Below are 57,157 nucleotides of genomic sequence, written 5' to 3'. Positions count from 1 at the left end.
GAATACGTCGTCGACTTCCTGCCCAAGATTAAGATCGAAACGGTGGTGACCGACGAACACCTGGAGGCCGTGGTCGAGGCGATCCAGGCCGCCGCCGGGACCGGCAAGATCGGCGACGGCAAGATCTTTGTCACCGCGATCGAGCAGGTTGTCCGCATCCGTACCGGCGAGATCGGCGCCGATGCGCTCTAATCCCATCCTGGAACCCTTGATCATGAAGACAGGTTTGTTTTCCGGGTGGAAGTCCCGGTTCTATGCGGCGTGCATGCTGATCCTGGTTGGCGCGATGGCGGCGAGTGTGCCGGGCAGCGTATTGGCTCAGGCGCAGATCACGCCGGTGTCCACGGCGAACGTGCAGACCGAGCAACTGACGCCGCCGCCCGCGCCGGCCACCGCTGCCACACCCGCCGCCGCGCCGGTGGTGGACAAGGGCGACGTTGCCTGGATGTTGACCTCCACCTTGCTGGTGCTGCTGATGGTGGTGCCGGGCTTGGCCCTGTTCTACGGCGGGATGGTGCGCGCCAAGAACGTGTTGTCGGTGCTGATCCAGGTCGGTGTGGTGTTTTGCCTGATCGCGGTGCTGTGGGTGGTGTACGGCTACAGCTTGGCCTTCGCCGATGGCGGCGCGTTCATTGGAACGCTCAACAAGGCTCTGCTGACCGGAGTGGATACCACCACGTTGGCCGATACGTTCTCCAAGGGCTTCAAGCTGCCTGAGTATGTGTTCGTCGCGTTCCAGCTGACTTTCGCTGGCATCACCGGCGCGCTGATCGTCGGCGCTTTCGCCGAGCGGGTGAAGTTCGCCGCCGTGTTGTTGTTTGTCGTCATCTGGTTCACTGCCGGCTACCTGCCGCTGGCGCATATGGTGTGGTCGACCCCGGGCTTCCTGTTCGGCAAGGGAGCGCTGGACTTCGCTGGTGGCACCGTGGTCCACATCAATGCGGGCGTGGCCGGCTTGGTTGGCTCTTACTTCGTCGGCAAGCGTCTGGGGTTTGGTCATGCCGCGATGAAGCCGCACAACGTCACTCTGACTTTCGTCGGTGCGTCGTTGTTGTGGGTGGGCTGGTTCGGCTTCAATGCCGGTTCGGCGTTGGAAGCCAATGCCATCGCCGCGCTGGCGTTCCTCAATACGCTGCTGGCGACCGCTGCCGCGGTGTTGGCCTGGTCGTTGACCGAGAAGGTGGTCAAGGGCAAGTCCTCGGCGTTGGGCGTTGCCTCGGGCATGGTGGCCGGTCTGGTCGGCATCACCCCGGCTGCCGGTACGGTAGGACCGTTTGGCGCCATTGCCATCGGTGCCGCCGCTGGCGTCATCTGCGTGTGGGGCGTCACCGGGCTGAAAAAGCTGCTCAACGCCGATGACACGCTGGACGTGTTCGGTGTGCATGGTGTCGGCGGCATCGTCGGTGCGCTTTTGACTGGCGTGTTCACCGACAAGGCGCTGGGTGGCACCGGTTACGCCACAGGGGTGACCATGGGCCACCAACTGCTGGTGCAGGCTACCGGCGTCGGTTTGACCGTGCTGTGGATCGGCATCGTCTCCGTGGTGGGTTTTCTTGTCGCCAAGGCGGTGGTCGGCCTGCGGGTGTCGGAAGACGCCGAGCGCCAGGGTCTGGACATCACCTCGCACGGCGAATCGGCCTACGAGTCCTGAGCATCACCGGCTCGCGACCCCGTGGTCGCGGGACTCGGAACGGTATAGGTGCGGCCGGCGTTTTCGCCGGCCCGCACGACCCGAGGCCTTCACGACGGACGCTCCCTGGGGCGTAAGGATGCCCGTGTTCCCAGCGATCGAGGTATTTGCCGTGGATGCTCGCTTCGCCCGATGCTGTTTTTTCCGTGGTCCTGCCGCTGGCGCAGTCTGGTGCGCGGGCACGGCAACAGTGCAATTGGACCGCTGTGTGGCCGGTTATCCGGTGAGTGTCGGGTCAGTCGCTCATTTTTGCACTATATTGGTGCGATGACGATGAGCGCCGCGCCGCCCCCGCTTTCCGCCCTCATCACCCCGGTCGTCTGGGCTGATGCCGACGGCCTCCTGCGTGGCGCCAACCCCGCGTTCACGCGCTGGCTCGGGGTCAGCGTGCGTCGCTTGCTCGACCAGCCGTTGGCTTCGCTGGAACTACAGGGCGACGCGCTGGCGCGGTTCCTGCGCAACGACGAGCGCGATGTGTTGCGCCTGCATCGCATGGCCTTGGCTATTCCCGGCGAGGCGCCGCGCTTCGCCGAGGGATGGTTGTCGCGGCTGGACGATGGCGGCTGGCTACTGGAGGCGCATCCAGTCGATGAGTTTCCCACCCTGGACCCGGCGCAAGTCTTGCCCAGTGCGTTGAGCGCCGCGCTGAAAGGCCTGGCCCACGAGCTGCGCAATCCATTGGCCGGGCTCAAGGGCGCGGCGCAGTTGCTGGCGCGCCGCGCGCAACACCGTGAGGAGGACGAACACGAACTGATCGAATTGATCGGAGCGGAGATCGAGCGCCTCAACAGTTTGCTCGACCAGTTGTTGTCGCCGGCGCCAGCGCGGCCGCATGCCATGCTCAACATCCACGCGGTGCTCGAACGTGTATTGCGCCTTGCCGAGTCGGAGGGTGGTTGGTCGGTGCGCCTGCAACGCGATTACGACCCCAGTATTCCCGAGTTCCTTGGCGATGCCGACCGTCTCACCCAGGCGGTGTGGAATCTGGTGCGCAACGCGATCCAGGCCGGTGCCGCACAGGTCACTTTGCGCACCCGTGTCGAACACGGCCAGCGCATTCGCGACAGCGTGCATTCGCTCGGCCTGCGCCTTGACATCGTCGATGACGGTCGTGGCGTGCCCGAGGAATTGGCCGAACATCTGTTCCTGCCGCTGGTCAGCGGCCGTGCCGAAGGTAGCGGGTTGGGCTTGGCGCTGGCGCAGCAGGTGGCGCGTGAACATGCTGGTTTATTGAGTTTCCGCTCCCGCCCCGGGCACACCGTGTTCACCCTGTTACTGCCGCAAGCCGCTGCGGACACCGATTAGGAGCACTGCGATGACCGACTCCCTACACGGAACGCAACGCATCTGGGTGGTCGACGATGACCGCTCCGTCCGCTTCGTGTTGTCCACCGCGCTGCGTGATGCAGGCTATAGCGTGGACAGTTTCGACAGCGCCATCGCCGCCTTGCAGGCATTGGTGGAACGCTCGCCTCCGGATCTGCTATTCACCGATGTCCGCATGCCCGGTGACGATGGCCTGGTGTTGCTGGACAAACTCAAAGCCGCGCATCCGCAGTTGCCGGTGATCGTGATGTCCGCCTATACCGATGTGGCCAGCACCGCTGGTGCGTTCCGCGGCGGTGCCCACGAATTCTTATCCAAGCCGTTCGACCTGGACGATGCGGTGGCACTGGCCGCGCGCGCCTTACCCGAGTCCAGCGCCAGCGTCGTGGCCACGCCGCCGGCCTCCGCGCAGGGCAGTGCCGAACTAATCGGCGACACTCCGGCGATGCGCGCGTTGTTCCGTGCCATTGGTCGCCTGGCGCAAGCGCCGTTGTCGGTGTTGATCAACGGCGAGACTGGCACTGGTAAGGAGCTGGTCGCACACGCGCTGCACAACGAGTCGCCGCGTGCGCGCAAACCGTTCGTCGCGCTCAACACTGCGGCGATTCCGACCGAACTGCTGGAGAGCGAACTGTTCGGCCACGAGGCTGGCGCTTTCACCGGCGCGCAGCGGCGTCACATCGGCCGCTTCGAACAGGCTGATGGCGGTACCTTGTTTCTCGACGAAATCGGCGACATGCCACTGCCGTTGCAAACGCGCTTGCTGCGCGTGCTGGCCGAGAACGAATTCTTCCGCGTTGGTGGTCGCGAGTTGATCCGCGTGGACGTGCGGGTGATCGCTGCGACCCACCAGGATCTGGAAGCGTTGGTCGAACAGGGCCGTTTCCGCGCCGATCTGTTGCATCGTCTGGATGTGGTGCGGCTGCAACTGCCGCCGTTACGCGAGCGGCGCACCGACGTGCCACAACTGGCCGAGAATTTTTTGGCGATGGCCGCACGCAAGCTCGACACGCCACCCAAGCGGCTGTCGCCGGCTGCATTGGCCTCGTTACGCGACTATGCCTGGCCGGGCAACGTGCGCGAACTGGAGAACGTGTGCTGGCGTTTGGCCGCGCTGGCTCCGGCTGAGGTGATCGATGCGCACGATGTCGATAGCGCGTTGCTGCGCGGTGGCCGTCGCGAGCGCAGCGTCGAAAGCGGCGAGTGGGAGACACAATTGTCGGCCTGGGCGCAGCAGCGCTTGTCCGATGGTGCTGAGGGCCTGCATGCTGAAGCGCGCGAGCGCTTCGACAAGGCGCTGCTGGAAGTCGCCCTGCGCTTCACGCATGGCCGTCGCGCCGAAGCCGCCGCACGCCTGGGCGTGGGCCGCAATACCGTGACCCGTAAGCTTGGCCCGGGCCGGCACCGGCGCTGAAACGGGTTGCCTGGTTGCTCGCAACGGGTGCACAGATGCACATCGGTGGCAATGACGTTGAAGCGGACCTGCTTTGGCAAAAGAGCGCATCTATGCACGCGACGTTATGGCAGTGTCGTATCGGCGATCCGTCGCCGCGCAACGGGTAACGAGGCGACGCCACTTCGGCTGCCGGTTAGACTGGCACGCCGCGCTTGCTTTCATGTGGTTTGCACGGTGGCCTTTTTCTCTATTGCATACAGGAGTCGATGCCGATGCGTTGTGGATTACATGGTCTCGTCGGAAGCGGGTTGTTGATGTTGGCTGCGTGCAGTAGTACGCCGCACTCAGCGCCATCCCATCCGCCGCCCAAGGCCACGACGCTGCCCAGCGTCGGTACCGCGCAACAGGCGCAGGCGGTGTTGGCACCTGCCTCCGGCAGTCTGGTGAGTGGCAAGCTGTCGTTGGTCGCGGCGCCCGGTGGTGTGCGCATCACCGGTACGCTCGGTGGCTTGCAGCCAAACCATACCTTTGCTTTTCATCTGCATGAGCGTGGCGACTGCAGTGCGGCTGACGCAAGTAGTGCAGGTGGCGATTTCAATCCGCTCGACGCTGCGCAAGGACGGTCCAGCAAGAGTCCGCGCCATGCCGGCGAGATCGATCACCTCACCGCCAATGCCGAGGGTACCGTTCAGATCGATGTGCTGCTGCGCGGCAGTGTGCTCGGTGGTGGCGCGGCCAACGACATCGTGGGCCGTGCGCTGATCGTGCATACGGATCCTGACGACAACCGCGGCCAACCGGCTGGCAATTCCGATGGGCGCGTGTCCTGCGGGGTGATCACGGTACTGCGTTGATCGGCACAGCGTGGCGTGTTCCCACCCTGGCGAGCCTGGATCCTGCAACGAAGCGACGAGGGAGAGCGGCTGTAGGTCTTCTCCCCTCTGCTCTGCTTTCTCGTGCCGATGTGCAACAAGCACGGTTGCTAGTGACACGATGACGCATGCGTCGATGCGGTTTGCATGCACTGGAAATGCGGATGCGCAAACCCGTTCGTCTCTTGTTACCAGCAGGACCCATCGCACGTCAGCTACTGACGGCGAAGTGTTTGCTGGATGGCGTTTTTCCGCGACAATTGGTCGCCATTACATACTTGGATGCGCCGTCATCCGGTGCGGTGCAGCTTGTCGCTGTCTGGTCAGGATTCCAGTGCCTGTCTGGCGTCGTGGCCGCTCTCGCAGTGCACGTACAGCACAGGCATGCCGTGGGCTTCCAGCACGGCGGCCAGTTGCCGCTGACGTGCTAGATACTGCTCGTAGATTCGCTGCAGGCGGTCGCAGTCCTGATGGTCGTAGGCATAGTGTGCACACCAGCCGGCTGGGGCGAATAGGGCCATGCGCACCTCGCCACCGCGATAACACAGCAGCGGCTCGGGCGGGCTTTCCAGCCATTGTTCCTGTTCCGGCGCCAGCAGCGCAGTCTCGATCAGTGGCCACAGCGCGGCAAGCCCCTGATGCTCGTACTGCATCGACATCATGGCCGCCAGATCGTTGACCGTCAGGTAGCGAGCATGCTCGATCTGCGCGCCGAAGCCATGCTGCATTAGCAGCGCCGTGTCCGCTTGCGCCATGCCTTGCGCCAGCAGCACGTCTTCCAACGTCTCGGCTACTGGCTGTACGACGACCGTCGGTCCGCTGAGTAGGAACGGCACCACGCGCAGTGCAGCTCCGCGGAGCGTGGCATCGGCCTGGAACGGTAACGGCACGCTGCCGTCGGCATCGGCGCCGAATGCGAGCAGGCGTGGACCGTCGTCACGTCCTGGCGCGCGTGCGCGCAGTTCGTCCAGACGCCGGTGCACTGGCCAGCCCGGTCGTAACACCTCGGCTGGATCGAAGTGCGCGCCGGCCAAGCTCAGGTCCAGTTCGCGTACCGCCGGTACCAACTGTGCGAGATCGCGGCCGATCTTTTCCGCCAACTCGGCGGTGAGTGCATGCGGCAATGCTGCATGCGCCGGTTCGCGCCCGGAAGACAGTTCAAGGGCGATCACACCACAGACATTGTTGCTGGTGAGGATTTGGCTCATGGTTGGCGGTTGGCCTGTCGCGGACGCATAGCTACACTCGCTTCATTATGCCTGCGCTAACGTGGAGGCGATCTTACCGACTTCCTCGCGCGAGGTGATCTCATGCCAGTAGCCCGCCCTGTCGCTATTCTCGGCGGCGTCCGTATTCCGTTTTGTCGCCAGAACACGGTGTATGCGGATGTCGGGAACCTCGGCATGTCGGTGCGCACGCTGGGTGCGCTGGTGGAGCGCTACGGCCTCCACGGCCAGCAGTTGGGCGAAGTGGCGATGGGCGCGGTGATCAAGCATGCCAGCGATTGGAATCTTGGTCGCGAGGCGGCACTGTCGTCGGGGCTGTCGCCGCTGACTCCCGGCATCACCCTGCAGCGCGCGTGCGGGACCAGCCTGGACAGCATTATCACGGTGGCGAACAAAATCGCGCTCGGGCAGATCGAATCTGGGATCGGCGGCGGTTCGGACACCACATCCGAAGTGCCGATCGTCTATGGCAAAAAGTTGCGCGCGCGTCTGCTGGCCGCCAACCGTGCCAAGACGGCTGGTGACAAGTTGCGCGTGCTCACCCGCAATTTCAAGTTCGCTGAACTCAAGCCCGAGTTCCCCGGTGTGGTCGAGCCGCGTACCGGCAAAAGCATGGGCGAGCATTGCGAGGACATGGCCAAGCAGTGGAGCATCGCGCGTGATTCGCAAGATGCCTGGGCGGTGTCCTCGCACAAGAAACTGGCGGCAGCCTACGCGCGCGGCTTCTTCGCCGACTTGATCGTGCCATTCCGTGGCGTGGAGCGCGACAACATTCTGCGCGCGGATACGTCGCTGGAAAAATTGGCGACGTTGAAGCCGGCCTTCGATAAGGCCAGTGGCCGCGGCACCCTGACCGCCGCCAATTCCACCCCGCTGACCGATGGGGCCGCAGCGGTGTTGCTTGCCTCCGAGGAATGGGCGCGGGCGCATGGTCATGCGCCAATGGCCTATCTGCGCGACGTACACGTGTCGGCGGTGGATTTCGTGCATGGCGAGGGCCTGTTGATGGCACCGACGGTGGCTGTGCCGGAAATGCTCAAGCGTCACGGACTGGGCCTGCAGGATTTCGATATCTACGAAATCCACGAAGCTTTCGCCGCGCAGGTGTTGTGCACGCTGCGCGCCTGGGAGAGCGAGGACTACTGCCGCACGCGTCTGGGTTTGGATGCGCCGCTGGGGCAGATCGATCCGGCCAAGATCAATCCGCTGGGATCCTCGCTCGCCACCGGTCACCCGTTCGCCGCGACAGGGGCGCGCATTGTCTCGACCGTCGCCAAGCAATTGGTCGAGCGGGGCGGAGGTCGTGCGTTGATCTCGATCTGCACCGCTGGCGGGATGGGCGTGGTGGCGATCGTCGAGCGCTGAAGTGTCGGCTGTCCGCGCTGCAAGACCGTGCGGCGTGATGGTCAGAGGGTGTCTTACCTACGCGCCGCTTACGCTGCGTTGTAGTTTGTGTGCACGGTGACGGCGATGGTATAGCGCATGCCGTCGCAGTTCAGTCTTGCCGTTGCGTAAAGCCGTCGTCCTGTGGATCGTGCGGCGACGGGGGCACCTGCGTGGGTAATGGCAACGCCTGCTCGCCGCGCTGCACGCGCAGCGCATTGGCATAGCAGTGCTGCGCGGCGAGCGTGTCGCCGGCCTCGGCATATCCATCGCCCAATACCTCCCAGGCCTCGGCACTGGGGTCGAGCGTCAGCGCCCGGTGCAGGAACTCTTCGGCTTGCGGCCACTGCTGCTGGTGGCGGGCCAAGCGAGCCAGCGTCAGCAACAGCGCCGGGCTGTCAGGATGCTGCTGCAGCCAGCGTTGTGCGCTGGCGTGGCGCGTATCGTATCGCTGCATCGGCAGGCGTCCGTACAGCACCGCCAAGCCCTCGTCCCAGCGCGTGTCCAGCGCCTGTTCCAGACTGCGCAGTGCCGCATCGTCCCAGCCCAAGGCAGCGGCACGCAATGCATAGGTCCCAACCACATCCGGCTCGCTGCTCAGCGATTTGGCTAGGCTTTCCCAACGCTCGGCGAGTGCGTTGGCATCGCTGGCCTGTTCCAGCGATGCGCTGGCCAGACGGGTTTCCAGCGCGGCGATGGCGTCCAATGGCAGCGCTTGTTGCCGGCGGATCGCGCCAAGTTGGCCATAGGCCTCGTTGGCGCGACCGATCTGGATCAGTGCTTCGGTACGCAGTAACAGTCCGCGAGGCGGTAGCGGCTGCGCCGCCGCCACGTCGAGCGTGTTGATCGCATCCACCGGGCGCTCCCGGTCCAGATAGCGTTCGGCCTGCAGCAGTGCGTGGGCACAGGCATCACGTTCGGCCAGGTGCCGCAGATGGCGCTCGACCGCGTGTGTATCGCCACGCGCGTCGGCCACACGGACTGCGGCGATCAGGGCAATCACGCTCACGTCTGGATCTTGCGCTGCGGTATCCAGTTGTTTTTCCGCACGCGTCCACTGGCCGTTGTGCACGGCGGTCAGCCCCTCGATCAGGCGTGCTCGCGATTGTTTACGGCGATGTTGGCCCCAAGCGCGGAACGGAAAACTCAGCACGTTTCCGATCAGCCACAGCAGCAGGAACGCGATCACCAGCAGCAACGCGGCCTGCGGGAGTGATGCGATGTAGTCGGTGTCGCCGGCACGCACGATCACTTCGCCGAATTCGCGCAGTTGCTCCTGCGCCAGCCATTGCGCGCCGATCACGCCGAGTGCGATCACGATCAGGAGCACGATCAGGGAACGGAAAGATTTCATGAGTGGCTCCTTGCGTCGCGCAGGGTGCGTAGTTGCTGCAGGGTGGTTCCCAACTCGGGAATCGTCGGGCGCAGGTCGGCATTACCCAGCGTGCGCAGGGTGTCGCGACATGCACGTAGCTGCGGCGATTCCGGCCAGAGCCGTTGCAGCCACCTGCCGGCACGCGCCAGGGCGCTGCGGTAGCCGCGCGCGTCGCCACGCTCCAGCGCCGCACGGGCCAGGGTCAGGTCCAACTGCAGGGCGTCGCGGGCAGCCACGCGTTCCGAGCGAGCGGCCAGCACTCCGCCTTGTGCTGGACGAATCTTGATCAGCGGCGCCAGCAAACGCTGCCACAACGGTTGCTGTGCGCTCTCCGGCAGCCGCGTGGGCAGTGCATCGATACTGGCGGCGAAGGCGTCCAGTTGTGCCGATAAACGCGCCTGTGGTCCTTCGCCGAGCGCATCCAAGGCGGTACGTTCCTGTAGCAGGGTTTGCCGCAGGTTGAGGAATTGTGGGTCGTCGATGCCATCGAGCACGCCGCTGGCCAGTGCGTAGGCGCGCCGCGCACCTTGCGCATCGCCTGCAAGCAGTAGGCGTTGTTGCCCCTGGTTGAGGAGCAGTTCGACTTCGTCCAGGCGCAGCGCCTGCGCGCCGTGGCGATTGGAATCGGCCAGTTTTGCCACGTTGGCTTCGAGCAGCGCGCTGCGCTGGCTCAATCCGAGCATTTCGTCGCGCAACACGCGATTGGTACTCGCTGCGTCCTGGAGCCGCTGTACGGTGGCGCGTTGATCGCTGCGTAGAACTTCAAGGTTCTGTTGCAAGGCCTGCAATTGCTGCTGGACTTCCGACTGCAGCACTCGCTCGCGTGCGCTGCGTGCCTGCCACCAGTTCCAACCACGCCAGCCGGTGGCCCCAAGCGCCAGCACTGTGGCAGCGACCAACAGCAGCCCGATCCAGTGCAAGGAACGGCGTGGTGTGGATAGAGTGTCGTCGGTCATTGGCAGCATCCTTATCCTTCATGGCTTTCGCCCCGTTGCAAACTAAGGTGAAGGTCGGCACCTCGCTACCGGAGCATGGCGTGTGCGGCACCGTGGCCGCAAGCCAGTTGTTCGCCCGCGTTCAGCGAGGTCGTGGATGTGTCATCGTGGCCGCAGCGGCTGCAGCCAATTGCTGCGGCAGCGGTCCGGCCGCGCGAGTGATGTCGGTAAAGCCCAGCTCGGCGGCCAGCGCTGCCAAACGCGCGCTGGCAGCGACCAGGGGTTGCGTGCGCCAGGCTGTAAGCAGGTCGTCGGGCAGTTGCGCCACGATCAATTGCAGCGCCTCGCCACTGCTCAACGCCAGTACGCCGGACCCGACGGTGCGCAGTTGCGCGATCCGTTGTGGCTTGAGTTGTAGCGGTACGCGCTCATACACGTCCGCGCGCAGCAGTGGCGTGCCGCGCGCCTGCAGTTGCGTGGCGATCATGCCACGGCCGCCGGGTGCGGTGACCAATCCGACCGGTGCAGCAACAGCCGCCAGTTGCGGCAGGGCCAACAGTCCATCGCTATCCATCCGTGTCGGCACTGCCACGTCGGCGATACCGTGGCGGTGTAGTGCGCGTGCGGTGCCGGCACCGACCGCCAGCCAGCACTGGTCCGCCCTGGAGACCAACGGCTGCAGCGCCGCCGCTGCGCGTACCGCCGCCGGGCTGCTGAAGATCACCCGTGGTGCGGCCAGCGCTTGAGCCAGTGTGCTGCGGGTGGTGCTATCGGTGCGGCCTTGCAGACGCCAGGGCGACACTGCCAGCAGACGCGCGCCATGGCGTGCGGCGGCCCGCCGCAGTGGTTCATGTTCGCCGAGCGGGCGCAGTGAAATCAGCGTCCAAGCTACCGCCGCGGTGGTTGCATATGTGCTCATGCCAGGCATTATGCGAGCCTTACTGGCCGAACAATCGCACCATGACAACGGATTTCTCTTTCGATGCGTTCTTGCAGCAGTTGCAACGGCAGTTCGAGGCGATGCCGCCGGCGGCGGCGTTGCAGGTCACGCTGCAGGGCTATGCCGAGCGACGCTTGCATATGAGCGCGCCGCTGGCGGCGAACATCAACGACAAAGGTAATGCCTTCGGCGGTAGTTTGGGTTCGGTGATGACGTTGGCCGGCTGGGCACTGGTCAATTGCGAACTGCACCAGGCCCGATTGCATGGCGATGTGTACGTCGCCGATACGCAGGTGCGCTATCTGGCCCCGCTCTACGCTGACTTGCATACCCAGGCCGCTGCAGAGGAGGGTGCCGACTGGGACGTGTTTGTGGACACCTTCCGCCAGCGTGGTCGTGCCCGGATCGGCATCCAGGCCCAGGTGGGCGCGCTTGGCGCGGCGGCGTCGGCGACGCTGAGCGGGCGCTTCGTTGCCATTGCCAAAGGATAGAATGCACGCATCGCACGCGCTGCGCGCCGCCCCGGGGGATCTGTCATGCACTCGATGTTCCGCACGCTTGTGCTGGTGTTGTTGCTGGGTTGCTTCGGCACGGCCATAGCCGGTAGTCGCGCGCAACAGCGCAAACTGGACGATTTGCAGACTGCCTACGCCGCCGCGATTCGCTGGAGCGAGTTCGAGTCGGCCTGGCAGGCGGTGGACCCGGTCTACCGGCAAGCGCACCCGCTGACCGACATGCAACTGGAGCGCTACCGTCAGATTCAGATTTCCTCTTATCGGGTCGGAGCCGCCATGGCGAGCGATGGTGAGGTGCAGCGCGAAATCGAACTGGGGGTGATCAACCGCAACACCCAGGCCGAGCGTAGCGTCCGCTACCACGAACGCTGGCGTTGGGATGCCGAGGCCAAGACCTGGTGGTTGCAGGATGGCCTGCCGGATCTATGGAATGGCCAGTAGCGCGGCCATCTAGCTGTGCGACAATCTGCGCCCGTTTCCAGTCTCCGATTCCCGTGAACTCCCAAGAACTGTTGGCCTTCGCCGGTCGCAATCCGATGTTGGCCATGGCCCTGGTTGGCCTGACCATCGCCTTGGTCGTCACCGAAGTGGCGCGCCTGTTTCGCGGCTATAAGGGCTTGCGCCCGGCCGAACTGACCCGGCTGATCAATGCTGGCAATACAGTGGTGGTGGACCTGTCGGCTTCGGCTGATTTCGAAAAGGGCCATATCGCCGGGAGCCGCAGCGCTTTACCTAGTCAGTTCGGTCCGCAACACAAGCTGGTGAGCAATGCCAAGTCGCAGCCGGTGGTACTGGTGTGCCGTACCGGTACTACCGCCGACGGCGCAGCCAAACAATTGAAGAAGGCTGGCTTCGAGCAGGTTTACGTGCTCGATGGCGGCATCGCCGCTTGGCAGCAGGCCGAGTTGCCACTGGTCAAAGGCCGCTGAGGCGCGCCATCGCCGGCCCTCGAGTCGTATGGCTGGCATGTGATAATCCCGTTTTGTTCTATTACTGAATCCACCGGAGTCAAAATTAATGTCCGATGTCACCAACAACGGCGCGGCTGCGCCGACCGAAGCTGCGGCTGGCCCCGCTTTCACCATCGAGAAGATCTACGTCAAGGACGTTTCGTTCGAGTCGCGTAATGCGCCGTTGGTGTTCAACGATAACGCACAGCCGGAATTGCAGCTCAACCTCAATCAGCGCGTGCAGCGCCTGAACGAGCAGGCGTTCGAAGTGGTGCTCGGCGTGACGCTGACCTGCACCGCCGCTGGCAAGACCGCTTACGTGGCCGAAGTGCAGCAGGCTGGTGTGTTTGGTTTGATCGGCCTGGAGCCGCAGGCAGTGGACGTACTGCTTGGTACGCAATGCCCAAGCATCCTGTTCCCCTACGTGCGTTCGTTGGTCAGCGATTTGATTCAGGCCGGCGGTTTTCCTCCGTTCTTCCTGCAGCCGATTAACTTCGAGGCGCTGTACGCCGAGACCCTGCGCCAGCGTGCGCAGCAGGGCGAGGACCAGGCGCTGGCCGATTCGGAGCCGGCAGGCAACGCCTGAGCGCGTCCGCCATTACGCATGCGCGATAACGCCAAGAAGATCGCCGTTCTCGGTGCCGGTTCCTGGGGGACGGCCTTGGCCGCGCTTACCGCACGGCATGGTTTTGCGACCGTGTTATGGGGGCGTGACCTCAGTGTCGCTGAGGCCATCGCGCAGCGCCACGAGAATCCACGTTATCTGCCGGCCATTGCGTTGCCGGCAACGCTGCAGGCCACCACCGATCTGGCGGCGGCTGTCCACGGCGCCGACTGGATCCTGGTGGTAGTGCCGTCGCATGCGTTCACCCAGACCATGCGTCAGCTCGCCCCGTTGCGGCCGGCGCAGGCAGGCGTGGCTTGGGCGACCAAGGGCTTCGAGCCAGGTTCCGGGCGCTTCCTGCATGAGGTGGCGCAGGAGATCCTGGGTCAGCACGTGCCACTGGCGGTCGTCACCGGTCCTTCCTTTGCGAAGGAAGTGGCACTGAACCTGCCGACTGCGGTGACCGTGCATGGCGATGCCGCGTTCGCGCAACAGGTCGCCGGAGCGATGCATGGACCGACCTTCCGTGCCTACACCGGCGACGACATGATTGGCGCCGAGCTGGGTGGGGCGATGAAGAACGTGTTGGCGGTCGCCACCGGTGTGGCCGATGGCATGGAGTTGGGCTTGAACGCGCGCGCTGGGCTGATTACCCGCGGCCTCAACGAGATGCTGCGGCTGGCTGCGGCGATTGGCGCCAAACCGGAAACACTGATGGGCCTGGCCGGACTTGGCGATCTGGTGCTGACCTGTACCGGCGACCTATCGCGTAATCGCCGCCTGGGCCTGGCCCTGGGGCGCGGGCAACCGTTACAGGAAGCGGTGCGTGCGATTGGCCAGGTTGTCGAGTCGGTGCAGACGGCTGACGAGGTGATGCGCCAGGCCGAGCGTCATGGGATTGACCTGCCGATCTCCAATGCCGTGCGTGCCGTATTGCACGGCGAACTGACCCCGGCCGCTGGCTTGCAGCAGTTGCTGGCGCGTGAGCAGAAGCCGGAGTACCCGGCCACCCTGTTCAGCTGATTCGAGCCAGGCTCGACCGATTGCGCGCCTGGCTACGCCGGGCGTTTTCGTATGCGTTGCCGTAAACGGCGTCGTTGTCTGCGATCGATTGGTCGCGCAAAAAAAAAGCCCGGTCGTGAGACCGGGCTTTCAGAGCCGCGCGCGGCGGGAGAGAAGACGTCGCGCGTGGCGCTAGGACAAGCGCTTACCAGCTGAAGCGCGGGCCGACGAACCATTCTTTGGTGCCGTGGCGGTCCATCTTCATGTCGCCGCTCAGGCTCCAGTTCTGATTGAGCTTGGCTTCACCACCGATAACGCCGTAGAAACGGCCTTCCGGGTTGATGCCGTCTTTCTTGAGGTAATCCTCGTAGCCGCCCAGTGCATACACTTCCAGGTACGGATTGAAGGCGGTGCGGATACCGGCTTCGGCGCTCCAGCCGTTGAAATTGGTTTTTCTCGACAGGTCCACATCGCCGATACTGGTGTTTTTAGGTATGCCCAGACGGTTGTAAGCAATACGGGTCACCAGATCGGTGCTGTTCGCGATCTCGTAGTTGTAGCCAGCGCCGATACGCCAATGGTTGACGTGGAAATTGCCGAAATCGCTATTCTGGCGGTTGAAATCGCCGAACACGCTGAAGTTCGGGTGGAACGCGTAGGAGCCCTTCACGGCCCAGCCGTCGGCGTCGCCGCCGTTGTCGGTCTGGGCGTAACCGGCTTCAGCGTAGTTGTAGGAAATGCCTTCGGCGGCCGAAGCGGCGAACGGCAGGGTGGCCAACAGGCCCAGGGCAAGCAGAGAGGTCTTCATAATAATCGGGTACCTTCGTTATGGGTGTGTGGGCGCTGAGGCGTGATGCCGTTCGCTGCCGTTTGTAAATTATCCGTTATCTATCCGAACTTGCCCTGAATTTAAAGCGGAGATTTCTCGCTGTGTTCAGGAAGTTCTGGGGTGTAATTGCTTGACTTGGCAAGGTTAATTGGGCTGTAAATTTTTTGTAGCTATTCACACAGCGTCGGCGAATCCCAGCTGTCGCCATGCTTCGAACACCACGACCGCCACGGCGTTGGACAGGTTGAGGCTGCGGTTGTTTGGGCGCATCGGCAGGCGCAGCCGCTGTGTGGGCGGGATCGCTTCCAGTACCTCGGCGGGTAGGCCTCGGGTTTCCGGGCCGAACAAAAACGCGTCGCCATCTGTGAACGCGGGAGCATCGTAACGGACGCATCCGCGCGTACTCAGTGCGAACAGGCGTTGCGGGGCGACCGTTTGCAACGCGACGTTCAGCGAGGCATGCACCTGCAACTGAGCATATTCGTGATAGTCCAGACCAGCGCGCTTGAGTTGCTTGTCGCTAAGGTCGAAGCCCAGCGGCTCGATCAGGTGCAACTGTGCACCGGTATTGGCGCACAGGCGGATGACGTTGCCCGTATTCGGCGGGATCTCGGGTTGGAACAGCAGAACGTGCAGCTTCGGTGTGGCAGTCATGGGCGCAGTTTACGCGCCGGGATAGGTGTCGCGCGGGTCAATTATGGCGTCAGGTCACTCGCCAGTGCCTGAGCACACTGCCGCAACACACTGCCCGCGCCATTGCCGAGCGCGAAGATCCCCTCCAGTTTGGCATCTGGGTGTACATACACCGTCGCCAGGGTGAGCAGGTGTGGGCTGGCGGCTTGCTCCACATCGCGCAGGGCGATCAGGTCGGCCGACGGGCGTACTCGCACTGCGGCAAGGGTGACGATGTGGTCCGACAGTACAGCGCGGTGCTGGGCGAGCTGCTCGGCGGAAGGGTGCACCTGAACAATTCCCAGGGTGGTGATGCGGGGAGCAGCGAGTGCCGATGTGACGCACAGGGCTGCAATGGCCGCAGCCAGCAGGAAGGGGGCGGTTTTCATTGATGGCCTCATTGGTGCTTTTGATTTGTGGTGTTGTAGTAAAGTAAAACACCAAGTGAGAAAGGGCAAGCTCTCTTGGCTGTTGCGCGTTTCAATTAAGTTGAAATTCATTTTTCTGTGGCATTTACTCCATGAAGAGATCTTGCTGCAACGACAATCGATTGTTTTATAAGGAATTGACTCGTGCGATGGTGTGCGCGAGCCGGTCAGGGCTTCCCGCATGTATCTGTCATATTCCAGCGCTGCATTAAGCTCACGAGCAGATGGGTGTGTTCGCCAACGCCAAGATGTGGTTGATCGCGAAACAGAGAAGGCACGCCTGCGTCGCGCCATCGGGCTCTGAGCTTGCCAACGCTGATCGAGATGGCCGACACCCGTGGCCCACGCTGCGGCATCGAGCCAGTGAACGTCATCGTCGATTCAGCGATGTGCGCCACAATCCGAGTCCACCTGCCAGCGAACTGCCCATGCGCCTATTGATCCTGTCTTTCCTGCTTGTCAGTCTCGCCGCCTGCACCTGGGTGCCGATGGCGCCGGAAGGTAAGAGTGTCCGGGTGCTGCTGCCTGGGCAGGCCGTCGCTGGTTGCGAGAAGCGCGGCGAGGTGGCTGTGTCAGTGAAGAGCAGCGTCGGCTTCTACCAGCGCAATCCGCTGCGGGTGCGGGAAGAGTTGGAGACCCTGGCCCGCAACGAGGCGTCGGGTGTGGGCGCCAACACAGTGCAAGCCATGGGCGAGCCGAGCAATGGCGAGCAGCGTTTTGTCGCCTACCAGTGCAGCGGATCCTGAATCGCTCAGGCCATACGCTCTCGCTGGATCTGTTAAAGATGCGCTAAAACCGAGCAGCCGCTAGAATTGGTGCCCCTCGCCTTACCCTGGCGTACACCTCGATGCTCTTTAACAATGTCTCCATCGCGGGGCTGGCGCACATTGATGCGCCGCACACGTTGACTTCTAAGCAGATCAACGAGCGTCTGCAGCCGACATACCAACGGCTGGGGATCCGTGCCGATGCCCTGGGCGATATCGCCGGTATCCATGCGCGGCGCATGTGGGACCAGGGCATGCAGGCGTCCGACGTGGCCACGCTGGCCGCGCGCAAGGCGATGCAGGATGCGGGGATCGAGGCCAACCAGGTCGGTCTGCTGGTCAATACCTCGGTCAGTCGCGACTATCTGGAGCCGTCCACGGCCAGCATCGTTTCGGGCAACCTGGGCGTTGGCGAGCAGTGCATGACCTTCGACGTCGCCAATGCCTGCCTGGCCTTCATCAACGGCATGGATATCGCGGCGCGGATGATTGAGCGCCGCGAAATTGATTACGCCTTGGTCGTCGATGGCGAGACTGCCAACCTGCTCTACGAGAAGACCCTGGAACGGATGACCTCGCCGGAGGTGACCGCGAACGAATTCCGCGATGAGCTGGCCGCGCTGACGTTGGGCTGTGGTGCCGTGGCGATGGTGATGGCGCGTGCCGAACTGGTGCCGGACGCGCCGCGTTACCGTGGCTGTGTGACCCGTTCGGCCACCGAATGGAACAAGCTGTGCCGTGGCAATCTGGACCGCATGGTCACTGACACCCGGATGCTGTTGATCGAAGGCCTCAAGCTGGCGCATAAGACCTTTGCCGCCGCCAAGCAGGCGCTGGGCTGGGCGGTGGATGAACTGGATCAGTTCGTCATCCATCAGGTCAGCCTGCCGCATACGCAAGCCTTCATCAAGAATTTCGGCATCGATCCCAAGAAGGTCATGACCATCTTTGGCGAACACGGCAACATCGGCCCCGCCAGCGTGCCGATCGTGTTGAGCAAACTGAAAGAACTGGGCCGGCTGAAGAAGGGCGACCGCATCGCATTGATGGGCATCGGCTCTGGCCTGAATTGCTCGATGGCCGAGGTGGTGTGGTAGGCGGCGCGAGAAGCGTGCTTGCAGCGTCCATAGCAAAGCGAACATGTATAGATTTTTGGGAAAATTAGACAGGTTCGCTCTGGCGAGCAGATAAAATCCATTTCTCTTTGCATGTACTTGCCAGCATGCCGATCCATGCGTTGAACCGGCTCTGTGCAGCGCGTCTGGACATCAACGACAGCATGCTTCGTCTACGCCGGAAACGGCTTTAGTGGCGGGATCAATATTGGCGGCTTCTCCAGGCGCTGCGCGAGCAAGACGAATGCAGCAGCCAAGTGTTGTACATGCCCGATACTCTCGCCATCACTGCGGCATAGACAGGCGCGACGGGCGTGGCGATCAAACGTTGTTGCAGTCTCCAAGTAACGCCTGTGTCAGAGCGCGCTCAGTTCCATCGCCAGGACTTGATCCACGATCTGTTCAATCTCCAGGCCGCTCGATCGGCTGGCACAGGATGGGGTCTTGCAGAAGCTCAGAGTCGGGCGCAACAACTATGATGTGAACCGGCCACTATTCGAATTGCTTGGACGCGGTGCCGACACCCCGGAGCGTGGCTGACGCACTTTCGTCTCGGTGCGTGCGCTGCGCATGCAGATGTTGGAACGCGATGTCTGTCTCCCACTACCGTCTCCGCCCACGAGAAGTGTCCATTGGCATGAACTACCCCGGCTATCCCTTCACTCCGCAGCGCTTCCAGGTTCGTCCGGGTGTGCAGATGTCCTACCTCGACGAAGGTCCGCGCGACGGCGAGGTGGTGCTGATGCTGCATGGCAATCCGTCGTGGAGCTATCTGTGGCGCACGCTGGTGACCGGACTGTCGGACCGATACCGCTGCATCGTGCCCGACCACATCGGCATGGGGCTTTCTGACAAACCGGACGATGCCCCCGGTGCGCAACCAGGCTATGACTACACGCTGCAGTCGCGTGTGGACGATCTCGATGCACTGTTGCGGCATCTGCGCATCGACGGCCCGGTGACGTTGGCCGTGCACGATTGGGGCGGCATGATCGGCTTCGGCTGGGCGCTATCGCATCCCGCGCAGGTCCGGCGCCTGGTGATCACCAACACGGCGGCGTTTCCGCTGCCGGCAGCCAAGCCGATGCCGTGGCAGATCGCCATGGGCAGACACTGGCGTTTGGGCGAGTGGTTCATCCGTACCTTCAACGCATTCTCCGCTGGCGCATCGTGGTTGGGCGTGTCGCGACGCATGCCAGCCGACGTGCGTCGCGCTTACGTGGCGCCCTACGACACGTGGGCCAACCGCATTTCCACGATCCGCTTCATGCAGGATATTCCGCTATCGCCCGCGGACCCGGCGTGGTCGTTACTGGAGCGCGCGGCGCAGGCGTTACCTGGCTTCGCTGATCGTCCCGCATTCATCGGCTGGGGGTTGCGCGATATCTGCTTCGATCACCATTTCCTTGAGGGATTTCGCCGCGCGCTGCCGCAGGCCGAGGTCATGGCGTTCGAGGATGCCAACCACTATGTGTTGGAAGACAAACACGAGGTGTTGGTGCCGGCGATCCGCAGGTTTCTGGACGCGCATCCGTTGACGTGAGTGTGCGCCTGCGTGAAATGAAGGCGAGTTTGGCGTAAGCGTTGCTGGCAATGCGGTGCGATGGCATGGCGTTGTTGTCCATGCTGTCCATGCTGTCCATGCGGATTTCTGGATCACCCAGGGCGGTCACGGCCGCCTACGTCGCCAACGGCTGCATTGGTAGGCGTGCGAGGCTGTTGAAATGCAACCGATTGCCGCCCCGTCATAAGAGCACCAAGATAGAGTGTAGATGCGTTGTGCATGCGGTCCGCCGCATCGAGCGATTGATTGAAACCGACAGGAGACAAATCCAGTGAAAGCAATGGCAATGTCGATGTTAATGATGTCGATGAGCAGTACGGGTGTGCACGCGGAAGACCTGACGACTTCCCACGATGGCAAGACGCTGGTGGTCGGTTTCGGCCAGCCAACCATCAAGCAGGTGCTGCATTATCGGAAGATGTACGATAAAAAACCGTTCCCCGATGCCGAGCTCTATTACTACAGCAACGGCGTTTACAAGCTCATTTCCCAGGGCGAGAATCATTACGGCGTGTACGTGCTGCAAGGCAGTTTTGATGACCAGACCTATACCGTCAGGTTCATTTCCTTGCCTTCCGAAGATTGGGGCAACAAGACCGCCTTCCATCAATTGACGTTCGTGCGTGGCGAGCAGCAGAACGTGTTCATCCAGAACGCTATCGTCGATACCGGCGAAGCCATTGCCCAGCAGAACGGCACTTACACCCAGGAAAAGAACACCGTGGCCAATCCGGTGCCAACCGGGTGGAAGCACAAGTGAACCGTGTCCACGCCTGTGCGTGGGGCAGCGGCCGCAGCGCCGCACTGGACCCGGTCGGCACAGTGCAATAAAGCCTGTCCGGTGCAGACGGTCGCGACCTCCCTCGCGACCGCCTCAAGCATCCGGAAGGTTGCGCTCGATCACCCCGTCCCAGTCTGCTTCGTTCAAGAGTGAGAGCCCGTGTGCCAGCCGTGCCTTGTCGCATTGCGCACTGCGTTCGCCGAACTCCAGTGAGGCGGGAACCGCCGCACACACGGAGGGGCGCTGGGTGTGGATCGTGCAGCGGCTGTAGCGACCGATGTCGGCATCCAGCGCGACGCAGCGCGGTTGCGCTTGCGAGGTTCCGCGCATCGCCCGCTCGTGCGTGCGTAGCGGTTCGGTGAGGTCCAACGGCACTCTGCCGCCGAGTGCGGGATCGGCTTCGCTCCAGTGGAAACTGACGCGAAAGTAAGCGCAGCAAGCGCCGCAAGTGAGGCAGGGATGAGCCATGACACAGCCGGATTTTGCGCGGCAAGCGCGTTGGGGAGCGGGTCATTGTGACCGAACCGATGCCACCTGTGGTGCAGTGCGCGGGTGCGGCATCGGCGATAATCCGCCGATGACCACCAATTGGAACATCGCGGCGACGCTGCCGCTGTTGGCGCGCGAGCGTCCCGATCAGATCGCGATCCGCTGTCCTGGCCGCCGCGGTGTCGATGGTTTGGCCGCCTACGACGTGACCCTGAGCTATGCGCAATTGGACGCACGCAGCGATGCAATCGCCGCTGGTCTGGTCGGTTACGGCATCGGTCGCGGAACCCGCACCGTGGTGATGGTGCGGCCATCGCTGGAGTTCTTCCTGCTGATGTTTGCGTTGCTCAAGATCGGTGCGGTGCCGGTGCTGGTCGATCCGGGCATCGACAAGCGCGCGCTCGCGCAATGTCTGGACGAGGCGCAACCTCAGGCGTTCATTGGCATCGCGCTGGCGCAGTTGGCGCGGCGTCTGCTGGGATGGGCACGCTCGGCGACGCGCATTGTCACCGTGGGCCGACGCTGGGCTTGGGGCGGCACCACACTCGCGCAGATTGAACGTGCCGGCCAGGGCGCGGCCGGCCAGTTGGTGGCCACCGACGCCGACACGGTGGCGGCGATCCTGTTCACCAGTGGCTCCACCGGCGTGCCCAAGGGCGTGGTCTATCGGCACCGCCATTTCATCGCGCAGATCGAACTGATGCGCAATGCATTCGGCATGCTGCCCGGTGGGGTCGATTTGCCGACATTCCCGCCGTTCGCCTTGTTCGACCCGGCGTTGGGCTTGACCTCGGTGATTCCGGATATGGATCCGACCCGTCCAGCCAACGTCGATCCGCGCAGGCTGCACGATGCGATCACGCGCTTCGGCGTGACCCAATTATTCGGATCGCCGGCGCTGATGCGGGTCTTGGCCGATTATGGCAAGCCGCTGCCGAATGTGCGGCGTGCGACCTCGGCGGGCGCCCCGGTGCCGCCTGAGGTCGTCGCCAAAATGCGCCGCTTATTGCCGCAGGACGCACAACTGTGGACCCCCTACGGCGCCACCGAGTGCCTGCCGGTGGCGGTGATCGAAGGGCGCGAACTGCAGGATACCCGCGCAGCCACGGAAAGCGGCGCCGGCACCTGCGTCGGCAAGGTGGTGGCGCCCAACCACGTGCGCATCATCGCCATCGACGATGCGGCGATTGTCCAATGGAGCGACGTGCGCGAACTGCCGCAGGGGAGTGTCGGCGAGATCACCGTAGCCGGGCCGACCGCCACCGATACCTATTTCAACCGCGATGCGGCCACGTCTCTGGCCAAGATTCGCGAACGCCTGGCCGACGGCAGCGAGCGCATCGTGCACCGCATGGGCGATGTCGGCTATTTCGATGCGCAGGGACGGTTGTGGTTCTGCGGGCGGAAAACCCAACGCGTGGAAACCGCGCAGGGGCCACTGCACACCGAGCAGGTGGAGCCGATCTTCAATACAGTGCCGTGGCTGCGACGCAGTGCTCTGGTCGGGATCGGCAAGCCAGGCGCGCAGCGCCCTGTGCTGTGCTACGAGGTGGTGCAGGGCGTGGCGGCGCCGACGCGAGCGCAAGCGCAACTGCGTGCGCTGGCGTTGGCGCACCCGCATACCGCCGGCATCGTCGATTTCCTGCGCCATCCGGGTTTTCCGGTGGACATCCGCCACAATGCCAAGATCGGTCGCGAGAAACTGGCCGTGTGGGCCAAGGACCGCGTGCGCTGAGCCACCACGCTGACGTGCTCGATGCCACGGTGAAGATTTCCGAAGGTATGCAGGATCCCGCGCTCGCATGACGCCCTCGCTGGATGCGCTGCTGTGGATCGCCTTCGCTGGTGCCCCCGGCTATCGTGTGTCCCTTGGTTCGATGGATGCGACACGATGAAAATTGTGGTGACCGGCGGTGGTGGGTTCCTGGGGCAGGCGTTGTGTCGTGGCCTGGTCGCGCGTGGGCACCAAGTGGTCAGTTACAACCGCGGCCACTATCCGGAACTCCGGACGCTGGGCGTGGCCCAGGTGCGTGGCGACCTGGCCGATGCGCGGGCGCTGCAGCATGCGTTGGCCGGTGCCGACGTGGTCTTGCACAACGCGGCCAAAGCCGGCGTCTGGGGTCGCTACGACAGCTACTACCAGTCCAACGTGGTCGGCACCGAGAACGTGCTGGCCGCGTGCCGTGCGCATGGGGTGAGCCGGTTGATCTACACCTCCACGCCGAGCGTGACCCATCGCGCCACCCATCCGGTCGAAGGCCTGGGTGCGGACGCGGTGCCATACGGAGAAAATTTCCAGGCACCGTATGCGGCGACCAAGATGCTCGCCGAACGCAAGGCGCTCGCCGCCAACGACGCGCAGTTGGCGGTGGTGGCGCTGCGGCCGCGCCTGATCTGGGGGCCGGGTGATCAACACATCCTGCCCAAGCTGGTGGCGCGTGCGCAGGCGGGTCGCCTGCGCCTGGTCGGCAGCGGCGACAACCTGGTCGATTCCACCTACATCGACAACGCCGCGCAGGCGCATTTCGACGCGCTGGACCATCTGGCGGTGGGCGCGGCCTGCGCCGGCAAGGCCTACTTCATTTCCAACGGCGAACCGCTGCCGATGCGCGAGTTGTTGAACAGGCTGCTCGCGGCAGTCAGTGCGCCGGCCGTGACCAAAACGCTCTCGTTCAAGAGCGCCTACCGTATCGGCCGCGCCTGCGAGACACTGTGGCCGCTATTGCGCTTGCGCGGCGAGCCGCCGCTGACCCGCTTCCTGGCCGAGCAGTTGTGCACCCCGCACTGGTACAGCATGGAACCAGCACGGCGCGACTTCGGCTACGTGCCGCGCGTGTCGATCGCACAAGGCTTGCAACACCTGGCATCCTCATGGCATCAGGGTGCCCACGTGACCCGTTAGCGAAGTGAAAACAGCCCCGCGCCGCAGGCGCATGTCTCATCACTGCAGCCTTGTAGAATGCCGGACATGTCACTTTCCCCTCTCGATGCTCTCAAGCCCCTGGCCGGCCGTGCGCTGGAAGCCGCGCTCAATCGCGTGTTGGCGCTGGACCCAGAGACCTGCCAGGCCCTGCGTGATCTTGATGGTCAGCGGGTGGCGTTGACCATCGAGGCACCCGCGCTGGCTTTGCAGATCCGCGTGGACGGCACCCGGCTGCGGGTCGGCCCGGTGGACGCGACGCAGGAGCCGGACCTGGCGGTGCGCAGCACCCTCGGTGGATTGTTCGCACAACTGCCGTTCCTGGCCCAGGCGCGGCGCGGTGCCAGCCCGGTCGGGCGGGTGCGCGTGTCCGGCGACGCCGAACTGGCGCGACGCCTGCAGCAACTGGCCGCGCGTTTCGATCCGGATTGGCAGCAGCCGTTCGCCCAGGTGTTCGGCGAGGTGCTGGGGGTGCAACTGGCCAACGCCATGCGCTCGGCGTTGCAGCATGCCTGGCAGGGTGCGCAGGATCTGGCGCACAGCGCAGCTGAATATGTCACCGAGGAATCCCGCGACGTGATCGCGCGCGCCGAACTGGAGGCGTTTTACGACGACGTCGATGTCCTGCGCGATGACCTGGAGCGCTTGGCCGCGCGGATAGCGCGGCTGCAACCGGGGCGTGGCGCATGAAGGCGCTGTTTCGCGCCAGCCGCATCGGTCGGGTGATCCTGCGCTACCGCCTGGACGATCTGCTCGACGGCACCCCGATGGAACGCTGGCTGGATCTGGCCAAGCCGTTCGTGCCGCGCGCCAGTCCCGACATCGCCGCGCAATCGCGCGGTGCGCGCTTGCGCCTGGCGTTGCAGGATCTGGGGCCGATCTTCGTCAAGTTCGGACAGATCCTGTCCACCCGCCGCGACCTGATGCCACCGGATGTGGCCGCGGAACTGACCTTGTTGCAAGATCGGGTGCGCCCCTTCGATGGCGAGGCGGCGCGTTGCATCGTCGAGCAGGCGCTGGGCCGGCCGATCACGGTGGCCTTCGCCAGTTTCGATACCGAGCCGCTGGCCTCGGCCTCAATCGCGCAGGTGCATGCGGCGACGCTGCACGATGGCCGCGAGGTGGTCGTCAAAGTACTGCGCCCGGACATCGAAATGCAGATCGATGCCGACATCGCGCTGCTGAAATCCGCTGCGGCGTTGATCGAACGCACCCATCCGCGTGCCGACAAGATCCGTCCGCGCGAAGTGGTGGCCGAAATCGAGACCACCCTGGCCGCAGAGCTGGACCTGCAGCGCGAAGGCGCTAACGCCAGCGTGCTGCGCCGGTTCTGGTTGAACTCGGACGATCTGTACGTGCCGGAGGTGATCTGGACCCACACCGCCGAGCGTGCGCTGACCTTGGAGCGGGTGCGCGGCATTCCCTCCGACGACATCGCCTCGCTGGATGCCGCCGGCATCGACCGTCAGGTGCTCGCGGCCAAGGGCGTGCGGGTGTTCTATACCCAGGTGTTCCGCGACAATTTCTTCCATGCCGACGCCCACGCCGGCAACATCTGGGTCGATGGCGACCCGGCGCGCGCGGCCAACCCGCGTTTCATCGCGCTGGACTTCGGCATCATGGGCCAGCTCTCGCAGGAAGATCAGTACTACCTGGCCGAGAACTTCATGGCCATCTTCAATAAGGACTACCGGCGCATGGCCGAGTTGCACGTGGAGGCGGGCTGGATGCCGGCCAACGTGCGCATCGACGAGCTGGAGGCGGCGGCGCGTTCGGTATGCGAGCCGTATTTCACCCGGCCACTGTCGCAAATCTCGCTGGCCGAGGTGCTGATCAAACTCTTCCGCGTGGCCCAGCGCTACCAGCTCACCTTGCAGCCGCAACTGATTCTGTTGCAAAAAACCTTGCTCAACATCGAAGGCGTGGGCCGCCAGTTGGATCCGGAGCTGGACATCTGGGCGGTCGCACGGCCGGTGCTCGAACGCATCTTGATCAAGCGTTACAGCCCACAGCGCGTGCTGCAGGAGTTGCGCAAGCGCGTACCCGAGCTGATGACCCATGCGCCGGATATGCCGCGGCTGATCCATGGCTGGTTGCGGCAACAGGTCGAAGGCCGCCACGAGTTGTCGATGCACTCGCGTGACCTGGCCGAGCTCAATCTGTTTCTGCGGCGCGTCCAGCGCCGTGTGGTCGCGGCAATCGCCGGCGTTGGCCTGCTCACAGTGGGCACCTTGTTGTACGCGCTGGATGCGGGTGGACCGCATGTGGGCGGTGCGTCGTTGTGGGCGTGGATCAGCAGTACTGCTGGAGCGTGCGCGTTGCTGGCGGCGTGGTGGCGGGGCTAGCGCTTGCCGCGCTGTCTCTGCGTCACTGTATGCGCCGGACGACGCGTGTGGCATGGCTGTTCAACACCGAGCCTGGCGCGAGAGTGGATCACCCTCGCAGCAGGTGTGACGCCGACGGTGGATCATCGCGTGCATTGTGGCCCATCAATGCGATGCGGATAATGCAACGGTGAACGCTTCAGCTGATTCTCTGCAGATTCTCTACCAGGATCCATGGATCGCCGTGGTCGATAAGCCGGCTGGGCTGATGGCCCACGATAGCAAGCTGGCCCGTGGCGAAGACGACTTCCTTGCCGACCGCCTGCGTGCGCAGTTGGGGCGGCCGATCTTCCTGATCCACCGGCTCGACCGTGCCACCAGCGGCTGCTTGTTGTTGGCCTTCGACCGCGACACCGCGAGCCTGCTTGGCAAAGCACTGATGGGTGGAGAGGTTGAAAAGGACTATCTGGCGATCTGCCGGGGTTGGCCGGCGCAGATGCGCTTCGAGGTCGATCATCCACTCGACGGCGGTCCCGGTAAGCCATTGAAGAAACCGGCGCAAACTCGCTTTGAACGCTTGGCCTGTGGCGAATTGGCGGTGCCTTCGGGCGAGTTTCCGACCTCGCGCTACGCGCTATTGCGCTGCAGTCCGGTGACCGGGCGCTTCCGGCAGATTCGCCGTCATCTCAAGCACCTCTCGCACCATTTGATCGGCGACACCAGTCACGGTGACGGCCGCCATAACCGCATTTTCCGGATGCAGGGAATACACCGCATGCTGCTGCACGCCGAGCGATTGGCGTTTCCGCATCCGCATGGCCATCGCGTGGAAGTGCGCGCGCCGCTGGATGCGCAGTTCGTGCGTACATTCGCATTATTCGGTTGGTCGGTTGTGCCGTGGCTACCCGGCGCGATGGGCAGCGGGTTGCATCCCGCGCCCAGTGACGATCCTGTGGTGCCGTCAGCAGCAGTGGTGTGCGTCGATGCGCACACAGGCGACATCGCGCATGCGCAGCCGTAAGCATCCGATCGCCTCAAGGTCACTGCACTGACGTTGTGTCACCATCTGCGTGTTCGCGCGACGCAAGACGATTTTCTTGCAACCATCAAGGCTTTGCTGGCGGCTCTTTGACCGTCTCTTGCAGTTCTTTCTGCAGGTTGGCGAGCAGCGGGGTCATCTTCTGCTGCATCGCGACCATCAGGTTCTGCATCAGTTGCGGGGTCTTGTCGAGCATGCTCTGGCCAGCCGGACTCTCGTAGAACTCGGCCATCGCCAGTACGTCCTGCTTGGAGAACGACTGCTTGTATAGATTCACGTAGAGCGGGCGCATCTCCTGCCAGGACAGGGCCTGATGCACCGTGGCCTGGGTAAGCTCATGGATATGCTGCAATTTCTGCTGTTGCTCAGGACTCAAGTGGCGCTGCGCGGTCAGTTGCGCGAATTGCTGGCGCTGCATCGCCTCGATCTGCGGCAGCATGCTGTCGAGCATGTTTTGCGCACGCGATGCCGACAGCAGACGGTTGATGTCGGCATCGCTGGGTGGCTCGGCCAGGGCCGGTACGCTGGTCAAGGCCAGCAGCATGGCCAGCAGCACGCGTTGCGGCCAACGAGGGGAAAAGCGCGGAAGCAAATTCATGGAGCATCCTGCCTGACGATGACTGGCGACCAGAATACGCCAATCGCACTGCCGCCGCCGCGATGGCCTTGCTACCGGTTGGCGACCGGGCAGCCGGTGGCCGGAAGATCCAGCGTTTGGCCGATGCCCTACAATCCGCGCATGGGTAACGGTGCGATCCACATCTCCAATAGCCTGGCGATTCCGGAGGACGAAATCGTCGAGCGCTTCGTGCGCGCCAGCGGCGCGGGCGGGCAGAACGTGAACAAAGTCGCCACCGCCGTGGAATTGCGCTTCGATCTGGCCGGCTCGCCATCCTTGCCCGAACCGCTACGGGCTCGGCTACTGGCGCGGCGCGATCGCCGGATCACCGCCGAGGGGGTGCTGGTGATCGATGCGCAGCGCTTCCGCACCCAGGACCGCAATCGCGACGATGCGCGCCAGCGTCTGGCCGAGTTCATTGCCGCCGGGTTGTCGGTGCCGAAGCGGCGCATTGCCACCAAGCCCTCGCATGGTTCCACGCTGCGACGCCTGGATGCCAAGCGTGAGCGTAGCCAAATCAAACGTGGCCGCTCGCCCGGCCGTTGGGAGTGACCCTTGAGCGAACGCGATTTCACACTGCCCCCCGCACCCCCGAACATGCCGATGGTCAAGCCCAGCCGCTGCATGCGCTGGCTCGGCCGGACCGCGTTACGGTTCGCCGGCTGGCGGGTGGTCGGTACGTTTCCGGACCTGCCCAAACTGGTGATGATCGTGGCACCGCACTCGTCCAACTGGGATGGTGTGCTGGGCTTCGTGGTCAAGTTCGCGGTCGGTTTCGAGGTGCGCGTACTCGGCAAGACCCAGTTGTTCTGGTGGCCGCTGGGTGCGCTGCTGCGCAAGCTCGGCGGCATCCCGCTCGACCGCAAATCCCCGCGCGGGGTGATCGAACAGGCGGTGGCGCTGATTCGCGGCGCCGAACGCATGTGGTACGTCATCACCCCCGAGGGCACGCGTAAACGGGTGGAGAAGTGGAAGACCGGTTTCTGGAAGATCGCCCACGATGCGCAGGTGCCGATTTTCCCGGTGTATTTCGATTACCCCAGCCGCACCGTCGGCCTGGGCGAACCGGTCTACACCAGCGAAGACATGCAGGCGGACATAGAGGCCATCCGCGCCTGGTACCGGCCATGGCGCGGCAGGCATCGCGATACGCTGTGAGCTGACGAGGCCGCTGTCGGAGCGGCAACGCTTGTCGCCCACCACAGCGGCAATGCCGCTCGATCCGCATTCGATCCATATTGCACCGCCGCAGAATGTATGGATACGCCGCACCAGACCCCGGCGCATGGTGCTCATGCGAGCTCGCCATTGCCGGATAGACCAGACCCCACGGCTACGGCTCGGCCCTGTCCATCGTCCATGGCCTTGCCCACGCCACCGCACGATCCAATGGCACATGCCAGTGCAATGCAAACCCGGTAGGGTGCTTGGTTGCCTTGGCCCTAACGTCCTCTCAGGAGTTCCACCTCATGTCGCGTACTGTCCTTCTGGCCGCCGCCATCAGCTTGGCGCTGGCCGCCTGTTCCGGTAAGGAGTCCACCGCCGTGCCTGCTGCCCCCGCTCCTGCCCCCGCGCAGCCCGCCGCCAATCCGCTGCTGAGCCCCAGCTCGTTGCCGTTCCAGGCACCGCCGTTCGACAAGATCAAGGATGCCGACTACCTGCCCGCGTTCGATGAGGGCATGAAGCAGCAACTGGCCGAAATCCGCAAGATCGCCGACAACCCCGAGCCTGCCACCTTCGCCAACACCATCGAGGCGATGGAGCGCAGCGGCGAGACCTTGAAGCGCGTGTCGCGTATTTTCTTTGGCCTGGTCCAGGCCGATACCAACGAAGCGCGACAGAAGATCCAGGAGACCGTGGCACCCAAATTGGCTGCGCACCAGGATGAGATCAGCATGGATCCGAAGTTGTTCGCGCGAATCAAAAGCCTTTACGAACAACGCGACACGCTGAATCTGGATCCGGTGCAAAAGCACTTGGTCGAGCACGATTACGACCAATTCGTGCGCTCCGGCGCGCAACTGTCCGATGCCGACAAAGCAACGTTGCGCAAGCTCAATGTCGAGGAAACCTCGCTATCCACCCAGTTCCACAACAAGTTGATCGCGGCCAGCGCCGCCGGCGCGGTGGTGGTGGACGACAAGGCCAAGCTCGATGGTCTGTCCGATGGTGACATCGCCTCGGCCGCGCGCGACGCCAGCGCACGCAAACTCGATGGCAAATACCTGCTGCCCCTGCAGAACACCACCCAACAGCCGGTGCTGGCCTCGCTCAAGAACCGCGACCTGCGCTTGCAAGTCATGGCGGCCTCGCAGTCGCGCGCTGAGAAAGGTGACGCCAACGATACCCGCCAGACTGTGCAACGCCTGGCCCAGTTGCGCGCGCAGAAAGCCAAGCTGCTCGGTTTCGACACCTATGCCGCCTACAGCCTCAGCGACATGATGGCCAAGACCCCGGACGCGGCGCTGAAGCTGCTCACCGACACGGTACCTGCCGCCACCGCCAAGGCGCGTAGCGAAAGCGCGGAAATCCAGAAGGTGATCGATGCGCAGAAGGGCGGCTTCAAGCTCACCGCCGCCGACTGGGATTTCTACGCCGAGCAGGTACGCAAGGCCAAGTACGATATCGACGAAGCGCAGATCAAGCCGTACTTCGAACTGGACAACGTGCTCAAGAACGGCGTGTTCTACGCCGCCACCGAGCTGTACGGCATCACCTTCAAAGAACGCACCGACATCCCGACCTACCACGACGGCATGAAGGTCTACGAGGTGTTTGACCAGGACGGCAAGTCGATGGCGCTGTTCTACACCGACTACTTCAAGCGTGACAGCAAGTCTGGCGGTGCCTGGATGGATCAATTGGTCGTCCAGGATGGCCTGACCGGCGCCAAGCCGGTGGTCTACAACGTCTGCAACTTCACCAAGCCCGCGCCGGGCCAGCCGGCGTTGCTGAGCTTCGACGACGTCACCACCATGTTCCATGAGTTCGGCCATGCGCTGCACGGCATGCTCTCGGCGGTGAAGTACCCCTCGCTCGCCGGCACCAGCACGGCGCCGGACTTTGTCGAGTTCCCCTCGCAGTTCAACGAACACTGGGCCTCGGACCCGAAGGTATTCGCGCATTACGCCAAGCACTATCAGACTGGTGAAGCGATGCCGGCCGAACTGGTCGAGAAACTCAAGAAGGCGCGGACCTTCAACCAAGGTTACGCCACCACCGAGTACCTGTCGGCAGCGTTGCTTGACTTGGCTTGGCACACGCTACCGGCCGATGCGTCGCTGCAGGACGTGGACAAGTTCGAAGCCGAAGCGTTGAAGAAATACAAAGTGGATTTGGCGCAAGTACCACCGCGTTATCACACCACCTACTTCGAACACATCTGGGGTGGCGGCTACTCGGCGAATTACTACGCCTACTTCTGGGCGGAAGTGCTCGATGACGACGCATTCCAGTGGTTCAAGGAGAACGGTGGCCTGTCGCGCAAGAACGGCGATATATTCCGTGCCAAGATCCTTTCTCGCGGCAACAGTGTCGACTTGGCCACCTTGTATCGCGATTTCCGTGGCAAGGATCCCAGCGTCGAGCCGTTGCTGGAAAATCGCGGTTTGAAGAACTAACCCACACCTGGGAAGAAACCGGGTTCAAGAACGGGATGGCCGTGTGGCCATCCCGTTTTCGTTGTGGTGTATGCGCGCTGTCGGCTGTGCTTGTCGGGCAGTGGCATCGTTTTTGGGCTGCCTATACGGCAGTGACTCACTTAGTTTCTCCTGGTCATTGTCGCGGTTTTTCTGAGCTGCCTACACGGCAGTGAACAAGGCCGAGCTGCAGCAATCTGCGAAAGCACTTTTCTGAGCTGCCTACACGGCAGTGAACGCTTCCCTTGAGCGGCCGTGTTGATTCGGAACTTTCTGAGCTGCCTACACGGCAGTGAACTGTATCCCCGATATATAGGGGGGGATTGCGGATTTCTGAGCTGCCTACACGGCAGTGAACGCCGCATTGCGGTAGCCCTCCACGGGCTTGCCTTTCTGAGCTGCCTACACGGCAGTGAACCCCAGGCTTGCGTGCGGAGATTGCGCAGGACTTTTCTGAGCTGCCTACACGGCAGTGAACGCTCAAGCACGCCGTAGACGTGCGGGACGTCATTTCTGAGCTGCCTACACGGCAGTCAACGGCTTGGATAGATAGAACGCGCGCGCGATTGCTTTCTGAGCTGCCTACACGGCAGTGAACATTTGCAACATCGCGGCGGTAGCAAATCAGATTTTCTGAGCTGCCTACACGGCAGTGAACCGACGTCAGGCTCGCAGCGGCAAACGCATGCGTTTCTGAGCTGCCTACACGGCAGTGAACCCGGCTTGTCGTTTGACGCATCGCTTTCTCTTTTTCTGAGCTGCCTACACGGCAGTGAACGACGACCAGAAGCTGATTGCCGTTTGTCACTTTTTCTGAGCTGCCTACACGGCAGTGAACACAACCATGGCCCCCTACGGGTCGCAGAAAAATTTCTGAGCTGCCTACACGGCAGTGAACTACTACTTCACGCTCGGCTGGCTTCCACCGAATTTCTGAGCTGCCTACACGGCAGTGAACGGCAGGGTGGACATATCAGATCAAGATGTTGCTTTCTGAGCTGCCTACACGGCAGTGAACAGCGACGACAGGATTCCCGGATAGGACTTCAATTTCTGAGCTGCCTACACGGCAGTGAACTCGCATTCACCGCCTCGATTCTTGGCCTGGTCTTTCTGAGCTGCCTACACGGCAGTGAACAATTTCGCGGTATCCCGATGATCTTGCCAGCATTTCTGAGCTGCCTACACGGCAGTGAACATGCGTTCACATCTCGGGCATTGCTCTTGCTCTTTCTGAGCTGCCTACACGGCAGTGAACGACAGGGACGTAGACCTTTTGCGGTATCTGCGTTTCTGAGCTGCCTACACGGCAGTGAACCGGGTATTGTTGCTGCATCAATCGTCGTTTGCTTTCTGAGCTGCCTACACGGCAGTGAACGTTATAGCTGTCGGTATAACCCTCGTTAAAGATTTCTGAGCTGCCTACACGGCAGTGAACCCAAGCCACCCCGGCGCGGCAAAACGAGGGAATTTCTGAGCTGCCTACACGGCAGTGAACCGGTTCCGGCCGCCGGCGCGGTGCTCTTGCTTTTTCTGAGCTGCCTACACGGCAGTGAACCCTGGTGCTCTGCTTCGCAGCGCCGGAGTTACTTTCTGAGCTGCCTACACGGCAGTGAACATAGAACGCGCGCGCGATTGCGGCGGATAATTTTTCTGAGCTGCCTACACGGCAGTGAACAAAGGGCGGTCGTCGTATTGCAACTCTGTGCTTTTCTGAGCTGCCTACACGGCAGTGAACGTTGCCAAGGCGATCGACAGCGCGCTGGCCGTTTTCTGAGCTGCCTACACGGCAGTGAACGAATCCAATGCGAGCCATACAGCCCCCAGAATTTTCTGAGCTGCCTACACGGCAGTGAACGTTTTGCAGGACGACCGCGTCTTGAAGGCATCTTTCTGAGCTGCCTACACGGCAGTGAACCAGCGGATCCAGCCATCGTTGCAGTCTGGATGTTTCTGAGCTGCCTACACGGCAGTGAACGACCCCGTCGGCCCGCCTCGTGGCGTGCAGCCTTTCTGAGCTGCCTACACGGCAGTGAACGCAGACGGATCAATCAGCAGGGACGGCGGAGTTTTCTGAGCTGCCTACACGGCAGTGAACTGGGCGACGAGGGCAACGAAGCCGCTATGAACTTTCTGAGCTGCCTACACGGCAGTGAACCGGCAGCGGCTGCGGCAACGTCATCAACAGCATTTCTGAGCTGCCTACACGGCAGTGAACTTGACAAGTCCGCTCAGCCGGCTCCGGTCAAGTTTCTGAGCTGCCTACACGGCAGTGAACTGCGCCTTCGCATAATCCGTCGGCGTGTCGTATTTCTGAGCTGCCTACACGGCAGTGAACCGTCTTCTGCAATCCACCGTGGTCCAACATTCTTTCTGAGCTGCCTACACGGCAGTGAACCCGTGGGTGGTGGTGGTGGTGCGTCGCGCATGTTTCTGAGCTGCCTACACGGCAGTGAACAATAACACCCTGTCACTCGGCTGGTCTTACGCTTTCTGAGCTGCCTACACGGCAGTGAACATAAAGAGCGTTACGTCTACGTACGCCTGCGTATTTCTGAGCTGCCTACACGGCAGTGAACGCATTGAATTGGTGAATGCGCTCGCAGATGAATTTCTGAGCTGCCTACACGGCAGTGAACATCCGCCGCTGACTCAAGCGCCGCCCGAAGCATTTCTGAGCTGCCTACACGGCAGTGAACTGATTCGCCAAGGGCGAAGCGCTGGATGACGATTTCTGAGCTGCCTACACGGCAGTGAACCGGCGCAATCAATCAAATCGCGCGTGCCGTGTTTTCTGAGCTGCCTACACGGCAGTGAACTGTTTGCCGTTCCCAGCAGCACAAATCGTCGTTTTCTGAGCTGCCTACACGGCAGTGAACCATACAAACGCGGCTTGATATCCGCAATCTCCTTTCTGAGCTGCCTACACGGCAGTGAACGCACACAGCCGATGCGCCTAGATCAAGCTACGTTTCTGAGCTGCCTACACGGCAGTGAACGTGCTGCCGGCCAACTACGTGCGCGCCCCAAATTTCTGAGCTGCCTACACGGCAGTGAACGACGTAGACCAGCACCGCAAGTAAGCCCGCGCTTTCTGAGCTGCCTACACGGCAGTGAACGGTGGCGGAGCGGGCGGCGGCGCGGCACCTGTTTTCTGAGCTGCCTACACGGCAGTGAACCCCGCTTTAGCCGCTAGTACTTCCTCGTTTGTTTTCTGAGCTGCCTACACGGCAGTGAACGGACGACGCTGTGGAGGTCGCTGCTTGGTACTTTTCTGAGCTGCCTACACGGCAGTGAACGATCGGCACCTTAGGAAGGTTTAGGCCCCGAATTTCTGAGCTGCCTACACGGCAGTGAACTAGCCATCCTATTATCCAAGTCTTTGAACTGGAAGGTAAACGGGTAAAGAAAAGCAGCCGACCCCTTTTTCTTGGGCGGCTGCTAAGTGGTTGTTTTTCCTTGGTGGGTTTGGACGTAAGAAAAAAGGGTCAGAACCAGGGAACGGTCGCTCCCCGGCTGAGTCCATAGCTGCTGAAGTCGCCAGCGACAGGGTCATGCTGTACGGGGCCATGCTTGACGAATACCGGGAACGCGGCTTGGCCGGTGCTGCGGCTGCCCAGGACGACGAATGGAAGTCGCACCTGTTCGGCCGCCGAATCCGGAATGCGTTGCACGGCGAGATCCTCACTGATGCCATGTCGGCGCATGGCCCGCCGACGCAGGCGGGCGGGGCTGCTCTTGGCCTGTACGCGCGTTACGTGTCGGTGCACGGCATCCGGTGGCACGGCACCGATGTTTGTGATGGTCATATGGTCGCCCATACCATGCAGCCAATTGGTTGCCATCAGTTCCTGCAAGGTGTGCGCGTCACCATGCAGCCGCAGGTGCGTCCCCAGCGTCGGTACGCGGTTGTCATGGCCGGGGAAGCTCACGCCGACCCTGGTGGTGTTCAATGTCACCAGTGCTCGGTGCAGGCGCGCGTACAGCGCGCCAAGCAATTGATAGGGCGCAAGCTCCGGGTCGGGGCGAAGGTGCAGATCGAGATAATGCTGCATCGTTTCGCCTCAGTTCGACTCGCCGAATACGCCGCCGCGAATCAACGTGGCGATGACAAAATGCTGTTGGTCCACGCTCGGCACTTTGTCCTTGATGACCCAGGCGTCGAGCAGGTTGTAGAAGTCCTGCTTGTCCTTCGGTTGCCGGTACGCTTTGCCTTGCGTGGTCACCGAGCCATAGGGTTCGACGGCAATCGCGCCATTTTCCTCCACATCCGGGTACCACGTGTCGATGGTGCGCAGTGCATTGCCGATCTTCTGCGAGTGAATGGCTGCCACGGTTTTGTCGCCTTCGCCGACGGCGTAGAGCGTCTTGCTTTTGTCGCCGCGGCCGCGGTCCAGGATCAATTCCTGCGAGGGGAATACTTCCTGCCCCGCGCCGATGCGGACGAAGGCGGTGACTTGCAGCAGCACATGTGTCTTGCCGGTCAGGCCGTCGGCGATGGTCGCGGCCAAGGCGTTCAGGCTCTCGGCTGCGTCGTCGGGTGCGGACAGCGTGCGTAGCGCATGGTCAAGCGCCTGGAAGGTCCACTGAGTCGCTGGGTTACCGTCGCGCAGGTGGGCGACATGCACTTCCACCTGTTCTGCACCGATGCGGTTGCGCCAGAGGAAGCGGCCATTGGCGAGATTGGCCGCATAACGCCGTGCCAGTTCGCCGAAGCCATGCTGCTGGAGGTAGCCGCCGACAGTGGCGCGGAGTTTGTTGCGATAGTCGGTCGCGTTGCAGGCGGAAGGTTCGCCCGTGCCGCCAAGCACGCGCAGGGTGAACTGCACTTTCAGCGTGTCCGCCTCCAGCGGGAGCGCGGCGACATCCACGGTCTGCAGGTTGGGGTTCTGGATGGCCGCGTCGAGTTTGGCGGGGTCGGATTGTTCCTTGCTCTTGTCCTTGAGCCGATTGGAAATGGTGCCGCGCACCGATTTTTCGCGGATGCGCACCGGCGGCCAATCGTGTGCAGCCTTGCGTGTGGACCAACTGCCGGAGAAGAACAACGCGTCGGACGGATCGAGTTTGCGCTCGAAGGCGAGGACGGATGCGGTCTTGAGGGTATCGTGAGCCATGATGGAATTCCTTGTCGTGCGTGTGGTCAATCGAAGTTGTGGGTGGTAGCTGGGCGATAATCGTTACGGCAGCGGTACAGGTCGGCAGCGGGTTGGCTGTCGGCGTACCAGAGCAGGTGGTGCAGTGATTGCAGGCGGTGCGGGCTGATCCATTCGCCGACCGAGTACAGGCTCTCGACGAAGCGGAACGGGGTGTTGGCATCGCGCGCGTTGGCGACGCTGCCGGGCTCGTGCACGGCTCCGAGTGCGCCGTAGCCCACCGGGATGGGCACGATCCAGCCGCGGCCGGCGCGATCGTGTTGCCACTCGCCCTTGCCCGCCGCCGCATCCGGCACGTGACGCCAGTTGATGCGCGACAGCGAAAGCCAGGCGTGCAAAGCGGTGGCCTCGGGCGTGTGCGTTTGCAGTTCGGCCAACCGCGTGTCGAGCAGATCGTCGCGTGCCACCAGGGCGAAGCCGGGCAACAGCCGCAGCCGCAGTTTGCGGAACAGCGCCTGTTGGTCGGACGGCGTGCCAGTGCAGGCGATGACCTGCGCTTGATAGCGTGGACGCTGGGGGTGCGGCGGCGGTAGCACGCTGCCCCCGGCGACGCGCATGCCGGCCAGCAGGTCGGTCACCACGGCCAGATCCGCGGCGTGGGTGGACGGATCGGCCAGCCAGCGTTTGCTGTGCACCGCGAATACCAGGCTCAGTTCCAGGTGGATGCGGCCTTCCTCGACAATGGCGGCGGTTCCACCATCTTTGTTCACCGGATTGCGGGTCAGGCGGAAACTCTTGACGAAGCCGCCTTCGGTGACCTGTTCCTGATGGTCGTGGCAGACCACGCCGACCGCGTTGAAGGCCAGATCCAGCCCGGCGTCGATGGTCTTGCGTTCCAGCGCCCACATCAGGCCCAGGAACGCGGTCATCGAGGGGAAGCCGTGGGTGAGCGGGCTGGAAACGGCATTGGCGTTCTGCACGCGCAAGTGTGGCACCACCAGCAAGTGGTCGAAGGTCGGGCAATTGTTCATGCCGCACCTCCGGCCGGAGCACGCCGTCGCATCGGGACTGGCCAGGCGGCATCGACGATGGCTTGCTTGGCCCAATGCCGGTATTGGTCGTCGCCGAGGCCGACGATTCCGGCGGCGCGTAGTCGGTCATTGACCCAGGTGGCGAAGGATCCTGCGACCTCGTCCGGCCAGTCGCCGAAATCGTAGGCGGCTTTGAAGGCGCGATCTTGCTGCGTCCATTCGGGATGTTCGGCGTCTTCGCGGTCGGCCAGGGCGGTGCGCTCGGGGTCCAACCACAATTGTTCGCATGTGGGGAGTTGGCAGTCTGGATCGCGGGTCCAGCCAGGCTCGAAGCGGGCGTGGATGGTGCTGGCGAAGTAGCTCAAGTGCAGACCAAGTGCTTGCTCGATTGCTTCGCGTCGTTCTCGTGTGTCTTGGTTCTGCGGCGGATTACTCAGCAGGAAATCGCTCAGTGTCTTGAGGAGGTGTCGCACACCTTCGAACCGGTAGAAGCGATCCAGCGCCGAGTCCAGCTTGAGCAAACTGCGAGGACGCTCTTCTTGCGTCCAATGTGGTGGTAGCGAGGCCAGCAGGTAGTTGATGCCGCCGCGCTCGCTATTGAGTTGGCTGATGTTCTGCGGCTTGGTGCCGCCGAGTTTGCGTGCAACCAGATTGCGGTAGTCGCGGTAGGTACCGTCGAATGGATCTTTTTCGCGGTAAGCCTGGCGCGCTTGTTTGTTGGTTTCCCCGAAACGCGCGTCCTGAATATCCGCATGCACCGCGTGCGCCAAGCTGCTGGAAAACAGCGGTTGCAGCAGGTGGTAGTGGGTATCGTCTTTCGGCTCGTCGCCGACCAACCAGTACACTTGCTTGGCGGCCTGGTGCGAGCTGGGTTGGGCATCGTGACGGACCAGATTGCAGAATGCCCCGATCCAGTCCGAGGCGACCTTGGCATTTTCATGCAGTGCCGCACGCAGATCCGCGTCGTCTTCCTGCATCCAGTCGAGCAGGCGCCGACCGTCGACTTCGAGTTTGAGCAGTTTGAACACGTCCAGCGCTGCGGCGTTGCCGACCACGTCCTCGGCATAGTCCGCGCCGAGCGTGTGCGTGCCGACTTCCGCGTGTGTTTGCAAGCGGGCGGGAGCGATGTGCAGGCTGCTGCCGCGCGCGTCGGGGTGGGTGGCCTTGAGTACATGGGTCACGGCCTGGATCTGGCCGACTCGGCGGGCCGCGTCCGACAGCCAGGTGGCGTAGTCGTACTTGGCGTCTGTGTCGCTATCGCCCTCATTGCTCTTCAGCTTGGCCTCGCGCCGCGCGTCGATGAACGCGGCGATGGCCGAGCGGAAGCGTTCGGAGCGGGTGAGATGTTGCGGGTCTTCTGTCATGTGGAATCCTTTCGTTGGCTTTGGGGATGGCTGCAACTTGGTGACGACAACATGCTTTTATAACTTCTACTATGTTTGGAGGAATTGGTAAGAGACAAAAAATTAATTCGGGGATTTGAATCCTAGTAACGGGTGATATCCCCACTTCTTCCCGTCCTTGCCATTCGGCACGTTCACCGTCGCCAGCCGCTTGGCACAGTCCTGCAACGACAAGCCGAGCTGTTCGGCCTGCTCGGTGAGTAGCGTCATCAGGTCGAATTCGCCCCAGGGCGCGATGCCTGGGCTAGGTTCGAGTGCGAGCGGCGCGCATGCGCTGCGCTCTACGATGGTGTAGAGCGTGTCGCTACGATGGCGATCGCCGGCTTCGATGCGATGCAGCACCACGCGTTCCTCGTCGTCGTCCGTTAGAAACACCAGGGTGTCTGTCGGTGTGGTGTCGTGACGGAACGGCTGTTGCTGCGGCAGCACGCCGGTCAGCATGGCGTGCGGGTATTGCCAGGCACATGCCGCATCCAGGGAGAACGATGGAGCGCTGCGTCGTGACGGCGCAGCGGCCTCGCGCGATTTGGGCAGCATGGCCTCACTCAGCCGTGCATGTTCCAGATCGCACAGGCGCTCTTGAGGATGCCAGGGGGGCTCCGGCGGTTGGATCCGGGGAAGGGCGGTGAGGACACGGTACTCGTCCTCGCGCAGGAGTTTGCCGAGGCGATGGGTCTGTAGGCGGAAACGTCCAGCACGCGTGCCGTCGGTATCGTTCTGCTCGAATCCCGGTTGCACATAGGCCGGTGCGTCCTGGTCGAGTTTGTGGAAATGCAGCAGGTTGGTATCGAAGATCAGGAGGTTGGCGGCGGTGCCAGGCGTGCGTCGGTGGCGTTGCACGCGACCGCCCAACTGGATGAGCGAGCGCAGCGAAGAGGGTTCGGCGATGGCCCAATCTGCGTCCCAGTCCCGTCCGACTTCGCATACTGGCGAAGCCAGGACCACGAACACATGGTCCGGTTCCGGATGTGCATCGAGCGCGGCGCGCACGCTGGGCAAGCGATACACCGCATCGGCCTGGCGGCGGTCGAACGCCGCATCGAGCAGGTGTTCGATTGCCGAGCGCACCAACAGGGGAAAGCACGCGTGGTAGACGCACAGGTGGATGCGCAGGCCGGAGGGTGCGCCGAGTCGGTACAGTGCCTGCGCCACGTCGATCAGCGGTCCGATATTGGCCATGCGCACCAGGCCGAAGCTGACCCGCTTGCCGCTGACCGGGTCGGTTTGCGCGTGCGCGCCGTGCAGGCGCTGGATCGCCTCGCGCAGATGTTGCGCGAACGCGGCATGGATCTGCTCCGGTTGCCGCGCCTGGATCTGCAATGGAACCAGTTCGCCGCGTCGCAGTGGCGCGGTCGTGCGCAATTTGGTCGCACGCTTTGCGACAAATTGCGCATGCTGGGCGGCGAATGCCTCGGTATCGACGCAATGCGCGGTATGCGCATCGAACTCGTCGGTCCACAGACAAGGGATCTCGATCAGCGCATCGGCGCGCCCGCCATCGACACCGCGATTGCGCCGATAGTGCGCGCGCCCGGTGCGATAGGCGGCGAACATGCCTTCGACCAAGGCCGGTGGCAGCGTTGCGGAGGACAACAGCACACGGGTCCCGAGCAGGCCGGCCCAGTGCACCAGCCGCGTCAGCGCGGGCAGGTCGTCGATGTCGTAGTCGTCGAGTTCGTCGAGGATCAGGTCGGCGCTCATCAGCCGCAGCATCGGCGCGATCTGGCGGCCGGCACGCAGCGATTCGGTGGCCGGCACCATGTGGTCGACGGTGCAGACCAGCATCGGTGCCGATAGCAGTTTGCGCATTTGCGAATCGTGCAGTGCGCGCGACAACAACGGATGTTCGGTTTCCGCGCCGTCGTAGAGGACGTGGCTGTCTTCCTCGATCAGCGCTTGTATCGAGGCCGAGCCGCTGGCGGCGGCTTCCCGTTTGTGGTGATCGAAAAGGGGACGGCTGGCGGAGCCGCCGACGAGCATGGCGAGCGTGTCGTCGTTGAGGTGCAGATCGCGCCGATAGCTGTCGCCGGTTTGTCGGGTGAGGGTGCGCAGGCCGAGCGCATAGGTCAGGCGCAGGCCCAGTTGCGGGTCCGCCAGTGCGTAGAGGATGCGCGCGTTGCCCAGGGTCTTGCCGCAGCCGGTGGAGGCCATGTTGACGATGAAGGCGCCGTGCTCGCAGGCGGACTCGCGCAACGCCGTGGCCGCGTCGGCGGCCTTGTTCTGCCAGGCGAAGTGCGAGTCGGCGCTGCGCTTGCGCAGGCCGCGATGCTGCGCCAGTCGCGGCAGAAACCGCTCGAAGCCGGGCAGCGCATGTGCGACCAATCCCGCAGTGTGGGCGACGCCGAGGAGGTGTTCCTCCAGTGACTGATTGCGGACGATCTTGCCGGCACGGTTGCAGGTGGTGTTGGCGGCAAGCGTGGCGTGTTGCTGCACATGCCGCGTGCGCTCGGCGACGGGTTGGTCGTTGCGGTCCAGGCCCAGACGCGAATAGCTATGGTCGGCCAGCATCAGGCTGAGCCGCGCCAGGTGCATGACGTAGGGATTGTCGAGCCAGCCTTCGGGTCTGCGCAGGCGCAGCGTATCCAGGCGTTTGGCCAGCCGCGCCGCCTGTGCGCGCCAGGCTGGCGTTGCGACCGGCAATGGGCCGGCGAGCGTCCAGTACGCGGCGATCCTGGCAGGTTCCGCTTGCACGCGGATCTCGTTCCAATCGTGCTCGACCAGAGACAGCGGCAGTTCCATCCAGGTCGATATGGTGTGTTGCACGCGCCGGCCCAGCCAGTCTTGCCTGCCGTCTGTCTTGAACGGCGCCAGCGGCAGGCGGTGATGGGTCAGGATCAGCCAGGCGACGGCGGCGGCCAGCGGCGGCAGGGTGCGGAAGGGAGCTCCGGGCTCGGCATCCAGGCCGTCGCGGCGGTAGCGTCCTTCGGCTGTCCAGCACGGCGTATGATCGTGTTCGGGATCGGCCAGCCGTTGCAACCAGCCGGCATCGTCATCCTCGCCGACGAAGGCTTGGAACAGGCGCAAAGACACCCATTCGTGGCGGTAGAGGTTGCGTTCTTTCAACTCGCCGCGCAGGCGCGCCTGGAACGCAAGGCTGGCTTTGCCGAGGTCGTGCAGCAACGCGGCCAATTGCGCCAGCAGGCGAATGTCTTCGGCGCAATGCCAGTCGTTTTCGTCTTCGCGGCGCAAGACATCGCGCGCGGTGCTGTTGGTGGGTACGGCGCCCTGTGCGTTGAATCGGCTGGCGTCGCCGACCACCCACAGCAACTCGCTGTGGTCCAGGCCGCGAATCCAATGACAGGCCACGGCGGTGTTCTTGCGTGCGGTGCGGCGCAGCAGTTTGCGCAAGGTGTCCAGGCCGGCGCGGGTGATCGGCGTTTGCCAGGTGCGATCGCCGCGCCGTTCGGCGAATTGGTCCAATATGCGCCGGCTTTCTTTCAGTGCACGCTTGTCGCATTGGGAGACCAGCAGGATATTCATCGCGGTTGCTCGCGTTGCAGTGCCTGGGTCGCCAGTGCCACGTCCTTGAGCGTGTCGATCATGAAATCCAATGACTCGCTGCGCGCGAGCGCTTCGATGCAGTTCTGCCGGAAGGTTTGCTCGTCGTCGCCGCGCATGGCGGATAGGAAGGCTTGCGGCAGGATGCTGGCATCCTTGACCAGATCGGCGGCATCGAACACCAGTCCTCCACGCCGCGTCTTGCCATGCAGCACAGCAAGGCCGTGCGGCAGACCCAGCACCCAGGTCGCGCTTGCCGCCAGCCCGTAGGCCAGGTAGTTGCCGTGATCGAGGAAGCGGTTGGCCGCGTCGCTGCCCGTCCCGCGCTTGGCACGGGTGAAGTCGCCGTACCCCACGGTGTCCACCGCCAGTTTGAACAGTGCCTTGGTCAGCCGTGCCTCCTCGGTGAGCAGGGCGGTGTTGTCCTGTGCCAGTGCGATGGCGCTGGCTGTGCGTTCGAGCAATGTCTGCAACCGCGCCAGGTCCGGCGCGAATCCGCCATCGTGCAGTGCGCGCTGTTGCCATTGCGCGCCGATGCGGCGCGCACGTGCGAGCTGGAAGGCTTTGGCGGCGCTCAGGCGCAGGTCGTCATCGAACCAGAACCCGACCCATGCCTGCAGGTACTCGGTCGGGCGGTACTCGCTTTGCGGGGAGAACCAAGCGATCTCGACATCCATCTCGTTGGCGGAGAACAAGGGCGTGCCGCCACCGCCGCAGAAGCCCACCAGCACCCCGGCCTTGGCGAGTTCGCGCATGGCCGCTTGGGTGATCGATGTGCCGGTTCCGAGCAACAGTGTTGTTGTGTTGGCGATCGGGATGTTCCAGTACAGCGAGCGTTTGCCTGCGTCGGTGACATACTCGACTCTGCCGCCATTCACCAGTACCCGGCAGTGTTGCAGGTAGTACAGGTTGGCGCGTTTGGAATGCAGGATCGTTTTCAGATCCGAAGGCGATAGATCGTCCATGTCGTCCCCTGCGGGTCTGATGGTGGTTGCGATGTATCCGATGTGCAGCGATTCACTGCAATACTAGCCGCGATCCGATCCATGCGCGGTCGTCGGCCGTGGACAAAATGCGACCACGCGTTCCATGGCGACATAGGCAGGCCGGAGCTGCGCGATAGTATGCGGCGTCCTGTCCCTCATGCAGGAAGAGAGCCATGCTGGTGTAAATCTGTCTACGACATTCGAGATGGGCACAGGAAAAGGCATTTTTAGCCTGTCTTCCTGCGCTTTCTCCGCCTGGAGATCGTCTGTGACATCGTCGTGAGCGCGGTAGGCCGGTGCTATGCTGACCATATTAAGGCCAGCGACACAAAAATGAGGGGCAGGATGAATTGCGCCAGCACTGCAACAAATATACGCAGCATGATGCCGAAGGTGGCTGCGGTCGTCTCAACGGCGAAAGGGCCGGCGATATTGACGGTGGCCGAACTGCATTTGTTTTCCGAGTTCGGACGGTCGCGCGCGGTTCGTGCTGGTGAGGTGTTGTTCCGGCGCGGCGATGGTGGCCGTAGCATGTTCGTCATCAGCAGTGGCGTGATCGACCTGGATTTCGGTGAAGATCTGCTGGTCAAGCACCTGGGGCATGGCGAGTTCTTCGGTGAATTGGGCATGCTGATCGGTAGCCATATGCGCAGCGCCGATGCCATTGCCGTCAGCGATGGCGTTCTGGTGGAGTTGGATCACGAGGACTTCCAGCTTCTGGTGGAGCGCGACCCGGTCATCGTTGCCTATTTTCTCCGCCGCACCATCATGGACGTGGTGACGAACGAGCAAATGCTGATACGCCAATTACGCCGACGCAACGATGAATTGGAAGCCGCGCTGGATAACGTGTGCACCACCACGTATCAACTCAATCAGTCCGAAGAGCTGGTACGTATCGACGAACTGACGGGGCTGTACAACCGCCGTGGGCTGATCCTACGCATGCAGGAATGCTGCCGCGACAGCCGATCGCCCGGCCCGGGCCTGTTGCTGATCAATTGCGATGGCTTCAAGGAAATCAACACCGTCCACGGCCATGGCGTCGGCGACCGCGTGTTGTGGAATGTCGCCAATATCCTGCGCTCGGTGACTGGGCAGGACGACATCGCCTGCCGTCTCGGCGACGACGAGTTTTGCTTGCTGGTGGCCAATGCTACTGTCGAAGACCTGTGCCGCATCGGCGAGTTCGTGATCGCCACCGTGCAGAATCTGCTCGCTGTACCGCATGCGGTGCCGCATATTTGTCCGGTCAGCATCGGCATCAGTCAGGTGGATCCGTATTCGGACTGGAACGATTGGTATGCCAACGCCGATGCGGCGCTTTACGAAGCCAAGCGCCAGGGCGGTAACAGTCTGTACTGGCACGCATTGGTCTCGGCTGCCTGAACTGTCGGGCATGACCGCGCACTAGAGTAGCAGTGCAGTGCCGCGATGCCGTCTGCGCCTGGCCAGGGCGCAGACACGTTCGGGTATCGCTTCAGTGCAACGCGACGGCTTGTGCGTCATCGCGGTGGTGGATGCCCAGGCGGCCGACCATCGTCGCGCTGGCTGGGTTCAGCCCCTCCACCTGCACCTGCGCGCCGTGGCGTCGAAACTTCAGCACCACCTTGTCCAGTGCGCCGATTGCACTGATGTCCCATATATGCGCATGCGACAGGTCCAAGGTGACCCGCGCCGGGGCGTGGGCGAAGTCGAACGCATTGGCGAAGCCGGCGGCGGAGGCGAAGAACAACTGGCCGCGGATGCGGTAGGTGTGGCCGCCATCGGCGTCTTCGGTCTTTTCGATGTCGAGCATCCGCTCGACCTTGCGGGCGAAGAACAGCGCCGATAGCAAGACGCCGGTGAGCACGCCGCGTGCCAGGTCGTGGGTGGCCACGGTCACCGCGACGGTGCCCAGCATCACCACGCTGGAACTGGTCGGGTGCGTGCGCAGTTGCGCCAGCGAGCGCCAGCTGAAGGTGCCGATCGAGACCATGATCATCACCGCTACCAGGGCGGCCATCGGAATCCGCCGCACCCACGCACCGGCGAAGACCACCAGCAGCAACAACACGCTGCCGGCCACCAACGCGGACAGGCGTCCGCGCCCGCCGGATTTCACGTTGATCACCGATTGCCCGATCATCGCGCAGCCGGCCATGCCGCCGATCAGCCCGCTCATGAAGTTGGCCACGCCCTGGCCGATGCACTCGCGGTTCTTGTCGCTGGGGGTGTCGGTCATGTCGTCGACGATCTGCGCGGTCATCATCGATTCGAGCAGGCCGACCACGGCCATCGTCGCCGACACCGGGAACACGATCTTCAGTGTTTCCAGCGTCCATGGCACAGCCGGCAGCAAGAAGGTCGGCAGGCTGTCGGGCAATTGGCCCTTGTCGCCGACGGTGGGGACATGGATGCCGAAATACAGCGCAAGCCCGGTCAACAACACGATGGTCACCAGTGGCGGCGGTAATGCCAGGGTGCGGGTCCAGCGATGGCCCAGCAGCAGCACCGCCGTCCCGATTCCCGCCACCGGCAGCAGGGTCCAGGCCGCGAGACTGCCCGCGGTGAGCGCAGTGCCCAACAACAGCAGCCACAGGCCGATACCGGGGAAGCTGCGCTGCGACAGCCATGGCAGGCCGTAGATCAGCAGCAATCCCAGTGCGACCAGCGGATAGACCGGCACCGGCACGCCGATCAACTCGGGCAGTTGCGCCATGAAGATCAGGATCGCCAGCGCATTGACGAAGCCGGTGATCACCGAGCGCGAGACGAAGCGCATCAATGCGCCGAGCTTGAACAGCCCGGCGAGGATCTGCAACACGCCGGTCAGCAGCGTCGCGGCCAGCAGATAGGGCAGGCCATGCTGCTTGACCAGGCCGACCATCAACAGCGCCATCGCGCCGGTGGCGGCGGAAATCATGCCTGGTCGCCCGCCCGCGAAAGCGATGGTCACGCAGATGCAGAACGCGGCATACAGCCCGACCTTGGGGTCGACCCCGGCGATGATCGAGAACGCGATCGCCTCCGGAATCAGCGCCAAGGCCACGACCAAACCGGCGAGCACGTCGCCACGGAGATTGCCGCACCATTGCTGGCGCAGCGAAGGATACAGTTTCACGATACACACTCCTGCAGCCGCCCCTACGGCGGGACGACGCTGTTCACGAAGGAAAGCCAGCAACTCGTGGCCCGCCGCAAGGGGCAAGCCGGTGTGGAGTGCGAGGGTCAGGGTGGCGTCATGGTGGGGCGCGAAGAACCGAACATGCGCAGCGAAGATGCGCGGCTGCACAGTATAAAACACACACGCCGAGCGTGTGGCGCGAGCGCGATCACCTCCCCCGTGCACGATGAACGCGCGGCGCGAACGGCGTGTCTGGCAGCCGGGCCGGCGCTGCCATTTCATGCTGCGGTGCAACTTGCGCCAAAATAATGATGATCTATAACTATTATCGAAACGAAGACATCGTCGCTCCCCCGCTCCCCACGTCACCTCCCCCGCAGGCATGTCCATGAGCAGCTACCAAGACCGCTGGCAGACCGTACAGGTCCAGATCGACGCAGGCATCGCCTGGGTCACGTTGAATCGTCCCGAAAAGCGTAATGCGATGAGCCCGACGCTCAATCGCGAGATGATCGACGTGCTGGAGACACTGGAGCTGGACAGCGCCGCCGAAGTGCTGGTGCTGACCGGTGCCGGCGAGTCGTGGTCGGCGGGCATGGACCTGAAGGAATACTTCCGCGAGACCGATGGCAAGGAAGAAATCGTGCAGGAGCGCATGCGCCGCGATTGCTCGCAGTGGCAGTGGCGGCTGCTGCGCTTCTACAGCAAGCCGACTATCGCGGCGGTCAATGGCTGGTGCTTCGGTGGTGCGTTCTCGCCGCTGGTGGCCTGCGACCTGGCCATCGCGGCGGACGAAGCGGTGTTCGGATTGTCGGAAATCAATTGGGGTATCCCGCCGGGTAACCTGGTGAGCAAGGCAGTAGCCGATACCATGGGGCACCGCAACGCGATGCTGTACATCATGACCGGCCGCACCTTCACCGGGACCGAGGCCGCGCAGATGGGGCTGGTCAACGCCAGCGTGCCGCGCGCGCAACTGCGTGCGGAGGTGACCAAGCTGGCGCAGGAACTACAGCAGAAGAATCCGGTGGTGCTGCGTTTCGCCAAGCACGGTTTCAAACGCTGCCGCGAGCTGACCTGGGAGCAGAACGAGGATTACCTCTACGCCAAGGTCGACCAGTCCAACCACCGTGACCCGGAGAAAGGCCGCCAGCAGGGGCTGAAACAATTCCTCGACGATAAAACCATCAAGCCCGGTTTGCAGACTTACAAGCGCTGACCCTGGCCGCAGCGCGGTGGCGTGCCGTCGCCGCGTTGCCCGTCACCATGCCGTTTCCTTCGTTCCGGATGGTTTCGATGATCTCTGCACAGCACGATGTACCTGCCGCCCGCTATCGTCCGGTCGGGCTGAGCCATGCCGATACCGAGGTGCATCGCGATGCCAATGGCGTGCTGCGCATGCGTGCCCGCGAGCCGCTGGCGCCACTGCCGCGGCATCTGCTGCTGCGCTTGCAGCACTGGGCGCAGCACACGCCCGAAACGACCTTCGTGGCCCAGCGCGGCGAAGACGGACATTGGCATGGCTTGAGCTATGCGCAGATGCTGGAGCGCACCCGCCGTATCGCGGCGCATCTGCTGGACATGGGGCTGTCGGCGCAGCGTCCGTTGGCGATCCTGTCCGGCAACGATCTGGAACATCTGCAACTGGCGTTCGCGGCGATGTATGCCGGCATTCCGTATTGCCCGGTATCCCCAGGTTACGCGTTGCTCTCGCGCGATTTCGCCAAGCTGCGGCATGTCGCGCAGGTGTTGCAGCCGGGGCTGTTGTTCGCCAGCGACGGTGCGGCATTCGCGACCGCCATCGCGGCCGTGTTCCCCACGGATGTGCCGGTGGTGTGCGTGCGCGGCACGGTGAGCGACCGTGCGTGCCTGCGCTTTGAAGACATGCTGGCGCCACGCGCCTTGGATGCGGCCGATGCCGCATTCGCTACCACTGGCCCGGACAGCATCGCCAAATTTCTGTTCACATCCGGCTCTACGTTGTTGCCGAAGGCGGTGATCACCACGCAACGCATGTTGTGTGCGAATCAGCAGATGTTGCTGCAGACGTTCCCGGTGCTGGGCGAGACGCCGGTGTTGGTCGATTGGTTGCCGTGGAATCATACGTTCGGTGGCAGTCACAATATCGGTATTGCGTTGTACAACGGTGGCAGCTTCTACATCGACGATGGCAAGCCGACCCCTGCCTTGTTCGCGCAGACCCTGCGCAATCTGCGCGAGATCGCGCCCACGGTGTATCTGAGCGTGCCGCGCGGCTGGGAACAGTTGGCGCAGGCACTGGAACAGGATCCGGCGCTGCGCGAGACGTTCCTATCGCGCATGCGCATGTTCTTCTTTGCCGCCGCGGCGTTGTCGCAGGACATTTGGGACCGTCTGGAGCGCATTGCCGAGGCGCATTGCGGTGAACGCATCCGCATGCTGGCCGGTCTGGGCATGACCGAGTGCGCGCCGTCGTGCACCTTCACTCACGGCACCAGCAACACGCCCGGCGAAGTCGGTGTGCCGGCGCCGGGCTGCGAGGTCAAGTTGGTGCCGGTGGGCGACAAGTTGGAAGCGCGCTTCCGTGGCCCGCATGTGATGCCCGGCTACTGGAACGCGCCGCAGCAGACGGCCGAGGTATTCGACGAAGAAGGCTTCTATTGCTCCGGCGATGCGCTCAAACCGATTGATCCGCAGCATCCCGAACGCGGCCTTTTGTTCGACGGGCGCCTGGCAGAGGACTTCAAGCTATCCTCCGGCGTTTTCGTCAGTGTCGGTCCACTGCGCACGCGGGTGCTCATGGAAGCTGCCGTATACGTGCAGGATGTGGTGGTGACAGGGGCCGACCGTGGCGACATCGGCGTGTTGCTGTTCCCGCGATTGGACGCGCTACAGGCGCTGGCTGGATTGCCGCCAGCGGCGCAGGCGATGGAGATTCTGCAAGCCGCGCCGGTGCGTGCCTGGCTACAGAATCTGCTCGCGGTGCTCAACCGCAGCGCTACCGGTAACGCCAGCCGCATCGCGCGTGCGGCGTGGCTGGAACAGCCGCCGAATTTGGAAGCCGGTGAGATCACCGATAAGGGTTCGATCAACCAGCGCAACGTGTTGCGTAACCGCGCCGCGTTGGTAGAGCAGTTCTACGCCGGTGTTGCGCCAAGCGCGGTCGAGGCACCGCCGTGATGCGATAACGCGTTGGCCTGCGCGCCGGCGGTGCGACATTGCCGCCAGCGCGGTGGTGGCAGTACTCCACTGGTTTGGAGACTTGGGAGGGAATCATCGATGACGGTGTTTCATACGCGTGTTCACTGCACGCCGGACAGACGCGGTTTGAGCGTGTCCAGGCGCGTCGTCTCCAGCTCGACCGGCGCATTTGTGCGCGATGCACGTCGCCATGTCCGCGACGGCGTTTGCCCGGTCTTACCCTGATCCTGCGCTTTTGAACCGCCACGGAGCAGTTACATGCACGATTCGCTATCATCGCCGACGCCGTACCGCCCGCTGTACGCCTGGTACGTGACCGTGGTGCTGTTGTTGGCCTACACCCTGTCCTTCGTCGATCGGCAGATCCTGGGCCTGCTGGTCCAACCGATCAAACGCGATCTACTGCTGTCGGACACGCAATTCAGTCTGGTTCACGGCCTTGCCTTCGCGGTGTTCTACACCTTGATCGGCGTGTTGCTGGGGCGCGTCGCCGACCGCCACAACCGGCGCAACCTGATCGTGCTGGGCATTGTGGTGTGGATCGTGGCGACGGCTGCCGGTGCCTACGTCACCAGCTTCTTCACTCTATTCATGGCGCGGGTGTTCGTCGGTGTCGGCGAGGCCTCGCTGTCGCCAGCGGCGTACTCGATGCTGGCCGATTACTTCCCGCCACAGCGGCGGGCGCGGGCGATGAGCGTCTACACCTCCGGCGTCTACATCGGTTCGGCGACAGCGTTCATCGTCGGCGGCCTGGTGATCGCGGCGACCAGCAAGCAGAGCCTGGTCGTCTTACCGTTACTGGGCGGCTTCCGGCCGTGGCAGGCGGCGTTCCTCCTGGTGGCGCTGCCCGGCCTGGCGGCGATCGCCTTGATGGCCACGGTGCGCGAGCCACTGCGACGCGAGCAAGCCGCGGCGATGCCAAGCGCGCGTCCAGACCTGGCGCATCTGCGCGACAACGCGCGACTCTACAGTGCGCTGTTCCTGGCCAATGGGGTGATCGCGATGATCACCTTCGCCACCACCGCCTGGCTACCGGCGACCTTCATCCGTCGGTGGGGATGGACGCCCGGTGAAATCGGCCCGGCGTATGGCGCGATCATCCTCACCTTCGGCATCGCTGGCATGTTGTTCAGCGGCTTTCTCAGCGATCGCCTGATGGCGCGTGGACACCGCGACGTGGCGCTGCGGATTTCGCTGATCGGGGCGCTGTTGCTGATTGTCAGCAGCGCGCTGTTCGCGTTCGCGCCAGGACCGTGGATGGCGTTGGCGGCGATCGCGCTGACGACATTTTTGCTGGGCATGCCGGTGGCGTTAGCCCCGGCGATCCTGCAGGCGGTCACGCCGAACCGTTTGCGTGGCCAGGTCACCTCGATCTATCTGCTGTTGGTCAATCTGATCGGATTGGGACTGGGCCCTTATCTGGTGGCGTTAGGCACCGACGACGTGCTCGTCGACGAACGTCAGGTCGGCTTGTCGCTGGGCGTGGTGTGCATGGCGGCTGCGCTGCTTGGCGCGCTGTGCCTGTGGTACGCGGTTGCGCCTTACCGGGCGTTGCTGCGGCGTGTGGATCCGGTGTTGTGACGATGCGCGGCCGTGTCCTTACAATGCAGCGGCGATGGCGTTGTCGGCCAGTGCCAGTGGAAGCTGCGTGCGCATGCGCCGTGGCGTTGTCGCAAAATTCCCTTTGCAGGACGCGCCGTGCGCTCGAAACCGATTCCCGAGACCCCCAGCAGCGCGCTGTCCGCCGACGCGAACACGGTGGACAGCGTGGATCAGCGCCGTCTGACCAGCCTGCTCGGCTACCGCATCACGCGCAGCGAGTTGCAGGTGCGGCGTCTGTTTCAAGAGTGCGTGCGTGGCTTCGATCTGAAGCCGGTGGAGTATTCGCTGCTGGTGCTGGTGGATGCCAATCCCGCCATTCACCAGCGACAACTGGGCGAAGTGCTGAGCGTGTCGCCGCCGAACCTGGCCATCGTGGTCGCGCGTCTGGTCAAGCGGCGTTTGCTGCGCCAGGTGCGTGGACGTCAGGATCGACGCATGCAGCATCTGCACCTGACCGCGTCCGGCAGCGCGCTGCTGGCGCAAGCCGAGGTCGAAGTGGTGCGGATGGAGCAGCAACTCGTCAGTGCGCTTGGCATGAACCAGGCGCGTGCATTGTTGCGGGCACTCGACCGGCTGGAGGCGCTCTAGCCGCGACATGCGCGGTCGATCCCGGCTTGCGGCCGCACCGCTGCTTTCTCGATTTCCGCGTTGTAGTCAGCGTGATCGTGGCGTGCGCCGCCGTGCGATCACCGCGTCGCGTGGGCCTAGACGTTGGCCTGCCTCACCGTTCCCCCGCCCCATGCCGTGTTCCCTTTGCCTGGAGTGCCTGTCCATGAATCGTTCCCGCATGCGTTTCCCGTTGCCTTCGCGCATTCGCCAGCGGCTGTCGGTGCTGGCCCTGCTGTCCATCGTCCATGCCGCGCCAGCGGCGGCGCAATCGGTGCCGCAGAGCGCCACGCTACCGACAGGCCTGAATACCGGTGGTACCAGCTTCTTCGATGGCTTCACCAGCACCAAGCCGGGCTGGGCGGCGATTCAGTACCTGCGACGCTACGACTTCGATGCGATCAAGGACGCGCACGGCGATGACGTGCCGGTGTTCCGCGATCCGCACATCGGCTCGTCGGTCTGGGTCACCCAGGTGATCTACGTCAGTGGCTACAAGCTGTTCGGTGGTGCGTTGGGCTTCAACGCGCTGACGGCGCTGGTCGATCTGGATGCGTCTTTCGCGCGCAACAGTCCGGTAGCACTGCGCGCCAATGGGGTCGGTCTCGGCGATCTCACGATTGGTCCGTATTTGCAGATGGATCCGGTGATGCGCGATGGGCGCCCGGTGTTTTCGCAACGTTTCGAGCTGGATGCACTGGTGCCGATCGGCAAATTCGACCAGCACCGCGATATCAACCAGGGATCGGGTTATTGGTCGGTGTTGCCGAGTTGGGCGTTCAGCATCCTGCCCACGCCGCGCTGGGAGATCAGCGGACGTCTGAATTACATCTACAACTTCCGTGCGGACAAGGCATCGAACGTGCCGCAGTTCGGTGGTTTCGTCTTCCACAACGGCCAGGCGGGCGATGCGGCGTGGCTCAACTTCGCCAGTTCCGTGGAATTGGTGAAGGATCTGCACGTCGGTATCAATGGTTATTACCTGAAACAGCTACGCGACAACCGGACCAACGACATCCGTGTGGCTGATAGCAAGCAGACGCTGTTCTACCTTGGTCCGGGATTGTCGTGGAAGATCGATCATCACAATATTTTCAACGCCAATTTCTACATGCCGGTGCAGGTGAAGAATGCGCCCTCCGGCGATAACGTCAATTTTCAGTATGTCCATGTGTTCTGATACCACACCGCGCATAGGAGTCAGGTTGCCTGCGTTGGCATGCCAATCTGGCTCGCCACCGCTGTCGTTCCGGACATCGGTGCCGATGCCGTGGGTCAGGGCTATGGCTTGACTGCCTCGCCGGTGTGAGCCCGGCGTTTCTTCCAATCGATGAGAGCATATTCGATGAACAGTACCCACAGCGACGTGCTGGCATCGTCCACTAGCTGGAGTGGACGGATCTTCAATGGCGAGTGGATCGCCGCCGAGGGCGGCACGCTCGAAGTGATCGAACCCGGCAGTGGCAAGCCGCTGCACCACACTGGTCACGCCAATGTGGCGGATGTGGCGGCGGCGGTGGCGCAGGCGCGTGTCGCGCAACGCCAATGGGCCGATCTCCCACCGCGCGAGCGCGCAGCGGTTTTTCACCGTGCCGCGCATTTGCTGCAGCAGCAAGCTGCGGTTGCGGCGGCGCTGATCGCGCGAGAAACCGGCGGTATTTTGCCCAAGGGCGAACACGAAGTGCGCGAAGCGATCCTGCTCTTTCAGCAGGCGGCGGCGATGCCGCTACAGGCGCAAGGCCAGTTACTGCCGAGTGTATCGGGGCGAATGAGCCTTGCCCGGCGCTTGCCGTTGGGCGTGGTGGCTGTGATTTCTCCGTTCAACTTCCCGTTGATTCTGTCGCTGCGCTCGGTTGCGCCGGCGTTGGCTGTCGGCAACGCGGTGATCCTCAAGCCCGATTCGCGCACACCGTATGCCGGTGGCTTCCTCATTGCCGAGATATTGCAGTTGGCGGGTTTGCCGAAAGGGCTGTTGCACGTGTTGCCGGGTGGCGCCGATGTGGGTCAGGCATTGATCGAGGCGCCAGGAGTGCAGATGATTGCCTTCACCGGCTCCACCGCCGTCGGCCGCCGCATCGGCGAGCTGGCCGGCAAGCATCTGAAGAAGGTTGCATTGGAACTGGGTGGTAAGAACTCGCTGATCGTGCTGGAAGATGCCGATCTCGACAAAGCCGTCTCGGCGATTGCGTTCGGTGCTTATTTCCACCAGGGTCAGATATGCATGGCGACCGGGCGTGTACTGGTCCAGCGCCGCATCGCCGCCGAACTGACCCGGCGCCTGGTCGAGAAAGCCCGACATCTGCCGGTGGGCGATCCGGCGACCGCGCATGTCGCGCTCGGGCCGTTGATCGATGCGCGCCAGTTGCAGCACGTCAAGGACGTGGTCGATGCGTCGGTCGCTGCCGGTGCGGTGCTGGAAGCGGGCGGGACTCACGATGGTTTGTTCTACGCGCCAACCGTGTTGTCGAATGTGCGGCCGGGCATGCGTGCGTTCGAGGAAGAGGTCTTCGGCCCGGTCGCCAATGTGATTGCCTTCGATACCGAAGACGAAGCGGTCGCCTTAGCCAATCAGACCGACTATGGCCTGTCGGCCGGCATCCTCTCCGCTTCTGTCGGTCGGGCGATGGCACTGGGCGAACGCTTGAACACGGGCATGTTGCACATCAACGACCAGACCGTGGTCGATGAGGTCATCAATCCGTTTGGCGGCACTGGCGCTTCCGGCAATGGCACCAGCATGGGCGGTCCGGCCGATTGGAGCCAGTACACGCACTGGCAGTGGGTGACGATTCGGGACAGCACGCCACCGTATCCATTCTGACCTGGCGAGTCTGTGCTGCCGGCATCTGCGTCGGCAGCACCGGCATGTGAGGGTGTGTGGATGCATTGATGCAAGTCGGTGCGGCGCGCTTGCGCATTGCAGTGGGAACGCTGCGTCCTGGCTCAGGACAACCGCTATCGCCCCGAATCGGAACGCGGATGCTCGCAGACCATCCGCGTTTTCTTACAGGCGTTTCTTTTGTTGCGCGCGCTGGCGTAATTGAATCGGCGAGCAGCCAGCGTGGCGGCTGAAACAGCGGCTGAAATAGGCGGCGTCGGCATAACCGAGCATGGCGGCGATTTGTTGCACGGTCATGGTCGTGTATACCAGGCTGCGCCGTGCCTCCAGCATGATGCGCCGCTGCAACAACTGTAGTGCCGAAGTTCCTGCCAGACGTCGGCACAGTGCATTGAGATGGCTGCTGCTCAGCCCCAATCGGTCGGCGTAGCGGGACAGCGGCCAATGTTCGCGGTAATGCGCGTCGATCAGTGCGGCGTAAGCACGGACATGGCGCGCGCCGCGGTCGCTGTCGCGTGCATCCGTCGGCGCGTGTGCCAACGCACCGCGCGCGGCCCACAACAGTGCCTGCGTCGCCAGCGCCTGTAGCATCGGCTCGCGTCCGGGGCGGTGTTGCGGGTACTCAGTTGCGATCGCGGCGAAGCAGGCATCCAGCATCGCATGCTGCTCGCCGGCGATCAGGCATAACGGCTGTGCCAGCGTTTCGTCCAAGCTGGGCCATTGCGCCGCCAGGCGCTGCCACAGTGGCGCGGACAACGTCACGATATGACCGCGCACGTTGCGCTGGAAGCGGAAGCCATGCACGCACAGCGGTGGCAACAGTAGCAGGCAGGGGCCGCGCAGACGTTGCGGGGTGCCGTCCAGATGTACCTCGGCGCTGCCACGTTGCAGATAAAGCAATTGCAATAGGTCGTCGTGGCGGTGCGGACGGATATGCCAATCGTGTAGATGGCTACGCGCGGCGATGGATTCCCAGTGCAACAGGTCGGGAGTTTCGCGGTCGTCGGTTTCCCCGTACAGGCGAAACGCAGGCACAGCGGGCGATGGCGCGGTGACGGTGCGAGGCATCGTCGGAAAGTACAGGAATTGGTCGCGATGATCCATGTTCTTGTGGTGCCGGAGCGCAAACACTGGCAGACAGGCACAAACGCTGCGGAGCTCCCATGCGTACTCAAGTCGCGATCGTCGGCGCCGGTCCGGCCGGCTTGTTGCTTGGCCAGTTGTTGCACAGCCATGGCATCGACAACGTCATCCTCGAACGCCATACCCAGGAACATGTGCTCTCGCGGATCCGTGCCGGGGTGCTGGAGCAGGGAACCGCCGACCTGCTGTGCGCCGCAGGCGCCGGCGCGCGCATGCAGCGCGAAGGCATCATCCATCATGGTTTCGAGTTGGCACTGGAGCAGCGCCGCGAACGCATCGAACTGAGTGCGGCCACCGGCGGCCGTGCGGTGACCATCTACGGTCAGACCGAAGTCACCCGCGACCTGATGGAGGCACGGCAGGCGGTTGATGCGATCAGCATCTACGAGGCGCAGGATGTGCAACTGCACGACATCACCGGGCCACGGCCGTGGCTGAGTTTTGTGCAACATGGCGCTGCGCAGCGGCTGGATTGCGAATACGTGGTCGGCTGCGATGGTTTCCATGGCGTCAGTCGCCAGGCGATCCCCGCCGAGATTTTGAAGGTCTACGAACGTGTATATCCATTCGGGTGGCTCGGGGTGTTGGCGGACACGCCGCCGGTTGCCGAGGAGTTGATCTATGCGCGCCATCGCAGGGGCTTTGCGCTGTGCAGCATGCGTTCGCACACGCGCTCGCGCTATTACGTGCAAGTCCCGTCGCAGGAGCGTGTGGAGGATTGGTCGGATGATCGTTTCTGGGACGAATTGCGGCGACGCTTGCCCGACGATGTTGCCCAAGCCATGGTCACCGGTCCCTCCTTGGAGAAGAGCATCGCACCGTTACGCAGTTTTGTCGCCGAACCGCTGCAATATGGGCGCCTGTTTCTGGCCGGCGATGCGGCGCATATCGTGCCGCCGACCGGCGCCAAGGGGCTGAATCTAGCTGCCGGCGATGTGGGTCTGCTGGCGCATCTGTTCGTGCAGGCGCAGCAGGAAAATAGCCCGGCACCATTGCAACGCTATTCCGAATTGGCATTGCAGCGCATCTGGAAAGCCGAGCGCTTTTCCTGGTGGATGACCACGATGCTGCACCAGTTCCCTGACGAGGATGCCTTCACTCGACACCTGCACGATGCCGAGCTGGATTATCTGCTCGGCAGCGCCGCAGGCCGCGCCACCATTGCCGAAAACTACGCCGGCTTGCCGCTGGCGGTGCCTGCTTAGAGCGTGTTATGAACTTTGAAGTAGAGACGTTGCATTTCCAAGCATGAGCATTGAGAAGACGACGAA

The 57,157-nt window shown here is 63.2% G+C and carries 48 protein-coding genes and 1 CRISPR repeat array (1 of these 49 cut by a window edge); of the genes, 31 read left to right on the top strand and 17 right to left on the bottom strand.

The window, feature by feature from the left end:
• From XALGPE39_RS14345 to XALGPE39_RS14325, 5 genes are all read left to right on the top strand, one after another.
• Positions 1-192: the 3' portion of a P-II family nitrogen regulator gene (locus XALGPE39_RS14345; protein ID WP_012917562.1), read on the top strand. 147 nt of this gene lie to the left of the window's left edge; only the last 192 of its 339 coding nucleotides appear in the window; the start codon falls outside the window, past its left edge; its stop codon occupies positions 190-192.
• Positions 193-214: 22 nt separating this feature from the next.
• Positions 215-1,651, top strand: coding sequence for an ammonium transporter (gene amt / locus XALGPE39_RS14340; RefSeq protein WP_045729253.1), 1,437 nt, complete (start codon positions 215-217; stop codon positions 1,649-1,651).
• 306 nt (positions 1,652-1,957) lie between these two features.
• Positions 1,958-2,995 (top strand): ATP-binding protein, encoded by a 1,038-nt coding sequence (locus tag XALGPE39_RS14335; RefSeq protein WP_200893888.1) that lies wholly within the window; start codon positions 1,958-1,960, stop codon positions 2,993-2,995.
• A gap of 10 nt (positions 2,996-3,005) precedes the next feature.
• Positions 3,006-4,430 (top strand): nitrogen regulation protein NR(I), encoded by a 1,425-nt coding sequence (gene ntrC, locus XALGPE39_RS14330; RefSeq protein ID WP_045728759.1) that lies wholly within the window; start codon positions 3,006-3,008, stop codon positions 4,428-4,430.
• Positions 4,431-4,684: 254 nt separating this feature from the next.
• Positions 4,685-5,266, top strand: a complete 582-nt coding sequence (locus tag XALGPE39_RS14325) for a superoxide dismutase family protein (protein WP_045729251.1) — start codon at positions 4,685-4,687, stop codon at positions 5,264-5,266.
• A 341-nt stretch (positions 5,267-5,607) separates the two neighbouring features.
• Here XALGPE39_RS14325 and XALGPE39_RS14320 read toward each other — a convergent pair whose 3' ends face one another.
• The gene (locus tag XALGPE39_RS14320; RefSeq protein WP_045728758.1) at positions 5,608-6,492 is read right to left on the bottom strand and encodes a hypothetical protein; all 885 of its coding nucleotides are present in this window, start codon (positions 6,490-6,492) and stop codon (positions 5,608-5,610) included.
• A gap of 102 nt (positions 6,493-6,594) precedes the next feature.
• Here XALGPE39_RS14320 and XALGPE39_RS14315 point away from each other — a divergent pair, with 102 nt between their 5' ends.
• The gene (locus tag XALGPE39_RS14315; protein ID WP_045728757.1) at positions 6,595-7,875 is read left to right on the top strand and encodes an acetyl-CoA C-acetyltransferase; all 1,281 of its coding nucleotides are present in this window, start codon (positions 6,595-6,597) and stop codon (positions 7,873-7,875) included.
• A 130-nt stretch (positions 7,876-8,005) separates the two neighbouring features.
• On the opposite strand, the gene XALGPE39_RS14310 is transcribed toward XALGPE39_RS14315, so the two are convergent.
• From XALGPE39_RS14310 to XALGPE39_RS14300, 3 genes are all read right to left on the bottom strand, one after another.
• A complete protein-coding gene (locus XALGPE39_RS14310) occupies positions 8,006-9,247 on the bottom strand; it encodes a heme biosynthesis HemY N-terminal domain-containing protein (protein ID WP_045728756.1) in 1,242 nt (413 codons plus the stop codon).
• On the bottom strand, positions 9,244-10,224 hold the full coding sequence (locus XALGPE39_RS14305; RefSeq protein ID WP_045728755.1) for a uroporphyrinogen-III C-methyltransferase: 981 nt from the start codon (positions 10,222-10,224) through the stop codon (positions 9,244-9,246). The genes XALGPE39_RS14310 and XALGPE39_RS14305 overlap by 4 nt, the downstream gene beginning before the upstream one ends.
• A gap of 121 nt (positions 10,225-10,345) precedes the next feature.
• A complete protein-coding gene (locus XALGPE39_RS14300) occupies positions 10,346-11,131 on the bottom strand; it encodes a uroporphyrinogen-III synthase (RefSeq protein WP_045728754.1) in 786 nt (261 codons plus the stop codon).
• Positions 11,132-11,163: 32 nt separating this feature from the next.
• Between XALGPE39_RS14300 and XALGPE39_RS14295 the strand changes: the two genes are divergently transcribed.
• From XALGPE39_RS14295 to XALGPE39_RS14275, 5 genes are all read left to right on the top strand, one after another.
• A complete protein-coding gene (locus XALGPE39_RS14295; protein ID WP_045728753.1) occupies positions 11,164-11,634 on the top strand; it encodes a YiiD C-terminal domain-containing protein in 471 nt (156 codons plus the stop codon).
• A 45-nt stretch (positions 11,635-11,679) separates the two neighbouring features.
• Complete coding sequence (locus XALGPE39_RS14290) at positions 11,680-12,099, top strand: hypothetical protein (RefSeq protein ID WP_045728752.1); 420 nt, start codon at positions 11,680-11,682, stop codon at positions 12,097-12,099.
• Between the two features lie 53 nt (positions 12,100-12,152).
• A complete protein-coding gene (locus tag XALGPE39_RS14285; RefSeq protein ID WP_045728751.1) occupies positions 12,153-12,587 on the top strand; it encodes a rhodanese-like domain-containing protein in 435 nt (144 codons plus the stop codon).
• A gap of 88 nt (positions 12,588-12,675) precedes the next feature.
• The gene (gene secB / locus XALGPE39_RS14280) at positions 12,676-13,194 is read left to right on the top strand and encodes a protein-export chaperone SecB (protein ID WP_045728750.1); all 519 of its coding nucleotides are present in this window, start codon (positions 12,676-12,678) and stop codon (positions 13,192-13,194) included.
• Between the two features lie 18 nt (positions 13,195-13,212).
• Entirely contained in the window at positions 13,213-14,235 is a 1,023-nt protein-coding gene (locus tag XALGPE39_RS14275) for an NAD(P)H-dependent glycerol-3-phosphate dehydrogenase (RefSeq protein WP_045728749.1), read from the top strand.
• A 184-nt stretch (positions 14,236-14,419) separates the two neighbouring features.
• Here the strand turns inward: XALGPE39_RS14275 and XALGPE39_RS14270 are convergent, their stop codons facing one another.
• The 3 genes from XALGPE39_RS14270 to XALGPE39_RS15850 form a co-directional block, all read right to left on the bottom strand.
• On the bottom strand, positions 14,420-15,022 hold the full coding sequence (locus XALGPE39_RS14270) for an Ax21 family protein (protein ID WP_045728748.1): 603 nt from the start codon (positions 15,020-15,022) through the stop codon (positions 14,420-14,422).
• Between the two features lie 195 nt (positions 15,023-15,217).
• A complete protein-coding gene (gene trmL / locus XALGPE39_RS14265; protein ID WP_045728747.1) occupies positions 15,218-15,697 on the bottom strand; it encodes a tRNA (uridine(34)/cytosine(34)/5-carboxymethylaminomethyluridine(34)-2'-O)-methyltransferase TrmL in 480 nt (159 codons plus the stop codon).
• 41 nt (positions 15,698-15,738) lie between these two features.
• Positions 15,739-16,326 carry a hypothetical protein gene (locus tag XALGPE39_RS15850; protein ID WP_152624919.1) on the bottom strand — a complete coding sequence of 196 codons (588 nt, stop codon included), beginning with the start codon at positions 16,324-16,326 and terminating at the stop codon, positions 15,739-15,741.
• Between the two features lie 245 nt (positions 16,327-16,571).
• On the opposite strand from XALGPE39_RS15850, the gene XALGPE39_RS14255 reads away from it, so the two are divergent.
• The 4 genes from XALGPE39_RS14255 to XALGPE39_RS14240 all read left to right on the top strand — a co-directional run bounded on the left by XALGPE39_RS14255 (position 16,572) and on the right by XALGPE39_RS14240 (position 20,349).
• A complete protein-coding gene (locus tag XALGPE39_RS14255; RefSeq protein WP_045728745.1) occupies positions 16,572-16,889 on the top strand; it encodes a DUF4156 domain-containing protein in 318 nt (105 codons plus the stop codon).
• Positions 16,890-16,990: 101 nt separating this feature from the next.
• Entirely contained in the window at positions 16,991-18,007 is a 1,017-nt protein-coding gene (locus XALGPE39_RS14250) for a 3-oxoacyl-ACP synthase III (protein WP_045728744.1), read from the top strand.
• A 655-nt stretch (positions 18,008-18,662) separates the two neighbouring features.
• Positions 18,663-19,568, top strand: a complete 906-nt coding sequence (locus XALGPE39_RS14245; protein ID WP_045728743.1) for an alpha/beta fold hydrolase — start codon at positions 18,663-18,665, stop codon at positions 19,566-19,568.
• A 292-nt stretch (positions 19,569-19,860) separates the two neighbouring features.
• On the top strand, positions 19,861-20,349 hold the full coding sequence (locus XALGPE39_RS14240) for a hypothetical protein (RefSeq protein ID WP_200893887.1): 489 nt from the start codon (positions 19,861-19,863) through the stop codon (positions 20,347-20,349).
• A 114-nt stretch (positions 20,350-20,463) separates the two neighbouring features.
• On the opposite strand, the gene XALGPE39_RS14235 is transcribed toward XALGPE39_RS14240, so the two are convergent.
• On the bottom strand, positions 20,464-20,838 hold the full coding sequence (locus tag XALGPE39_RS14235) for a YkgJ family cysteine cluster protein (RefSeq protein WP_045728741.1): 375 nt from the start codon (positions 20,836-20,838) through the stop codon (positions 20,464-20,466).
• Between the two features lie 109 nt (positions 20,839-20,947).
• Here XALGPE39_RS14235 and oleC point away from each other — a divergent pair, with 109 nt between their 5' ends.
• The 5 genes from oleC (at position 20,948) to XALGPE39_RS14210 (ending at position 27,124) form a co-directional block, all read left to right on the top strand.
• Positions 20,948-22,594: an olefin beta-lactone synthetase gene (gene oleC / locus XALGPE39_RS14230; protein ID WP_045729250.1), complete on the top strand. Its 1,647-nt coding sequence runs from the start codon at positions 20,948-20,950 to the stop codon at positions 22,592-22,594.
• 156 nt (positions 22,595-22,750) lie between these two features.
• The gene (oleD, locus tag XALGPE39_RS14225) at positions 22,751-23,761 is read left to right on the top strand and encodes a 2-alkyl-3-oxoalkanoate reductase (RefSeq protein ID WP_045728740.1); all 1,011 of its coding nucleotides are present in this window, start codon (positions 22,751-22,753) and stop codon (positions 23,759-23,761) included.
• A 66-nt stretch (positions 23,762-23,827) separates the two neighbouring features.
• A complete protein-coding gene (locus tag XALGPE39_RS14220) occupies positions 23,828-24,469 on the top strand; it encodes an SCP2 sterol-binding domain-containing protein (RefSeq protein ID WP_045729249.1) in 642 nt (213 codons plus the stop codon).
• Entirely contained in the window at positions 24,466-26,124 is a 1,659-nt protein-coding gene (gene ubiB, locus XALGPE39_RS14215; protein WP_045728739.1) for a ubiquinone biosynthesis regulatory protein kinase UbiB, read from the top strand. The genes XALGPE39_RS14220 and ubiB overlap by 4 nt, the downstream gene beginning before the upstream one ends.
• Positions 26,125-26,293: 169 nt before the next feature.
• On the top strand, positions 26,294-27,124 hold the full coding sequence (locus XALGPE39_RS14210; RefSeq protein WP_235429828.1) for a pseudouridine synthase: 831 nt from the start codon (positions 26,294-26,296) through the stop codon (positions 27,122-27,124).
• 85 nt (positions 27,125-27,209) lie between these two features.
• On the opposite strand, the gene XALGPE39_RS14205 is transcribed toward XALGPE39_RS14210, so the two are convergent.
• Positions 27,210-27,740: a DUF2059 domain-containing protein gene (locus XALGPE39_RS14205; protein WP_045728738.1), complete on the bottom strand. Its 531-nt coding sequence runs from the start codon at positions 27,738-27,740 to the stop codon at positions 27,210-27,212.
• A gap of 141 nt (positions 27,741-27,881) precedes the next feature.
• Here XALGPE39_RS14205 and arfB point away from each other — a divergent pair, with 141 nt between their 5' ends.
• From arfB to dcp, 3 genes are all read left to right on the top strand, one after another.
• Positions 27,882-28,313, top strand: coding sequence for an alternative ribosome rescue aminoacyl-tRNA hydrolase ArfB (gene arfB / locus XALGPE39_RS14200; protein ID WP_045729247.1), 432 nt, complete (start codon positions 27,882-27,884; stop codon positions 28,311-28,313).
• Positions 28,314-28,364: 51 nt separating this feature from the next.
• Positions 28,365-28,919, top strand: a complete 555-nt coding sequence (locus tag XALGPE39_RS14195; RefSeq protein ID WP_045729246.1) for a lysophospholipid acyltransferase family protein — start codon at positions 28,365-28,367, stop codon at positions 28,917-28,919.
• Between the two features lie 311 nt (positions 28,920-29,230).
• Positions 29,231-31,381, top strand: coding sequence for a peptidyl-dipeptidase Dcp (gene dcp / locus XALGPE39_RS14190; protein ID WP_045728737.1), 2,151 nt, complete (start codon positions 29,231-29,233; stop codon positions 31,379-31,381).
• A 109-nt stretch (positions 31,382-31,490) separates the two neighbouring features.
• A CRISPR array of direct repeats spans positions 31,491-34,758; the repeat unit is 28 nt; unit sequence TTTCTGAGCTGCCTACACGGCAGTGAAC.
• 129 nt (positions 34,759-34,887) lie between these two features.
• On the opposite strand, the gene cas6f is transcribed toward dcp, so the two are convergent.
• The 6 genes from cas6f to cas1f form a co-directional block, all read right to left on the bottom strand.
• Positions 34,888-35,454, bottom strand: coding sequence for a type I-F CRISPR-associated endoribonuclease Cas6/Csy4 (gene cas6f / locus XALGPE39_RS14185; RefSeq protein WP_045728736.1), 567 nt, complete (start codon positions 35,452-35,454; stop codon positions 34,888-34,890).
• A gap of 9 nt (positions 35,455-35,463) precedes the next feature.
• Positions 35,464-36,513, bottom strand: a complete 1,050-nt coding sequence (gene csy3 / locus XALGPE39_RS14180; RefSeq protein WP_045728735.1) for a type I-F CRISPR-associated protein Csy3 — start codon at positions 36,511-36,513, stop codon at positions 35,464-35,466.
• 26 nt (positions 36,514-36,539) lie between these two features.
• Positions 36,540-37,523, bottom strand: coding sequence for a type I-F CRISPR-associated protein Csy2 (gene csy2, locus XALGPE39_RS14175; protein WP_045728734.1), 984 nt, complete (start codon positions 37,521-37,523; stop codon positions 36,540-36,542).
• Positions 37,520-38,887 (bottom strand): type I-F CRISPR-associated protein Csy1, encoded by a 1,368-nt coding sequence (csy1, locus tag XALGPE39_RS14170; RefSeq protein ID WP_045728733.1) that lies wholly within the window; start codon positions 38,885-38,887, stop codon positions 37,520-37,522. The genes csy2 and csy1 overlap by 4 nt, the downstream gene beginning before the upstream one ends.
• 102 nt (positions 38,888-38,989) lie before the next feature.
• Positions 38,990-42,406 carry a type I-F CRISPR-associated helicase Cas3f gene (cas3f, locus tag XALGPE39_RS14165; protein ID WP_045728732.1) on the bottom strand — a complete coding sequence of 1,139 codons (3,417 nt, stop codon included), beginning with the start codon at positions 42,404-42,406 and terminating at the stop codon, positions 38,990-38,992.
• Positions 42,403-43,389: a type I-F CRISPR-associated endonuclease Cas1f gene (cas1f, locus tag XALGPE39_RS14160; protein WP_045728731.1), complete on the bottom strand. Its 987-nt coding sequence runs from the start codon at positions 43,387-43,389 to the stop codon at positions 42,403-42,405. The genes cas3f and cas1f overlap by 4 nt, the downstream gene beginning before the upstream one ends.
• Before the next feature lie 402 nt (positions 43,390-43,791).
• On the opposite strand from cas1f, the gene XALGPE39_RS14155 reads away from it, so the two are divergent.
• Positions 43,792-44,799, top strand: coding sequence for a GGDEF domain-containing protein (locus tag XALGPE39_RS14155; protein WP_343123024.1), 1,008 nt, complete (start codon positions 43,792-43,794; stop codon positions 44,797-44,799).
• Positions 44,800-44,890: 91 nt separating this feature from the next.
• Here XALGPE39_RS14155 and XALGPE39_RS14150 read toward each other — a convergent pair whose 3' ends face one another.
• Positions 44,891-46,513 carry a SulP family inorganic anion transporter gene (locus tag XALGPE39_RS14150; RefSeq protein ID WP_082061911.1) on the bottom strand — a complete coding sequence of 541 codons (1,623 nt, stop codon included), beginning with the start codon at positions 46,511-46,513 and terminating at the stop codon, positions 44,891-44,893.
• 391 nt (positions 46,514-46,904) lie between these two features.
• Between XALGPE39_RS14150 and XALGPE39_RS14145 the strand changes: the two genes are divergently transcribed.
• From XALGPE39_RS14145 to XALGPE39_RS14120, 6 genes are all read left to right on the top strand, one after another.
• Positions 46,905-47,735 (top strand): p-hydroxycinnamoyl CoA hydratase/lyase, encoded by an 831-nt coding sequence (locus XALGPE39_RS14145; protein ID WP_045728729.1) that lies wholly within the window; start codon positions 46,905-46,907, stop codon positions 47,733-47,735.
• Between the two features lie 77 nt (positions 47,736-47,812).
• The gene (locus tag XALGPE39_RS14140) at positions 47,813-49,675 is read left to right on the top strand and encodes a feruloyl-CoA synthase (RefSeq protein ID WP_082061910.1); all 1,863 of its coding nucleotides are present in this window, start codon (positions 47,813-47,815) and stop codon (positions 49,673-49,675) included.
• Between the two features lie 279 nt (positions 49,676-49,954).
• A complete protein-coding gene (locus tag XALGPE39_RS14135) occupies positions 49,955-51,277 on the top strand; it encodes an MFS transporter (protein WP_045728727.1) in 1,323 nt (440 codons plus the stop codon).
• 117 nt (positions 51,278-51,394) lie between these two features.
• Entirely contained in the window at positions 51,395-51,886 is a 492-nt protein-coding gene (locus XALGPE39_RS14130) for a MarR family transcriptional regulator (protein ID WP_235429826.1), read from the top strand.
• Positions 51,887-52,070: 184 nt separating this feature from the next.
• Complete coding sequence (locus XALGPE39_RS14125) at positions 52,071-53,084, top strand: transporter (protein ID WP_152624918.1); 1,014 nt, start codon at positions 52,071-52,073, stop codon at positions 53,082-53,084.
• 165 nt (positions 53,085-53,249) lie between these two features.
• The gene (locus tag XALGPE39_RS14120) at positions 53,250-54,725 is read left to right on the top strand and encodes a benzaldehyde dehydrogenase (RefSeq protein ID WP_045728726.1); all 1,476 of its coding nucleotides are present in this window, start codon (positions 53,250-53,252) and stop codon (positions 54,723-54,725) included.
• Between the two features lie 183 nt (positions 54,726-54,908).
• Here XALGPE39_RS14120 and XALGPE39_RS14115 read toward each other — a convergent pair whose 3' ends face one another.
• Complete coding sequence (locus tag XALGPE39_RS14115; protein ID WP_045729242.1) at positions 54,909-55,811, bottom strand: helix-turn-helix domain-containing protein; 903 nt, start codon at positions 55,809-55,811, stop codon at positions 54,909-54,911.
• Positions 55,812-55,906: 95 nt separating this feature from the next.
• Between XALGPE39_RS14115 and pobA the strand changes: the two genes are divergently transcribed.
• Positions 55,907-57,091 (top strand): 4-hydroxybenzoate 3-monooxygenase, encoded by a 1,185-nt coding sequence (gene pobA, locus XALGPE39_RS14110; RefSeq protein WP_045728725.1) that lies wholly within the window; start codon positions 55,907-55,909, stop codon positions 57,089-57,091.
• Positions 57,092-57,157: the final 66 nt, after the last annotated feature.

Source organism: Xanthomonas sp. GPE 39 (genome assembly GCF_000963005.1).
In the GTDB taxonomy this organism is placed as follows: Bacteria; Pseudomonadota; Gammaproteobacteria; order Xanthomonadales; family Xanthomonadaceae; genus Xanthomonas_A.
This window is presented reverse-complemented; position numbering and strand designations above follow the sequence as displayed.

Bases quoted from the DNA above. Each gene is read 5' to 3' on its own strand.
- amt (WP_045729253.1), top strand. From the start codon at position 215: ATGAAGACAGGTTTGTTTTCCGGGTGGAAGTCCCGGTTCTATGCGGCG.
- XALGPE39_RS14335 (WP_200893888.1), top strand. From the start codon at position 1,958: ATGACGATGAGCGCCGCGCCGCCCCCGCTTTCCGCCCTCATCACCCCG.
- ntrC (WP_045728759.1), top strand. From the start codon at position 3,006: ATGACCGACTCCCTACACGGAACGCAACGCATCTGGGTGGTCGACGAT.
- XALGPE39_RS14325 (WP_045729251.1), top strand. From the start codon at position 4,685: ATGCGTTGTGGATTACATGGTCTCGTCGGAAGCGGGTTGTTGATGTTG.
- XALGPE39_RS14320 (WP_045728758.1), bottom strand. From the start codon at position 6,492: ATGAGCCAAATCCTCACCAGCAACAATGTCTGTGGTGTGATCGCCCTT.
- XALGPE39_RS14315 (WP_045728757.1), top strand. From the start codon at position 6,595: ATGCCAGTAGCCCGCCCTGTCGCTATTCTCGGCGGCGTCCGTATTCCG.
- XALGPE39_RS14310 (WP_045728756.1), bottom strand. From the start codon at position 9,247: ATGAAATCTTTCCGTTCCCTGATCGTGCTCCTGATCGTGATCGCACTC.
- XALGPE39_RS14305 (WP_045728755.1), bottom strand. From the start codon at position 10,224: ATGACCGACGACACTCTATCCACACCACGCCGTTCCTTGCACTGGATC.
- XALGPE39_RS14300 (WP_045728754.1), bottom strand. From the start codon at position 11,131: ATGCCTGGCATGAGCACATATGCAACCACCGCGGCGGTAGCTTGGACG.
- XALGPE39_RS14295 (WP_045728753.1), top strand. From the start codon at position 11,164: ATGACAACGGATTTCTCTTTCGATGCGTTCTTGCAGCAGTTGCAACGG.
- XALGPE39_RS14290 (WP_045728752.1), top strand. From the start codon at position 11,680: ATGCACTCGATGTTCCGCACGCTTGTGCTGGTGTTGTTGCTGGGTTGC.
- secB (WP_045728750.1), top strand. From the start codon at position 12,676: ATGTCCGATGTCACCAACAACGGCGCGGCTGCGCCGACCGAAGCTGCG.
- XALGPE39_RS14275 (WP_045728749.1), top strand. From the start codon at position 13,213: ATGCGCGATAACGCCAAGAAGATCGCCGTTCTCGGTGCCGGTTCCTGG.
- XALGPE39_RS14270 (WP_045728748.1), bottom strand. From the start codon at position 15,022: ATGAAGACCTCTCTGCTTGCCCTGGGCCTGTTGGCCACCCTGCCGTTC.
- trmL (WP_045728747.1), bottom strand. From the start codon at position 15,697: ATGACTGCCACACCGAAGCTGCACGTTCTGCTGTTCCAACCCGAGATC.
- XALGPE39_RS15850 (WP_152624919.1), bottom strand. From the start codon at position 16,326: ATGCGGGAAGCCCTGACCGGCTCGCGCACACCATCGCACGAGTCAATT.
- XALGPE39_RS14255 (WP_045728745.1), top strand. From the start codon at position 16,572: ATGCGCCTATTGATCCTGTCTTTCCTGCTTGTCAGTCTCGCCGCCTGC.
- XALGPE39_RS14250 (WP_045728744.1), top strand. From the start codon at position 16,991: ATGCTCTTTAACAATGTCTCCATCGCGGGGCTGGCGCACATTGATGCG.
- XALGPE39_RS14245 (WP_045728743.1), top strand. From the start codon at position 18,663: ATGAACTACCCCGGCTATCCCTTCACTCCGCAGCGCTTCCAGGTTCGT.
- XALGPE39_RS14235 (WP_045728741.1), bottom strand. From the start codon at position 20,838: ATGGCTCATCCCTGCCTCACTTGCGGCGCTTGCTGCGCTTACTTTCGC.
- oleC (WP_045729250.1), top strand. From the start codon at position 20,948: ATGACCACCAATTGGAACATCGCGGCGACGCTGCCGCTGTTGGCGCGC.
- oleD (WP_045728740.1), top strand. From the start codon at position 22,751: ATGAAAATTGTGGTGACCGGCGGTGGTGGGTTCCTGGGGCAGGCGTTG.
- XALGPE39_RS14220 (WP_045729249.1), top strand. From the start codon at position 23,828: ATGTCACTTTCCCCTCTCGATGCTCTCAAGCCCCTGGCCGGCCGTGCG.
- ubiB (WP_045728739.1), top strand. From the start codon at position 24,466: ATGAAGGCGCTGTTTCGCGCCAGCCGCATCGGTCGGGTGATCCTGCGC.
- XALGPE39_RS14205 (WP_045728738.1), bottom strand. From the start codon at position 27,740: ATGAATTTGCTTCCGCGCTTTTCCCCTCGTTGGCCGCAACGCGTGCTG.
- arfB (WP_045729247.1), top strand. From the start codon at position 27,882: ATGGGTAACGGTGCGATCCACATCTCCAATAGCCTGGCGATTCCGGAG.
- XALGPE39_RS14195 (WP_045729246.1), top strand. From the start codon at position 28,365: ATGGTCAAGCCCAGCCGCTGCATGCGCTGGCTCGGCCGGACCGCGTTA.
- dcp (WP_045728737.1), top strand. From the start codon at position 29,231: ATGTCGCGTACTGTCCTTCTGGCCGCCGCCATCAGCTTGGCGCTGGCC.
- cas6f (WP_045728736.1), bottom strand. From the start codon at position 35,454: ATGCAGCATTATCTCGATCTGCACCTTCGCCCCGACCCGGAGCTTGCG.
- csy3 (WP_045728735.1), bottom strand. From the start codon at position 36,513: ATGGCTCACGATACCCTCAAGACCGCATCCGTCCTCGCCTTCGAGCGC.
- csy2 (WP_045728734.1), bottom strand. From the start codon at position 37,523: ATGAACAATTGCCCGACCTTCGACCACTTGCTGGTGGTGCCACACTTG.
- csy1 (WP_045728733.1), bottom strand. From the start codon at position 38,887: ATGACAGAAGACCCGCAACATCTCACCCGCTCCGAACGCTTCCGCTCG.
- cas3f (WP_045728732.1), bottom strand. From the start codon at position 42,406: ATGAATATCCTGCTGGTCTCCCAATGCGACAAGCGTGCACTGAAAGAA.
- cas1f (WP_045728731.1), bottom strand. From the start codon at position 43,389: ATGGACGATCTATCGCCTTCGGATCTGAAAACGATCCTGCATTCCAAA.
- XALGPE39_RS14155 (WP_343123024.1), top strand. From the start codon at position 43,792: ATGATGCCGAAGGTGGCTGCGGTCGTCTCAACGGCGAAAGGGCCGGCG.
- XALGPE39_RS14145 (WP_045728729.1), top strand. From the start codon at position 46,905: ATGAGCAGCTACCAAGACCGCTGGCAGACCGTACAGGTCCAGATCGAC.
- XALGPE39_RS14140 (WP_082061910.1), top strand. From the start codon at position 47,813: ATGATCTCTGCACAGCACGATGTACCTGCCGCCCGCTATCGTCCGGTC.
- XALGPE39_RS14135 (WP_045728727.1), top strand. From the start codon at position 49,955: ATGCACGATTCGCTATCATCGCCGACGCCGTACCGCCCGCTGTACGCC.
- XALGPE39_RS14125 (WP_152624918.1), top strand. From the start codon at position 52,071: ATGAATCGTTCCCGCATGCGTTTCCCGTTGCCTTCGCGCATTCGCCAG.
- XALGPE39_RS14120 (WP_045728726.1), top strand. From the start codon at position 53,250: ATGAACAGTACCCACAGCGACGTGCTGGCATCGTCCACTAGCTGGAGT.
- XALGPE39_RS14115 (WP_045729242.1), bottom strand. From the start codon at position 55,811: ATGCCTCGCACCGTCACCGCGCCATCGCCCGCTGTGCCTGCGTTTCGC.
- pobA (WP_045728725.1), top strand. From the start codon at position 55,907: ATGCGTACTCAAGTCGCGATCGTCGGCGCCGGTCCGGCCGGCTTGTTG.